General features: G+C 67.0%; 57 protein-coding genes (1 of these 57 only partly in view). 33 read left to right on the top strand and 24 right to left on the bottom strand.

What is annotated here, in order from left to right; translation table 11 throughout:
- The 6 genes from V6U71_RS19320 to V6U71_RS19345 all read left to right on the top strand — a co-directional run.
- Positions 1–1,037: the 3' portion of an efflux RND transporter periplasmic adaptor subunit gene (locus V6U71_RS19320; protein ID WP_411339955.1), read on the top strand. It extends 103 nt beyond the left edge of the window; only the last 1,037 of its 1,140 coding nucleotides appear in the window; the start codon falls outside the window, past its left edge; it ends in the stop codon at positions 1,035–1,037.
- 6 nt (positions 1,038–1,043) lie between these two features.
- Positions 1,044–4,271 (top strand): efflux RND transporter permease subunit, encoded by a 3,228-nt coding sequence (locus tag V6U71_RS19325; RefSeq protein WP_411339956.1) that lies wholly within the window; start codon positions 1,044–1,046, stop codon positions 4,269–4,271.
- The gene (locus tag V6U71_RS19330; protein WP_411339957.1) at positions 4,268–5,680 is read left to right on the top strand and encodes an efflux transporter outer membrane subunit; all 1,413 of its coding nucleotides are present in this window, start codon (positions 4,268–4,270) and stop codon (positions 5,678–5,680) included. Before V6U71_RS19325 ends, V6U71_RS19330 begins: the two co-directional genes overlap by 4 nt.
- Positions 5,681–5,853: 173 nt before the next feature.
- The gene (locus V6U71_RS19335) at positions 5,854–6,654 is read left to right on the top strand and encodes an ImuA family protein (protein ID WP_411339958.1); all 801 of its coding nucleotides are present in this window, start codon (positions 5,854–5,856) and stop codon (positions 6,652–6,654) included.
- Positions 6,542–8,095 carry a Y-family DNA polymerase gene (locus tag V6U71_RS19340; RefSeq protein WP_411339959.1) on the top strand — a complete coding sequence of 518 codons (1,554 nt, stop codon included), beginning with the start codon at positions 6,542–6,544 and terminating at the stop codon, positions 8,093–8,095. Before V6U71_RS19335 ends, V6U71_RS19340 begins: the two co-directional genes overlap by 113 nt.
- Positions 8,092–11,373, top strand: a complete 3,282-nt coding sequence (locus V6U71_RS19345; protein ID WP_411339960.1) for an error-prone DNA polymerase — start codon at positions 8,092–8,094, stop codon at positions 11,371–11,373. The genes V6U71_RS19340 and V6U71_RS19345 overlap by 4 nt, the downstream gene beginning before the upstream one ends.
- A gap of 207 nt (positions 11,374–11,580) precedes the next feature.
- Here V6U71_RS19345 and V6U71_RS19350 read toward each other — a convergent pair whose 3' ends face one another.
- Positions 11,581–12,393: a flagellin gene (locus V6U71_RS19350; RefSeq protein WP_054589495.1), complete on the bottom strand. Its 813-nt coding sequence runs from the start codon at positions 12,391–12,393 to the stop codon at positions 11,581–11,583.
- Positions 12,394–12,638: 245 nt separating this feature from the next.
- On the opposite strand from V6U71_RS19350, the gene fliE reads away from it, so the two are divergent.
- The 17 genes from fliE (at position 12,639) to fliS (ending at position 26,324) form a co-directional block, all read left to right on the top strand.
- Entirely contained in the window at positions 12,639–12,983 is a 345-nt protein-coding gene (fliE, locus tag V6U71_RS19355; RefSeq protein ID WP_411339961.1) for a flagellar hook-basal body complex protein FliE, read from the top strand.
- Positions 12,984–12,986: 3 nt separating this feature from the next.
- Complete coding sequence (fliF, locus tag V6U71_RS19360; RefSeq protein WP_411339962.1) at positions 12,987–14,648, top strand: flagellar basal-body MS-ring/collar protein FliF; 1,662 nt, start codon at positions 12,987–12,989, stop codon at positions 14,646–14,648.
- Positions 14,641–15,678 (top strand): flagellar motor switch protein FliG, encoded by a 1,038-nt coding sequence (gene fliG / locus V6U71_RS19365; protein WP_411339963.1) that lies wholly within the window; start codon positions 14,641–14,643, stop codon positions 15,676–15,678. Before fliF ends, fliG begins: the two co-directional genes overlap by 8 nt.
- Positions 15,671–16,279 (top strand): FliH/SctL family protein, encoded by a 609-nt coding sequence (locus tag V6U71_RS19370; RefSeq protein ID WP_411339964.1) that lies wholly within the window; start codon positions 15,671–15,673, stop codon positions 16,277–16,279. Before fliG ends, V6U71_RS19370 begins: the two co-directional genes overlap by 8 nt.
- Positions 16,276–17,607 carry a FliI/YscN family ATPase gene (locus tag V6U71_RS19375; RefSeq protein WP_054731996.1) on the top strand — a complete coding sequence of 444 codons (1,332 nt, stop codon included), beginning with the start codon at positions 16,276–16,278 and terminating at the stop codon, positions 17,605–17,607. The genes V6U71_RS19370 and V6U71_RS19375 overlap by 4 nt, the downstream gene beginning before the upstream one ends.
- Positions 17,604–18,047, top strand: a complete 444-nt coding sequence (locus tag V6U71_RS19380) for a hypothetical protein (RefSeq protein WP_411339965.1) — start codon at positions 17,604–17,606, stop codon at positions 18,045–18,047. Before V6U71_RS19375 ends, V6U71_RS19380 begins: the two co-directional genes overlap by 4 nt.
- Complete coding sequence (locus V6U71_RS19385; protein WP_411339966.1) at positions 18,044–19,237, top strand: flagellar hook-length control protein FliK; 1,194 nt, start codon at positions 18,044–18,046, stop codon at positions 19,235–19,237. The genes V6U71_RS19380 and V6U71_RS19385 overlap by 4 nt, the downstream gene beginning before the upstream one ends.
- A 14-nt stretch (positions 19,238–19,251) precedes the next feature.
- On the top strand, positions 19,252–19,857 hold the full coding sequence (locus V6U71_RS19390; RefSeq protein WP_411339967.1) for a flagellar basal body-associated FliL family protein: 606 nt from the start codon (positions 19,252–19,254) through the stop codon (positions 19,855–19,857).
- A complete protein-coding gene (locus V6U71_RS19395; protein WP_411339968.1) occupies positions 19,854–20,783 on the top strand; it encodes a flagellar motor switch protein FliM in 930 nt (309 codons plus the stop codon). Before V6U71_RS19390 ends, V6U71_RS19395 begins: the two co-directional genes overlap by 4 nt.
- Entirely contained in the window at positions 20,776–21,108 is a 333-nt protein-coding gene (gene fliN, locus V6U71_RS19400) for a flagellar motor switch protein FliN (protein ID WP_411339969.1), read from the top strand. The genes V6U71_RS19395 and fliN overlap by 8 nt, the downstream gene beginning before the upstream one ends.
- Positions 21,108–21,386: a FliO/MopB family protein gene (locus V6U71_RS19405; RefSeq protein ID WP_054589506.1), complete on the top strand. Its 279-nt coding sequence runs from the start codon at positions 21,108–21,110 to the stop codon at positions 21,384–21,386. Before fliN ends, V6U71_RS19405 begins: the two co-directional genes overlap by 1 nt.
- Positions 21,376–22,146, top strand: a complete 771-nt coding sequence (gene fliP, locus V6U71_RS19410) for a flagellar type III secretion system pore protein FliP (RefSeq protein WP_411339970.1) — start codon at positions 21,376–21,378, stop codon at positions 22,144–22,146. Before V6U71_RS19405 ends, fliP begins: the two co-directional genes overlap by 11 nt.
- Positions 22,147–22,150: 4 nt before the next feature.
- Positions 22,151–22,420, top strand: coding sequence for a flagellar biosynthetic protein FliQ (locus V6U71_RS19415; RefSeq protein WP_054732001.1), 270 nt, complete (start codon positions 22,151–22,153; stop codon positions 22,418–22,420).
- Between the two features lie 7 nt (positions 22,421–22,427).
- Positions 22,428–23,210 carry a flagellar biosynthetic protein FliR gene (gene fliR, locus V6U71_RS19420; RefSeq protein WP_411339971.1) on the top strand — a complete coding sequence of 261 codons (783 nt, stop codon included), beginning with the start codon at positions 22,428–22,430 and terminating at the stop codon, positions 23,208–23,210.
- Positions 23,211–23,214: 4 nt separating this feature from the next.
- Complete coding sequence (gene flhB, locus V6U71_RS19425) at positions 23,215–24,351, top strand: flagellar type III secretion system protein FlhB (protein ID WP_411339972.1); 1,137 nt, start codon at positions 23,215–23,217, stop codon at positions 24,349–24,351.
- 195 nt (positions 24,352–24,546) lie between these two features.
- Positions 24,547–25,923 (top strand): flagellar filament capping protein FliD, encoded by a 1,377-nt coding sequence (gene fliD / locus V6U71_RS19430; RefSeq protein WP_411339973.1) that lies wholly within the window; start codon positions 24,547–24,549, stop codon positions 25,921–25,923.
- Between the two features lie 11 nt (positions 25,924–25,934).
- Entirely contained in the window at positions 25,935–26,324 is a 390-nt protein-coding gene (fliS, locus tag V6U71_RS19435) for a flagellar export chaperone FliS (RefSeq protein WP_054589512.1), read from the top strand.
- Positions 26,325–26,462: 138 nt separating this feature from the next.
- Here fliS and V6U71_RS19440 read toward each other — a convergent pair whose 3' ends face one another.
- The 15 genes from V6U71_RS19440 to flgB form a co-directional block, all read right to left on the bottom strand.
- Positions 26,463–27,542 carry a sigma-54 interaction domain-containing protein gene (locus V6U71_RS19440; protein ID WP_411339974.1) on the bottom strand — a complete coding sequence of 360 codons (1,080 nt, stop codon included), beginning with the start codon at positions 27,540–27,542 and terminating at the stop codon, positions 26,463–26,465.
- Between the two features lie 179 nt (positions 27,543–27,721).
- Positions 27,722–28,582 (bottom strand): flagellar motor protein MotB, encoded by an 861-nt coding sequence (locus V6U71_RS19445; protein ID WP_411339975.1) that lies wholly within the window; start codon positions 28,580–28,582, stop codon positions 27,722–27,724.
- Entirely contained in the window at positions 28,582–29,445 is an 864-nt protein-coding gene (gene motA / locus V6U71_RS19450) for a flagellar motor stator protein MotA (protein ID WP_054589514.1), read from the bottom strand. Before motA ends, V6U71_RS19445 begins: the two co-directional genes overlap by 1 nt.
- Before the next feature lie 88 nt (positions 29,446–29,533).
- Positions 29,534–30,364, bottom strand: a complete 831-nt coding sequence (locus V6U71_RS19455; protein WP_411339976.1) for a flagellin — start codon at positions 30,362–30,364, stop codon at positions 29,534–29,536.
- A 28-nt stretch (positions 30,365–30,392) separates the two neighbouring features.
- Positions 30,393–31,724 (bottom strand): flagellar hook-associated protein FlgK, encoded by a 1,332-nt coding sequence (flgK, locus tag V6U71_RS19460; RefSeq protein ID WP_411339977.1) that lies wholly within the window; start codon positions 31,722–31,724, stop codon positions 30,393–30,395.
- Positions 31,721–32,026, bottom strand: coding sequence for a rod-binding protein (locus tag V6U71_RS19465; RefSeq protein ID WP_411339978.1), 306 nt, complete (start codon positions 32,024–32,026; stop codon positions 31,721–31,723). Before V6U71_RS19465 ends, flgK begins: the two co-directional genes overlap by 4 nt.
- Positions 32,023–33,138: a flagellar basal body P-ring protein FlgI gene (locus V6U71_RS19470; RefSeq protein ID WP_411342378.1), complete on the bottom strand. Its 1,116-nt coding sequence runs from the start codon at positions 33,136–33,138 to the stop codon at positions 32,023–32,025. The genes V6U71_RS19465 and V6U71_RS19470 overlap by 4 nt, the downstream gene beginning before the upstream one ends.
- A gap of 5 nt (positions 33,139–33,143) precedes the next feature.
- Positions 33,144–33,803, bottom strand: coding sequence for a flagellar basal body L-ring protein FlgH (locus V6U71_RS19475; RefSeq protein ID WP_411339979.1), 660 nt, complete (start codon positions 33,801–33,803; stop codon positions 33,144–33,146).
- A complete protein-coding gene (gene flgG / locus V6U71_RS19480) occupies positions 33,784–34,572 on the bottom strand; it encodes a flagellar basal-body rod protein FlgG (RefSeq protein WP_411339980.1) in 789 nt (262 codons plus the stop codon). The genes V6U71_RS19475 and flgG overlap by 20 nt, the downstream gene beginning before the upstream one ends.
- Positions 34,569–34,841 (bottom strand): hypothetical protein, encoded by a 273-nt coding sequence (locus V6U71_RS19485; protein WP_411339981.1) that lies wholly within the window; start codon positions 34,839–34,841, stop codon positions 34,569–34,571. The genes flgG and V6U71_RS19485 overlap by 4 nt, the downstream gene beginning before the upstream one ends.
- An 11-nt stretch (positions 34,842–34,852) precedes the next feature.
- Positions 34,853–35,590 carry a flagellar basal body rod protein FlgF gene (locus tag V6U71_RS19490; RefSeq protein ID WP_411339982.1) on the bottom strand — a complete coding sequence of 246 codons (738 nt, stop codon included), beginning with the start codon at positions 35,588–35,590 and terminating at the stop codon, positions 34,853–34,855.
- 35 nt (positions 35,591–35,625) lie between these two features.
- Positions 35,626–36,453, bottom strand: a complete 828-nt coding sequence (locus V6U71_RS19495; RefSeq protein WP_054732011.1) for a flagellar hook-basal body complex protein — start codon at positions 36,451–36,453, stop codon at positions 35,626–35,628.
- A 10-nt stretch (positions 36,454–36,463) separates the two neighbouring features.
- Positions 36,464–36,784: a flagellar hook assembly protein FlgD gene (locus V6U71_RS19500; RefSeq protein WP_411339983.1), complete on the bottom strand. Its 321-nt coding sequence runs from the start codon at positions 36,782–36,784 to the stop codon at positions 36,464–36,466.
- A gap of 1 nt (position 36,785) precedes the next feature.
- Positions 36,786–37,193 carry a flagellar basal body rod protein FlgC gene (gene flgC / locus V6U71_RS19505; protein WP_054589522.1) on the bottom strand — a complete coding sequence of 136 codons (408 nt, stop codon included), beginning with the start codon at positions 37,191–37,193 and terminating at the stop codon, positions 36,786–36,788.
- Positions 37,190–37,543 (bottom strand): flagellar basal body rod protein FlgB, encoded by a 354-nt coding sequence (gene flgB / locus V6U71_RS19510; RefSeq protein WP_411339984.1) that lies wholly within the window; start codon positions 37,541–37,543, stop codon positions 37,190–37,192. Before flgB ends, flgC begins: the two co-directional genes overlap by 4 nt.
- A 278-nt stretch (positions 37,544–37,821) precedes the next feature.
- On the opposite strand from flgB, the gene V6U71_RS19515 reads away from it, so the two are divergent.
- The 6 genes from V6U71_RS19515 to V6U71_RS19540 all read left to right on the top strand — a co-directional run bounded on the left by V6U71_RS19515 (position 37,822) and on the right by V6U71_RS19540 (position 42,899).
- On the top strand, positions 37,822–38,340 hold the full coding sequence (locus tag V6U71_RS19515; protein WP_411339985.1) for a flagella basal body P-ring formation protein FlgA: 519 nt from the start codon (positions 37,822–37,824) through the stop codon (positions 38,338–38,340).
- 170 nt (positions 38,341–38,510) lie between these two features.
- Positions 38,511–38,813: a flagellar biosynthesis anti-sigma factor FlgM gene (gene flgM, locus V6U71_RS19520; protein WP_411339986.1), complete on the top strand. Its 303-nt coding sequence runs from the start codon at positions 38,511–38,513 to the stop codon at positions 38,811–38,813.
- Positions 38,813–39,118, top strand: a complete 306-nt coding sequence (locus tag V6U71_RS19525) for a hypothetical protein (RefSeq protein WP_411339987.1) — start codon at positions 38,813–38,815, stop codon at positions 39,116–39,118. The genes flgM and V6U71_RS19525 overlap by 1 nt, the downstream gene beginning before the upstream one ends.
- Positions 39,119–39,197: 79 nt before the next feature.
- Positions 39,198–40,019: a transglycosylase SLT domain-containing protein gene (locus V6U71_RS19530; protein ID WP_411339988.1), complete on the top strand. Its 822-nt coding sequence runs from the start codon at positions 39,198–39,200 to the stop codon at positions 40,017–40,019.
- On the top strand, positions 40,016–42,139 hold the full coding sequence (gene flhA, locus V6U71_RS19535) for a flagellar biosynthesis protein FlhA (protein ID WP_411339989.1): 2,124 nt from the start codon (positions 40,016–40,018) through the stop codon (positions 42,137–42,139). The genes V6U71_RS19530 and flhA overlap by 4 nt, the downstream gene beginning before the upstream one ends.
- Positions 42,129–42,899, top strand: coding sequence for a sigma-70 family RNA polymerase sigma factor (locus V6U71_RS19540; protein WP_411339990.1), 771 nt, complete (start codon positions 42,129–42,131; stop codon positions 42,897–42,899). The genes flhA and V6U71_RS19540 overlap by 11 nt, the downstream gene beginning before the upstream one ends.
- A gap of 38 nt (positions 42,900–42,937) precedes the next feature.
- Here the strand turns inward: V6U71_RS19540 and V6U71_RS19545 are convergent, their stop codons facing one another.
- From V6U71_RS19545 to manD, 7 genes are all read right to left on the bottom strand, one after another.
- Positions 42,938–43,435, bottom strand: a complete 498-nt coding sequence (locus V6U71_RS19545) for a MarR family winged helix-turn-helix transcriptional regulator (protein ID WP_411339991.1) — start codon at positions 43,433–43,435, stop codon at positions 42,938–42,940.
- A gap of 30 nt (positions 43,436–43,465) precedes the next feature.
- Entirely contained in the window at positions 43,466–43,882 is a 417-nt protein-coding gene (locus tag V6U71_RS19550; RefSeq protein ID WP_411339992.1) for a hypothetical protein, read from the bottom strand.
- A 26-nt stretch (positions 43,883–43,908) separates the two neighbouring features.
- Positions 43,909–44,286 (bottom strand): hypothetical protein, encoded by a 378-nt coding sequence (locus tag V6U71_RS19555; protein ID WP_411339993.1) that lies wholly within the window; start codon positions 44,284–44,286, stop codon positions 43,909–43,911.
- 60 nt (positions 44,287–44,346) lie between these two features.
- Entirely contained in the window at positions 44,347–44,826 is a 480-nt protein-coding gene (locus tag V6U71_RS19560) for a response regulator transcription factor (protein WP_234716010.1), read from the bottom strand.
- Positions 44,827–44,963: 137 nt separating this feature from the next.
- Complete coding sequence (locus tag V6U71_RS19565) at positions 44,964–45,710, bottom strand: FadR/GntR family transcriptional regulator (protein WP_411339994.1); 747 nt, start codon at positions 45,708–45,710, stop codon at positions 44,964–44,966.
- 33 nt (positions 45,711–45,743) lie between these two features.
- Positions 45,744–46,670, bottom strand: a complete 927-nt coding sequence (locus V6U71_RS19570) for a DUF4861 family protein (RefSeq protein WP_411339995.1) — start codon at positions 46,668–46,670, stop codon at positions 45,744–45,746.
- Complete coding sequence (manD, locus tag V6U71_RS19575) at positions 46,670–47,881, bottom strand: D-mannonate dehydratase ManD (RefSeq protein WP_411339996.1); 1,212 nt, start codon at positions 47,879–47,881, stop codon at positions 46,670–46,672. The genes V6U71_RS19570 and manD overlap by 1 nt, the downstream gene beginning before the upstream one ends.
- Before the next feature lie 116 nt (positions 47,882–47,997).
- On the opposite strand from manD, the gene V6U71_RS19580 reads away from it, so the two are divergent.
- The 3 genes from V6U71_RS19580 (at position 47,998) to V6U71_RS19590 (ending at position 53,414) form a co-directional block, all read left to right on the top strand.
- Complete coding sequence (locus V6U71_RS19580; protein WP_411339997.1) at positions 47,998–49,152, top strand: glycoside hydrolase family 88/105 protein; 1,155 nt, start codon at positions 47,998–48,000, stop codon at positions 49,150–49,152.
- 205 nt (positions 49,153–49,357) lie between these two features.
- Complete coding sequence (locus V6U71_RS19585) at positions 49,358–52,222, top strand: TonB-dependent receptor (protein WP_411339998.1); 2,865 nt, start codon at positions 49,358–49,360, stop codon at positions 52,220–52,222.
- 10 nt (positions 52,223–52,232) lie between these two features.
- Positions 52,233–53,414 (top strand): alginate lyase family protein, encoded by a 1,182-nt coding sequence (locus V6U71_RS19590; protein ID WP_411339999.1) that lies wholly within the window; start codon positions 52,233–52,235, stop codon positions 53,412–53,414.
- Between the two features lie 9 nt (positions 53,415–53,423).
- Here V6U71_RS19590 and V6U71_RS19595 read toward each other — a convergent pair whose 3' ends face one another.
- Positions 53,424–54,023 (bottom strand): PilZ domain-containing protein, encoded by a 600-nt coding sequence (locus tag V6U71_RS19595; protein ID WP_411340000.1) that lies wholly within the window; start codon positions 54,021–54,023, stop codon positions 53,424–53,426.
- A 207-nt stretch (positions 54,024–54,230) separates the two neighbouring features.
- Between V6U71_RS19595 and V6U71_RS19600 the strand changes: the two genes are divergently transcribed.
- The gene (locus tag V6U71_RS19600) at positions 54,231–55,397 is read left to right on the top strand and encodes an iron-containing alcohol dehydrogenase (protein WP_411340001.1); all 1,167 of its coding nucleotides are present in this window, start codon (positions 54,231–54,233) and stop codon (positions 55,395–55,397) included.
- Positions 55,398–55,447: the final 50 nt, after the last annotated feature.

The raw sequence follows: 55,447 nt of genomic DNA on the forward strand, positions 1-55,447 counted from the left end.
CGGTCACCACCCAGCTCGGCGGCCGCACCGTCGCGTTCGAGACCAGCGAGGTGCGTCCGCAGGTGAACGGCCTGATCCGCCGCCGCCTGTTCGCCGAAGGCAGCTTCGTGCGCGCCGGGCAGCCGCTCTACCAGATAGACGCCAGCCTGTATCAGGCGGCGGCGGATCAGGCCGCGGCGAATCTGGCGAGCGCGCGGGCAAGCGCGCAGGCCGCCGACGAAAAGGCAAAGCGCTTCGAGCCGCTCGCCAAGATGCAGGCGGTCGCCGAGCAGGATTATACCGACGCGCTGGCGCAGGCGCGCGTCGCGCGCGCGACGGTGGCGCAAAATGCCGCGGCGCTCGAAACCGCGCGGATCAACCTGCGCTACACGACGCTTTCCGCACCGATCAGCGGGCGGATCGGGCGCAGCCTCGCCACCCCCGGCGCGCTGGTCAGCGCGAGCCAGTCGGAGCCGCTGGCGACGATCCAGCAGACCGATCCCATCTATGTCGACATGCAGCAGTCGAGCGCCGAACTCATCCGGCTGCGCCAGGCGCTGGCGAGCGGCGGCACCCAGCCCGGCAGCACGACGGTGCGGCTGAAGCTCGAGGACGGCAGCGATTACGGGTTCGCCGGCACCGTCCAGTTTTCGGAGATCGCGGTCAGCGAAGCGACGGGCACGGTGACGCTGCGCGCGCGCTTCCCCAATCCCAAGGGGCTGTTGCTGCCCGGCATGTTCGTCACCGCGCTGTTCGACCAGTCGGTCAACCCGGCCGCGATGCTGGTGCCGCAGGCTGCCGTTCAACGCGACTTCGACGGATCGGCGTTCGTCTACCTTGTTGGCAAGGACAACAAGGCGGTGCGGCGCAAGGTCACCGCCGAGCGGACGGTCGGCGCCAACTGGGTCGTCACCGAAGGGCTGAAGCCCGGCGAAAAGATCATCACGCAGGGGATCGGCAACCTCAAGGCCGGAGCGCCGATCAAGCCGGTTCCGGCGAGCACGCCGCAGCGGGTCGGGGCGCCCGCGGCCAAGGGCGCGGCAGCGAAAGGAAATTAAGGGCCCATGTCGCGCCTTTTCATCGACCGGCCGATCTTTGCCTGGGTGCTGGCGATCATCGTCATGCTCGGCGGGCTGGGCGCGCTCTTTTCGCTGCCGATCGAACAATATCCCGATATCGCCCCGGCGCAGGTCAATATCCGCGCCAACTATCCGGGCGCGTCGGCCGAGACGATCGAGAACAGCGTCACGCAGGTGCTCGAACAGCAACTGACCGGGATCGACGGCCTGCTCTATTTCAGCTCGCAATCGAGTTCGCGCGGGCAGGCGAGCATCACCGCGATCTTCGAGAAGGGCACCGATCCCGACATCGCGCAGGTGCAGGTCCAGAACAAGATCCAGACCGCGATTTCGCGCCTGCCGCAGCAGGTGCAGCAACAGGGCATCCGCGTCACCAAGTCGAACGCCGACACGCTGCTCCTCGTCGCGGTCTATGATTCGACGAACACCCGGTCAAACCAGGACGTGTCCGACTATATGGCGTCGAACATCCAGGACCCGCTGTCGCGCGTCGAGGGGGTCGGCGACGTCAACATCTTCGGCGCGCCGCACGCGATGCGCATCTGGCTGAACCCGCAGCGGCTGGCGGCGATGTCGCTGATGCCGAGCGACGTCATTTCGGCGATCACCGCGCAGAACAGCGAGGTCGCCGCCGGCGACGTCGGCGGCCTCCCCGCGCCGCAGGGCCAGATGCTCAACGCGACCGTCACCGCGCAATCGCGGATGCAGACCGTCGAGGAGTTCGAGAATATCGTCCTCAAGACGCTCCCCGACGGGTCGAGCGTGCGCATCAAGGATATCGCGCGGGTCGAGGTCGGCGCCGAAAGCTATGCCGTCATCAGCCGCATCAACGGCCATCCCGGTGCCGGCATGTCGATCTCGCTGTCGCCGGGGTCCGACGCGCTCGAAACCGCCGACCGGGTCAAGGCGCGGATGGCGGAACTCGCCGCCGATTTCCCCGACGGCGTGACCTACAGCTACGCCAACGATGCGACCGCCTTCATCAAGCTGTCGGTCAGCGAGGTGCAGAAATCGCTGTTCGAAGCGATCCTGCTCGTCATCCTTGTCATGTTCGTCTTCCTGCAGAGCTGGCGCGCGGTGCTGATCCCGGCGATCGCGGTGCCGGTGGTGCTGCTCGGCACCTTCGGCATTTTCTATATGGCCGGGTTCAGCATCAATACGATGACCCTGTTCGGGCTGACGCTTGCCATCGGCCTGCTCGTCGACGACGCGATCGTCGTCGTCGAGAATGTCGAGCGATTGATGGAAGAAAATCCCGGCATGTCGGCGCGCGAGGCGACGATCCAGTCGATGCAGGAATTGCAGGTCGCGCTGATCGCGATCGCGCTCGTGCTGTCGGCGGTGTTCATGCCGATGGCCTTTTTCGGCGGCTCGACCGGCGTCATCTACCGGCAATTCTCGATCACCATCGTCTCGGCGATGGCGCTGTCGGTGCTCGTCGCGCTGATCCTCAGCCCCGCGCTGACGTCGAGCCTGCTCAAGCCCAAGACGCATGGCGAGACGGCGGAGACACACCGCTTTCCGCGCCTGCACGCGCTTGGCGAACGGCTGAAGAACGGCTTCAACACCCGTTTCGACCGCACCGTGAACCGCTATGTCGGCAGCGTCGGCGCGGTGGTCGACCGCAAATGGCTCTTCCTCGGCATCTATGCCGTCATCCTCGTCCTGCTCGCGGTGCTGTTCCTGCGCCTGCCGAGCGGCTTCCTGCCAAACGAGGATCAGGGCCGCGTCCAGGTTCAGTTCCGCCTGCCCGCCGGCGCCACCCAGGAGCGCACGCTCGAGGTGCGTAACGCGGTCGAAGATTATTTCCTGACCCACGAAAAGGCGAACACCGGCGCGCTGTTTCTGATCGCCGGCGGCGGCGGCGGGGCCGCGGCAGGCCAGAACACCGGCCAAGGATATGTCAATCTTGTCGACTGGGACGACCGGCCGGGCGACGAGAACACCGCCGATGCGATCACCGAGCGAGCGCGCAAGGCCTTGAGCGGGCTGCGCGACGCACAGGTCTTCGCGCTCGTCCCTGGCGCGGTCCGCGGACTCGGCGACACGTCGGGTTTCACGATGCAGTTCCAGAATCGCGGCGGGCTCAGCCGCGAACAATTCTCTGCCGCGCGCGACCGGCTGCTTGCGATGGCGAACGCCAATCCCAAGCTGACCTCGGTGCGCCTCAGCGACCTTCCCGACGTCGCGACGCTCAAGGTCGATATCGATACCCAGCGGCTGACCGCCTATGGGCTGACCAACAGCGACGTGAACAACACCCTCGCGACCGCCTGGGGTGGCCGCTACGTCAATGATTTCATCGACAAGGGCCGCGTCAAGCGCGTCTATGTCCAGGGCGACGCCCCCTATCGCGCCAAGCCCGAAGACCTCGGCCAATGGTACGTCCGCTCGGCGGACGGCGAGATGTCGCCCTTCTCGGCCTTTTCGCGCATCGGCTGGGCGACCACCCCCGCGACCACGTCGCGCTTCCAGGGTGTTTCGGCATTCGAGATTTCGGGCCAGCCGTCCGCCGGGGTCAGCTCGGGCGAGGCGATGGACGAAATGGAGGCGATGGCGGCGCAGATTCCCGGGACCAGCGTCGCCTGGTCGGGCTCCTCCTATCAGGAGCGGCTGTCGTCGGGACAGGCGCCCTTCCTTTATGCGATTTCGCTGCTCGTCGTCTTCCTCTGCCTCGCGGCGCTCTACGAAAGCTGGTCGATCCCGCTCGCGGTGATCCTGATCGTCCCGCTCGGGCTGATCGGCGCGGTGTTCGCGGTGACGCTGCGCGGGCTCGAGAACGACGTCTATCTCCAGATCGGGCTGCTCACCACGATGGGGCTCGCGGCGAAAAATGCGATCCTGATGATCGAATTCGCCGAACAGGAGGAACGCAAGGGCAAGCGCGTGATCGAGGCCGCGATCGAGGCGGCGCGCATCCGCCTGCGGCCGATCCTGATGACCAGCTTCGCCTTCATCTTCGGCGTGCTGCCGCTGGCGATCGCGACCGGCGCCGGCGCGAACAGCCGCGTCGCGATCGGCACCGCGGTGATCGGCGGCATGCTGACCGCCGCCTTCCTCGCCATCTTCTTCATCCCGCTCTTCTTCGTCCTCGTCAGAAGGGGCGTCCGCGACGGCCTCGCCGCGCTGCGCCGCCGCTTCGGCAAGGACAAGGATGGGGACAAGGACGGCGACAAGGACACGGGCGCCGGCGGGACGGAGGTTCCGGCATGATCGCGCTCCGCCCCCTCCTGCTCGCAGGGACGCTGGCGCTGGCGGGCTGCTCGCTCGCGCCGAAGACGGTGCTGCCCGCGCCGCCGGTGCCGCAGAGCTGGCCGGTCGGCGACGCCTATCTGCTGCAGAGCGAGGCGGCGCTGCCGATCCTTTCCTATCGCAGCGTCTTCACCGACCCGCGGTTGCAGGCGCTTGCCGATCAGGCGCTCGCGAACAACCGCGACCTGCGCGTCGCCTATGCCAATGTCGCCGCGGCGCGCGCGCAAGCGCGCGTCAGCCGCGCGGGACAGTTCCCCGAAATCGGGATCAGCGCCGGCGCCGGCTATGCGGATTCGGGCGGCACGGGCGCAGGAAATGGTGGGGGAAGCGGCGATTTCTCGCTGCGCGGCGGCATCACTGCGTTCGAGCTCGACCTGTTCGGCCGTCTCGCCAATGCCGCCGAATCGGATCGCAACAGCGCGCTCGCGACCGAAGCCGCATCGCGCACCGTCCGACTCGCGCTAATCGCCGACCTCGCGGGGGCATGGGCGACCTATGGCGCCGACCGCGACCTGCTGAAGATCGCGCAGGATACCGCCGCCAACGCGCGCGAGAATGTCCGGTTGACGAAAGCGCGGCTCGACGGCGGCGTCGCGCCGCGCACCGACCTGCGCCAGGCAGAACAGATCCTCGCGACCGCCGAGGATGCGATCGCGGCGCAGACGAGCGCGATCGCGCAGGACGAAAATCTCATCCGCCTGCTTGTCGGCGGCGATGTCGACCGCGCGCTGCTGCCCGCCGGGCTCGCCGAAGTGACGCCGGCGATCGTGGCGCTGCCCGCCGGGGTCAGCTCGCAGGTCCTGCTGCGCCGGCCCGACGTGATCGAGGCCGAATATCGCCTCCGCGCCGCCAATGCCGATATCGGCGTCGCCCGGGCACGGCTGTTTCCGACGATCTCGCTCACTGGCCTGCTCGGTTTCGCGAGCGACGCGCTCGGCAGCCTGTTCGACAGTGGGTCGTTCGGCTGGTCGGCGGGCGGCGATGCCGCCGCGACGATCTTCGACGCCGGCGGCCGCCGCGCCGGAGTCGCGGTGACCGAGGCGCAGCGCGACGCAGCGCTCGCCGGCTACGAAGGCGCGATCCAGACGGCGTTCCGCGACGTCGCCGACGCGCTTGCGGTGCAGGGCACGATATCCGAACGCGTCCGCGCCGCCGCCGCAAACACCGAAGCCGCCGCTGACACCGCGCGGCTGACCGACGCGCGCTACAAGGGCGGGGTCGACAGCTTCCTCGCCAGCCTCGACGCGCAGCGCAGCCTCTATACGGCACGGCGGAGCGAGATCACGACGCAGCTCCTGCTCGTCAACACGCGAATCGCGCTGTTCCGCGCCCTCGGCGGCGACAGCGGGGCGGGAAGCAGCACGCCCTGACGATCCTCTTCGTCACCCCGGACTTGATCCGGGGTCCATGCTTCGTGGAATGGATGCCGGATCAAGCCTGTCCTGAGCGTGTCGAAGGGTCCGGCATGACGATGAAGGTCGATACCGACTCATCTTGACAATCGCCCCCGCTCGCGCGCTAATAGAACATATCAGGAACAAACATGCGCGAGTCGTCTTCCCAACTCGCCGGGCTGCGCCGACGCGTCGCCCGGCTGGCCGCCAGCGGCCATGAAAACCGTCCGGCCGAAGGCTGGCTGGCTAGCGGCGATGCGCGCTTCGACGGCGCGCTAGGCGGCGGGCTGGCGATCGGACGGGTCCATGAATTTTTTGCCGCCGACGCGCTCGACGCGACGAGCGCAGCCGCTTTCGCGGCGCTCGTCGCGCTGCGCACCCCGGGCAAGGCGCCGCTGATCTGGCTGCGCACGAGCGACGCCGGCAAGCGCAGCGGGCATATCTATGCCCCCGGGATTGCCGAACTCGGCGGCGACCCCGACCGGCTGCTGCTGGTCGAGGCGGCCGATCCCAAAATGCTGCTCGCCTGCGCCAACGATGCGATCCGCTGCCCCGGCGCGGCGGCGGTGATCGTCGAAAGCTGGGGCAAATTCCCCTTGCTCGACCTGACCGCCGGGCGCCGCCTTGCGCTCGGGGCGCGCGACGCGGGCACGACGCTGCTGCTGCTCCGCCTTAACGCCGTGCCGGTACCGAGCGTCGCCGAAACGCGCTGGAGCGTCGCCGCCGCCGCGTCGCACGCCCTCGCCGCCAATGCCCCCGGCGCGCCCGCTTTCGACCTCGAACTGCTGCGCTGGCGCGCCGGCCCCGCGGGCGCGCGCTGGCGACTGGACTGGAATCATGACGAACAATGTTTTGGACAGGGCTCCGGGAACGACGCGGCGCTATCTGGCGCTCTTCTTCCCCTTCCTGCCCGCCGAGCGATGGCTTCGCACGGCGCCGCGACCGCCTGACGCCCCGCTCGTCTTCGCCGAGAAACAGCGCGGTGCGATGCGTCTCGCGAGCGTCGATCCGGCGGCGCTCGCGGCCGGGCTGCGCCCCGGCATGCCACTCGCTGACGCGCGTGCGCAGGTCGGCGAACTCGCGGTCGTCGCGCACGATCCGGTGCTGGACCATGCATGGCTCGACCGGCTCGCACAGGGATGCGCGCGCTATACGCCGCTCGTCGCGCTCGACGCCCCCGACGGGCTGATCCTCGACATCGCGGGTGCCGCCCATCTCCATGACGGCGAAGCGGGGGTGATCGCCGATGTCGAAAACCGCCTCGCGCGGCTCGGCATGACGACGCGCCACGCGCTCGGCCCCACCGCCGACGCCGCGCGCGCACTCGCGCGTTATCAAGCGCGCCCCGCTCCCGACGAGGCACAGGCGATCCGCCGCCTGCCCGTCGCCGCGCTCGAACTCGACGGCGAGGCGACGACCGCGCTCGTCCGCGCGGGGCTCAAGACGATCGGCGACCTTGCGAGCCGCCCGATGGCGAACCTTGCCGCGCGCTTCGGCGCCGAGGCCGCAATGGCGCTGCGCCGGATATTGGGCGATGCGCCGAGCCCGCTCGACCCGCGCATCGCCCCGCCGCCGGTCGCCGCCGAGCGCCGCTTCGCCGAGCCGCTGGGGAGCACCGCGCACGCCGCCAAGGTGCTGACCGAACTCGCCGCCGAAGCGATCGAAGAACTTGGGGAGCGCGGCAAGGGCGGGCGTCATTTCCGCGCCACCTTCTTTCGCAGCGACGGCCTCGCGCGGGCGATCGCGATCGAGACCGGCCATCCGACGCGCGACCCCGGGCTCGTCATGCGCCTGTTCGCCGAACGGATGGACGGCCTCGCCGACCCGCTCGACCCCGGCTTCGGCTTCGACATGATCCGCCTCGCGGTACCGCGGCTCGAGGCGCTCGGCGCGAGCCAGCTCAAGCTCGAGGGCGGCGCAGTGAAAGTCGCCGCCATCGACGAGCTTGCCGACCGGCTGGCGACGCGGCTCGGGCGCGGCCGGGTGCGGCGTCTTCGTCCGGCCGACACGCATATCCCCGAACAGGCGCAGCTCGAACTGCCGGCGATCGACGCGCCCGCGCCGCTGCCCTGGCAGGCACCCGATGCCGGCGAACCGCCGACGCGCCCCTTCCACCTCTTCGACCCGCCGCAGCCGATCGAGGTGATCGCCGAGGTCCCCGACGGTCCGCCGCAGCGCTTTCGCTGGCGCCGCGCCTTTCATGCCGTGCGCCGCTACGAAGGCCCCGAACGCATCGCCGCCGAATGGTGGCGGCGGCGCGACAATGGCGGGCTGACGCGCGATTATTACCGCGTCGAGGACGCGCAGGGCCGCCGTTTCTGGCTGTTCCGCCACGGGCTTTACGACGAAAAGCCCGACCCGCGCTGGTATATCCACGGGGTCTTCGCATGAGCGATGCGCCCGAGACCATCCCCGAAACCCGCTTCGCCGAACTGGTCGCCGCGACCAACTACAGCTTCCTGCGCGGCGCCTCGCACCCCGCCGAGATGGTCGCCGAGGCGCTCGCGCTCGGCATGACCGGCATCGGCATCGCCGACCGCAACAGTGTGGCTGGGGTGGTGCGGGCGTGGGCGTTCCTGAAAGATCTGCAGGTCAGACAGCCCGAGCTAGTGGAGGATTTCCGGCTTGTCGTCGGCGCGCGGCTCGTCTTCGCCGACGGCACCCCCGACATCGTCGCCTACCCGGTCAGTCGCCACGGCTGGGGCCGGCTGACCCGCCTGCTCTCGACCGGCAATCTGCGCGCGGAGAAGGGCGACTGCATTCTCGAACTGGCTGATCTGCTCGATCACTGCGACGATCTGCTCCTCATCGCGATGGAGGGCGACGAAGCATTGCTCCGTACCCTCAAAAGCAAGCGCCCCAAGTCGGTATGGCTGGCGGCTACGATGCCGCAATCAGGCGGCGACGACCGCCGGCTGGCTGGACTCCAGCGCCTGTCGGCGACGACCGGCGTCCCACTGCTCGCGACCAACGACGCACTCTATGCGACCAGATCCCAACGCCCGCTTCACGACATTATCACCTGCATCCGCGAGGGCACGACAGTCGCAAAGGCCGGCAAGCTGCTTCTCGCCAACGGCGAGCATTATTTGAAGGCGCCCGCCGAGATGAAGCGATTGTTCGACGGTTATCCGAAGGCGATTGAAGCAAGCGCAAAGCTGCTCGCCCGCATCGGCTTTCGTCTCGACGACCTGCGCTACGAATATCCGCACGAGCCGGTTCCGCCGGGCTGGAAGCCCTTCAACTATCTCCATCATCTGGTGAAGACGGCAGCGGAGGAACGCTATCGGACGCCGCTTCCGCCCAAGGTGCGCAAGCTGATCGCCGACGAACTCCGGCTGATCAAGAAGCGGCGCTACGTCTATTATTTCCTGACCGTCTATGACCTCGTCCGCTATGCCCGCACGCGCGAACCGCCGATCTTGTGTCAGGGGCGCGGATCGGCCGCCAACTCGATCGTTTGCTTCCTGCTCGGCGTGACGTCGGTCGATCCGATGGAGCATAAATTGCTCTTCTCACGCTTCGTTTCGGCCGAACGCGATGAGCCTCCCGACATCGATGTCGATTTCGAGCATGAGCGGCGCGAAGAAGTCATCCAATATATCTATGATCGCTATACGCGCGACCGCGCGGCGATCGCCGCGACCGTCATCCACTATCGCCCACGCAGCACGATCCGCGAGGTCGGCAAAGCGCTGGGTTTCAGCGAGGATGTCACCGCGCGGCTCGCCGATACAAGCTGGGGCAGCTGGGGTGACGAGGTGCCAGTCGAACGGCTCATCGAAGCCGGGCTCAACCCGCACAATGGCGAGATCGAGCGGCTGCACCGTTTCGTCAGCGAATTGTTGAAGGCACCGCGGCACCTGTCGCAGCATGTCGGCGGTTTCGTGCTGACTCAGGGACGGCTGGACGAGATGGTACCGATCCACAATGCCGCGATGGAAGACCGTACCTTCATCGAATGGGACAAGGACGACATCGACGCGCTCGGGCTGATGAAGGTCGATGTGCTCGCGCTCGGCATGCTCACCTGCATCCGTAAATGCTACGACCTGATGCGTGAATATGGTCTGGGCAATCACACGCTGGAACTCGACATCGATTCTAACGACCCCGCCGTTTACGATATGTTGTGCAGAGGCGACAGCATCGGCGTCTTTCAGGTCGAGAGCCGGGCGCAGATCAACATGCTGCCGCGCCTGCGTCCCAGAAAACTCTATGATCTGGTCGTGCAGGTAGCGATCGTCCGACCGGGGCCAATCGAGGGCGACATGGTCCATCCCTATTTGCGCCGTCGAAACAAAGAGGAAGCGGTCGAATACCCTTCGCCTGCCCCCCAATATCCGCAGGACGAACTATATGGCGTTCTGGGTGACACTTACGGCGTTCCCCTGTTTCAGGAGCAGGCGATGAATCTGGCGATCACCGCCGCGGGTTTCACGCCTGAGGAAGCCAATGGCCTGCGGCGCGCGATGGCGACGTTTCGAAATGTCGGCACTATCGACAATTTTCGCGAAAAGATGGTCGGCGGCATGGTTCGCCGCGGGTACGAAAAGGATTTTGCCGAACGCTGCTTCAAGCAGATCGAGGGGTTCGGCAGCTACGGCTTTCCCGAGAGCCATGCGCAATCCTTTGCGCGGCTCGTCTATGTCTCCTCATGGATCAAGCATTATCACCCCGCCGTCTTTGCCTGCGGCATCCTCAATTCGCAGCCGATGGGTTTTTATGCCCCCGCCCAGCTTGTCCGCGACGCGCGCGAACATGGGGTCGAGGTGCGCGAAGCCGACGTCAATGCGAGCGGCTGGGACAATAGCCTCGAACGGCGGGCCGACGGCGCGCTCGCGCTGCGGCTCGGCTTCCGGCAGGTCGACGGGTTTCGCGAGGCGTGGGCGACGCAGATCGCCGATGCGCGGACCGCCGCGCCTTTCGCTTCGGTCGAGGAGCTCGCGCGCCGCGCCGACCTGCCCTCGCGCGCGCTGCGCCTGCTCGCCGATGCCGATGCGTGCCGGTCAATGGGGCTCGACCGGCGGCCGGCGCTGTGGGACGCCCGCCGCGTGCGGCAGGGGGTGCTGCCGCTGTTCGACGCCGCCGACGCGGATGAACTGGGGGCCGAAGCGGATGCCGGGCTGCCGCCGGCGCCGATGGTCGAACATGTGCTCACCGATTATCAGACGACGCGCCTGTCGCTGAAAGGCCATCCGATGGCGTTCCTCCGCCGCGATTTCGAACGCGAAGGCGTGCTGAGCGCCGCCGGGGTTGCAGCGGCGAAGAACGGGTCGCTCGTCCGCACCGCAGGGGTCGTGCTGATCCGCCAGCGCCCCGGCAAGGGCAATGCGATCTTCATCACGCTCGAGGACGAGGGCGGGATCGTCAACATCCTGCTCTGGGCGCGCCAGTTCGAACGCTATCGCCGCGCCGTCATGGCGTCGCGGCTTATGATGGCCGAGGGCGAGGTGCAGCGCAGCAAGGAGGGGGTGATCCACCTGATGGCGAACCGCATCGTCGACCGCACGGCGATGCTCGATGCGCTGGGCAGCGACCGGCGCTTCGATCCCGAGGTCTGCCGGGCCGACGAGGTCAGGCACCCGCAGGTCCCGCGCGGCCATGCCCAGCGCCACGGCCATCCGCGCAACGTCCGCATCCTGCCGAAGTCTCGGGATTTTCACTAAAGCGCGAGGAGCGTTCAATAACGGCTTTGGGGTGGGATTAAACTATTCCCCTCCCTGAAAGGGAGGGGAGACAACCGGCCGAAACCGGCCGTCCCGCGCGGAAGTCCTACGCCACAAAAGAAGATGCCCCGGCTGTGGGGGCCGGGGCATCCGATCAGGCTATCAAGGGACCAACCAACATAGCCTGAATTTTATAAGCCGTTCCGCTTAGCGGAGCAGGTTCATCACGCCCTGCTGGCTCTGGTTCGCCTGGGCGAGCATCGCCGTCGACGCCTGGGCCAGAATGCCGGCCGCGGCGAGCTTCGTCGATTCCGCCGAGAAGTCGGTGTCTTCGATGCGCGACTTCGAGTCCGCCAGATTCACGACAGTCGACGTCAAATTGTCGACAGTGGCTTCGAGACGGTTCTGCTGCGCACCGAGGTTGGCGCGTTCGGTGGCAACCGTCTGGATCGCCGTGTCGAGCGTCGCCAGGGCACCCGAAGCGCCGGCAGCGGTCGAGAAGTCGAGGCCGTCGACGCCAAGACCAGCGGCCTGCATGTCGGCGATGGCGATGTTCACGACTTCGCCGTCGTTGAGGCCGGTCTGGATGTCGAGGTCGGCGGTGCCGTCGAGCAGCGCGGTGCCGTTGAAGGTCGTGCGCGTCGCAACGTCGTCGATCTGCGCGATCAGCGCGGTGACTTCGGTCTGGATCGCTTCGCGGTCGTCGTCGCCCAGCGTGCCCGTCGAGGCCTGAACGGCCAGTTCACGCATACGGACGAGCATGTTCGAAATGCCGCCCATCGCGCCTTCGGCGGTCTGCGACAGCGAAATGCCGTCGTTGGCGTTGCGGACGGCCTGGTTGAGGCCGCGGACGCTGGCGTCCATGCGGGTCGCGATGGCGAGACCGGCTGCGTCGTCCTTGGCGCTGTTGATACGCTTGCCGCTCGACAGGCGCTCCATGGCTTCGGACTGCATGCGGCCCGCAACACGCGAGTTGTTCTGGGCGCGAAGCGCGCTCACATTGGTGTTGATGACAGTCATAATGTTCCTTTCCGGCCCCTATGGCCATTCCCGTGGTGTGAGGGCTCGGCGAGCGGTCACGAAAAGCAGTAACGGCGGGCGGCAGCGGCGATTAAGCCGGTCCGTCAAAAAAACGCCGAAACGGCATCGGGTGGGCGGATTATTCCAACTATCTAACTGAATTATTTGAAATAAAATTTTTGGCACGCGCTTTGCATTACTCTTTGCGTGCGGCACACCGCCGCGCCCAGGACGGATGAAATGCAATGAGCACGATTGACCAGAGCCGGCTGCTGCAGATGCGCAGTTCGATCCTCAATCAGAACCAGGCGCTGCAACGCGCCGCGGGGCGCGGCAGCGAAGGCGCCGGCGTCGACGCGGTCGGCGGCACGCCCGACTTCGGCACCGCGATCAACAATGCGCTGCAACAGGTCAACGCCCAGCAGACGAAGGCGAGCGAACTCAGCGAAGCCTATGAGCGCGGCGACACCCACGACATCGTCAGCGTGATGATCGAGCGGCAGAAGGCCTCGCTCGGCTTCGAAACGACGTTGCAGGTCCGCAACAAGCTGCTCTCCGCCTATCGCGACATCATGAACATGCCGGTGTAACCCATGGCCGACGCACAGACCCTCACCCCGATCGACAGCGCGCAGACGAACCGCCTGCCCGTTCCCGCATTCGGCGGCCGCTTCGCACCGATCCAGCAATTCGTCCGCCAGCCCGCCGTCCAGCGTGCGCTGCCCGCGATCGCCACGACAACCGCGATCGGGCTTGCCGCCCTCGCCTATTTCACCATGCAGTCGGCGCCGCAGGCGCAGCTCTTCGCCGGGCTCGCCGACGCCGACAAATCGGCGGTCGCCGACGCGCTGCAGACCGCGGGCATCGCGCACAGCATCGACCCGGTGACCGGCGCGCTGACCGTCGACGCCGACAAGATGCATGCCGCGCGCATCGCTCTCGCCGGACAGGGGCTGCCCAAGGCGGCGCCCGACGGCGACAATCTGATCGCGTCGCTGCCGATGGGCGCGAGCCGCGCGATCGAGGGCGAGACGCTCCGCGCCGCGCGCGAGGCCGATCTTGCCCGCACGATCGAGGCGATCGACGCGGTCCGGAGCGCCCGCATCCACATCGCCGCCGCCGAACCCAGCCTGTTCGTGCGCGAAGACAAGCCCGCAACCGCATCGGTCATGCTGACGCTGCAGAACGGCCGCTCGCTGTCCGACGGACAGGTGCAGGCGATCCGTTTCCTCGTCGCCTCGTCGGTGCCCGGCATGAACGCCGATCAGGTATCGGTGATCGACCAGCGCGGCGCGCTGCTGTCCGACAGCGCGACCTCGGGCGACATGAAGGCCTTCCAGCTCCAGACGCAGATCGAGGATCGTTTCCGCCGCGCGCTCGACAGCCTGCTCGGCCCGATGCTCGGCAACGGCAATTATACCGTCGAAGTGCATGCCGATGTCGACATGTCGGAAAGTCAGGCGACGCGCGAAAGCTTTCCCAAGGACGACCGCGCGCTGCGCAGCGAACAGATCACCCGCCAGGTCAGCGGCCAGGGCCCCGCTCCCGCGGTCGGCATCCCCGGCGCGCTGTCGAACCAGCCGCCGCAGGCGACGACCGTAACCGGCGAAGCGCCCGTTGCCGCCCCCGCCGCCGCCGGTGCGCCCGAAACGCAGAGCAACGAAAATGCCGCCCGCGCCTACGAGGTCGGCCGCGAGATTTCGGTAACCCACCAGCCGCAGGGCCAGCTTCGCCGCGTGTCGGTCGCGGTCGCGCTCAATCAGGGCAAGAAGGCGCTGACGCAGGCCGACATGGCGAAGATCGACGCGCTGGTGAAAGGCGCCGTCGGGTTCGACGCCACCCGCGGCGATCAGGTCGCAATCAGCCAGCGCCCGTTCGCGAAGGTCGAGGACGAAAGCCCGGCCTTTTACGATCAGGGCTGGTTCCTGCCGCTGGTCAAGCAGATCGGCGCGATCGTCGCTGCGCTGCTCGCCTTCTTCTTCATCGGTCGCCCGCTGATCCGCGCCGCGAAGGAACGCGCCGCGGCGCGCGCCGAACAGAGCGCCTCGCTCGAAGCCTCGCTGCTCGCCGCAACCGACGGCCAGCCCGCGCTGCCCGGCGGCGGTTCCAACCGCCGCGAAATCACGCTCGAGATGATCGAACAGGCGCCGAGCTATGAAGCGCGGGCCAACCTCGTCCGCGCTTTCGTCCGTCAGGATTCGGCGCGCGCCGCGCTTGTCGTCCGCCAGTTGATGCAGGAGGGCGCCCGTGGCTGATGCCGACAATATGACGCTCGACGCCCCGGCACCCAAGGCCGCGATCGACGGATCGTCGGCTGCCGCGATCCTGTTGATGCTGCTCGACGAGAGCGAAGCCGCGACGATCCTCAAGCATCTCGGCCCCGAGGAAGTGCGCGGGCTCGCCAAGGCGATGTTCGACACCGCGAACGCCAGCGAAGCGCAGATCGAACAGGCACTCGACCGCTTCGTTGTGCGCAGCCGCGACGTCAGCGCGCTGGCGATCGGCGCCGACACGCGCATCCGCACCGTGATCAACCAGGCGGTCGGCAATGTCCGCGCCGACAATATCCTCGCCGCCGTCGCGCCGCAGCGGAGCGCCGCGTCGCTCGAGATGCTGCGCTGGATGGATGTCGACGCGATCAGCGGCCTGCTCGCCAGCGAACATCCGCAGGTCGGCGCGCTGATCCTGTCGGTGCTCGTCCCCGATGTCGCCGCGCGCGCGATCGAAACGCTCGACGAACTGCTGCAGGCCGACCTCGTGCTCCGCGCCGCGCAGCTCACCTCGGTTCCCGCCGCGGCGATCGAGGATCTCGAATCGGTTCTCGCCTCGGCCAATGTCGACGGCCAGCGGGTCGCCAAGCAGGCGATCGGCGGGCCGAGCGATGTCGCGAAGATCATGAAGAAGATGCCGAAGCAGCTTTCGGAACGCACGATCCGCGCGCTCAAGAAGACCGACAAGCTGCTCGCGCAGGCGATCGAGGAAGAAATGTTCATCTTCGAGAACCTCCGCGACCTCGACAAGAAGAGCCTCGGCACCGTGCTGCGCTCGGTCGACGCCGCCGAACTCGCGATCGCGCTCAAGGGCACCGACGAGGAAATGGTCGACCTCTGCCTCGCGACGATGTCGAAGCGCGCCTCGGAAACGATCCGCGACGAAATGGCCGAAATGACGATGGTCAAGCGCACCGACGTCGACGAAGCGCAGAAGGCGGTCATGCTCGTCGTGCGCCAGATGGCCGCGTCGGGCGAGATCATGATCGCGGGCGCGGGCGACGATTATGTCTGATCGCACCACCGAAACCGGCTTTGCGCCCATCGCTCTTGCCGCCGCCATGGCTCAGGGCAGCGGCTTTCGCCCGCTGTCCTTCGCGCCGGCGGTACGCGATGCCGATGCCGCGATCGCCGACGCACCCGCCGACGCCGAACTCGCCGACGACCCGTTCGCGCGCGGCCTCGCCGAAGGCCAGCGCCTTGCCGAAAGCGCCTACACCGCCGAACGCCACCAGCTTCTCGCACTGATCGCCGGCGCCGAGGCGCTGCAGGACGAACCCAGCGAAGAACTGGCGCAGCTCATCGCCGAGACGGTCGAACGCCTCGTCCGCCAGATCGTCGCCGAAGCGCCGATCGACGCCGCCTGGCTGAAGGAACAGGCCGAGACGGCCGCCACGCTCGTCGCCGAAGCCGACAAGGCTCGCACCCTGTGGGTTCACCCGCTCGACGCCGCGCTGCTCGTCGACGCCGACCTGCGCCTGCCGGTCGAGGCCGACGCCGCAATGGTCCGCGGCACCGTCCGCGTCGAAAGCTCGGCCGGCTGGATCGAACATGGCCGCGCCGTCTATTTGAACGAACTCACCGCCGCACTCGGCCGCGCGGGGGAAGCCGCATGACGCGCCGCCTCGCCATCACCGCGCAGCAATTGCTCGCGCCAGTCGATCTCGCCAAGGCGAGCCCGCGCCGCATCGGCACGCTCGTCGCGCACGAGGGCATCATGCTCGAAGTCTCGGGCTTCCCGCAGCCGCTCGGCAGCAACGTCCGCATCAAGTCGGCCGATAACGACTATGTCTATGGCGAGGTCGTTGGCTTTCGCGGTCACCGCAGCCTTGTCCTGCCGTTCGACATGAATAAGCCGCTGGTCACCGGCGCGCCGGTCGAACCGCATGGCGCGTCGTCGATGGTTCCCGTCGGCAAGGCGCTGCTCGGCCGCATTATGGACGCGCAGGGCAACCCGCTCGACGGCCGCCCGCCGATCAAATCGCAATTCCAGTGGCCGCTCGCCGGCCGCAAGGTCAATCCGCTGCGCCGCGGCCGCGTCACCAAGCCGCTGGGCATGGGGGTGCGCGCGATCAACGGCCTGCTCACCGTCGGCGAAGGCCAGCGCGTCGCGATCATCGCGGGCTCGGGCGTCGGCAAGTCGGTGCTGATGGGCCAGATGATCGCCGGTACCGAATGCGACGTCATCGTCGTCGGGCTGATCGGCGAACGCAGCCGCGAGGTCAGCGACTTCGTCGAAACCAAGCTGCCGCCCGAAGTCCGCAAGAAATCGGTGGTCGTCGCGGTCCCCGCCGACCACCCGCCGCTGCTCCGCCTCCGCGCCGCGATGCGAGCGACCGCGATCGCCGAAGCCTTTCGCGACGAGGGCAAGAAGGTGCTGCTGCTGATCGACAGCCTGACCCGCGTCGCGCATGCGCAGCGCGAGATCGGGCTGACGCTGGGTGAACCGCCGACGATGAAGGGCTATCCGCCCTCGGTCTTCGCACTCATTCCCTCGCTGTGCGAACGCGCCGGCATCGACAAGGCGACCGGCGGATCGGTCACCGCGCTTTACACCGTGCTCGCCGACGGCGGCGATATCGAAGACCCGGTCGTCGACAGCGCCCGCGCGATCGTCGACGGGCATATCATCCTGTCGCGCCAACTCGCCGAACAGGGCGTCTATCCCGCGATCGACGTCGCGCGCTCGCTGTCGCGCACCATGGCCGATTCGGTCGATCCGGTGCACGCCGCCGCCGCCGCGCGCTTTCGCAAGCTGTGGTCGGCCTATGAAGAGAATCGCGACCTGATGCTGATGGGCGCTTACGTCGCCGGCAACGATCCGGTGCTCGACGAAGCCATTGCCGCGCGCGCCGACCAGCTTGCTTTCGTTTCCCAGCCTGCCGCCGCGCAGGTCGACTTTCCTACCTCGCGCCAGACGCTTATCGAAGGATTTTCTGCATGAATGCTCGCATCGCACGCCGCAAACGGATCATTCGCGTGCGCACCGTCGAACATCAGATGGCGGAGGCGAACCTTGCCCGCGCCAACGGCGAACTCGCGAGCCTCGTCGAACTGGCGAAGCGGCTCGAAACGCTGCGCACCGACCTTGCGATGGCGAAGGGCGCCGTGGCCGGCCGCGCGCTGAACACGATGGGCGAACTCGCGATGCGGCTCGACATGGCGAAGGAAAACCTCGCCGCGCCGCTCGCGGGCGCCAGCGCCCGCCGCGACCAGATGGGCGCGCTCGTGCAGAGCGCGTTGATCAAGGAGGAATCGGCGGTGCGCCTTTACGAGCGCAGCCGCAAGTCGGCCGAACAGGAAGCCGAACGCCGCAACGATGCGAACCGTCCGCATCGCCGCCGCACGATGAGCCTGCGCCTGATCGAAGGCGGGATTTCATGATGGGCGCGCTAACGCAAAGTCCGGCGTCCGCCGGGATGCCGCCCGCGTTCGCCGCGCTCGGTCCGCTTGGATCGGTCGGCGGCGAAATGCCGGCGTTCGACCAGCTCGTCGCTGCGGCGCCGGTGGCCGCGGCGGGCGAAGCCCCGCTCGCCACGATCTTGCCGCCTGCGGCTGCGATGCCGTTTCAACCGGCCGACGGCAAAGCCGTCGCCATATTGCCGGACGCCAAATCCGAAACCGTGGCGGCGGCCGAAACCCCCGCAGCAACCGATGATGCCGCCGCGAAGGCCGTAACGCTGCTGCTCGCCGCGACCGGCCGCATCGCGGCCCCGGTGACGGATCAGGTCGCGGCGCACGCCGCCGCCTTGCCCAGCGCGATCGTCGCCTCCAAGCCCGCAACAGCGATCCGGATCGAGGGTGAAGGCGATGGCGATAGCGGAACCGAAGCTGTCGAGACCGGCGACGCCGCGGCACCCGCTGCCGTGTGGATGCCGCCCGTTCCCACCAGCACGGCGCCGGCCGCCAAGCCGGAAAAAGCGGCGAACGCCGCGATTGCCGCCGACAAGGGCGACGCCCCCGCGCTTCCCGCCGCTGCCAAGCCGCGCGAAGCGGCGCAGCCTGCAGCGATTCCGGTCGATGCCTCGCTTCCCAAGGCAAAGATCGTCGATGCGGGTCCGTCGATGACCGTCGCCTTCACCCAGCCCGCCGCACCGGCCGCCGGCGCGATCGCAGAGGCCGTCACAGCCGCGCCGGTCGCCGAGCGCGTGCTCGACCTGACCAGCGACGACGCGTGGATCGAACAGCTCGCCCGCGACATCGCGGCGACCAAGTCGCAAAGCGGCGACATCAGCTTTCGTCTGATGCCGCGCCACCTCGGCCGCCTCGACATCGCGATGCGCCAGGAGGAGGGTGGCGTGTCGCTGAAGCTCGACACCCAGCACGAAGCGACCGCGACCGTCGTCCACGCCGCGCAGGGCCGCCTCGTCGAGGATCTCCGCCAGCAGGGCGTCCGCGTCGCCGGCGCCGAAGTGACCTGCACCCCGGGCGAAACCGGCCGTCAGTCGCTGTCCCAACAGGGGCAGGGCCGCGGCGGTGCCCATGATGCCGCCCATCTCATCGAAACCGCCCCCGAGCGCGCCGAAGCGCGTGACGAAGAGCGCGCCGCGACACGCGGCGGCCGCTTTGCCTGATCAGGAGCCAAGCCATGTCCAAGGATAAAGTCGAAACCGAAGCCAAGCCGAAGGGCAAGCTCAAGAAGCTGCTGATCATCGGGGTCGGGGCCATTGCGCTGATCGGCGCGGGCGCGGGCGCGGGCATCTATTTCGGCGCGCTGTCGGCGCACGAAGCGAAGCCCGAGGATAATTTCCCGAAGCTCGTCCTGCGCAGCAAGGGCGAAGCCGAACCGGCCGCCGAAGGCGAAAGCGGCGAGGCGCCGCCCAAGGTCGGTACCGTGTCGGTCCCCAACGACCGGTACAAGGTCGACCCGCGCAAATATGAAATCACCTATTATCCGATCACCGACGCGTTCACGACGAACCTCGCCGACGGATCGGGCTTCCTGCAGGTCGGTATCAGCCTTTCGACCTTCTACGACGGCAAGGTTATCAATAATATCAAACGACAGGCGGTGCCGATCCGCTCGGTGGTGCTTATGGTGCTTGCCGAACAGGACCCGGCGTTGCTCTCCACATCACAGGGCAAACAGCGGCTGCAACGTCAGTTGACGGCCGCGATCAACGATGTGCTGCGCGACAAGGAAGGGTTCGGGGGGATCGATAATGTCTATTTCACGAGCCTGGTGATCCAGTGACGCTCCAGGCCAAACCCGTAAAGGCGGCACCCAAAGCCGCAGCCGACGACGCTGCCGACGGCAAGGCGTCGCTGCTGCTGCGCCGCGCCGAGGGCCATTATGCCTTCCCGGCGCTCGACGCCGTTGCGACGCAGTTCGCACGCTCGCTGCGCGAACTCGTCCGCGCGCTCGGCGCGCCGCTGATCCAGGTCGAACGCGCCGGCACCGAACAGGTGGCGTTCGCCGACTGGAGCGCCGGCGCGGCGCCCGCGATCTTCTGGCGCTATCACGCCCAGCCGCTCAAGGGACCGGTGCTGCTCGCCGCGCCGCGGCCGCTGATCCTCCAGCTCGTCGACATCTTTTATGGCGGCAAGGGACAGCTCGCGGCCGAACGCGAAGAACTGACCGATGCCGAGGAACGCTTCGCCGCGCGCCTCGGCCGCGACATGGGTTTGCAGCTCGCCGCGGCGTGGGGCGATAAACTGCCGATGGCGCCCGAACTCGACTGCGTCACCACCGACCCGGCCCGGCTCGCAGCGGTGCGCGCCGACGACGAGCTGCTCGTCCAGCGCTTCACGCTGCGCGGCGCGCCGTTCGAGGGTCAGACGATCGCCTGCGCCTATCCGCTCGCCGCGCTGCGCGGCATCGCCGGCGCCGAACCCGCCAACGACACGCGCGAACCCGCCGCCGACCCGGTGTGGGCGAGTGCGCTCAACAAGGCGCTGCGCGACGTGCGCCTGCCCGTCCGCTCGGTGCTCGCGCGGCCCGAGATCAGCCTCGTCAAGCTGCTCGCGCTCGAGGTCGGCGACATCATCCCGCTCGCGATGCCGCGCCATGTGCCGGTGACCGTCGCGGGCCGCAATTTTGCCTATGGCAGCATCGGCGAGGCCAATGGCAACGCCGCCATCATGATCGAACAAATCGAGGAAGGACCGGACCATGACTGATGTGAGCGAAGCGCCCGCGCGCCGCGAGCGCCGCGACAACAAGGATATCGCCGCCGCGCCCAATTTCGACCTGCTCGCCGGCGTTTCGCTGCGCGTCTCGGTCGAGGTCGGATCGACCTCGATGACGCTCGCCGAACTGCTCGCCCTGTCGGAGGGCAGCGTGATCGAACTCGACCGCGCCGCGACCGATCTGCTCGACATCTATGCCAACGGCACGCTGATCGCGAAGGGCGAAATCGTCAGCGTCGACGGCCGCTATGGCATCCAGGTCGCCGAAGTCGTCGCGCCCGACCGGGGTATCGCGGGCTTCGAGCGGAGGGTCTGATGCTCGAATATATCCTCCGCCTCCTCATCCTGCTGCCGATGATCGGTGGCCTCGCATGGGGCAGCCTGTGGCTGTGGAAGCGCGTCCAGATGGGCGTGCCGCTCACCGGCGGAGCCAAGCAGCCGCGCCCGGTCGAACTGGTCGGTGTGCTGCCGCTGGGTCCCGGATCAAAGCTCGCGGTCGTCGAATTCGCCGGCCAGCAGATCCTTGTCGCGGTGTCGCGCAACGGCATCACCCGGCTGGCGGACAACAGCGAAGGCGACTTCCATGCCGACTGATCGCAAACGCTGGCTGCGCGGCGCCGCACTGATCGGCGGCCTCGCGCTGCTCTGCGCCGCGCCCGCCGCCTGGGCGCAGGCCGCCGGCGGCCTCGACCGCGCGGTCGCCGAGATCGGCGGCGACGGCCGGCCGCTGAGCCTGTCGCTGCAGATCCTCGTCCTGATGAGCCTGCTGACGGTGCTGCCGTCGCTGCTGCTCATGATGACCAGCTTCACGCGCATCATCATCGTGCTGTCGATCCTGCGCCACGCGCTGGGGCTGCAGCAGACGCCGCCGAACCAGGTGCTGGTGGGTCTCAGCCTGTTCCTGTCGCTGTTCATCATGCAGCCGGTGATCAGCGAAGTGAACCGCGTCGCAATCGAACCCTATGGCCAGGAGCAAATCGACATCGGCGAAGCGGTGTCGCGTTCGGGCGTCGCGCTCCACGGCTTCATGATGAAGCAGACGCGCAAGACCGACCTGATGATGTTCGCCAAGATCGCCAAGGCGCCGACCTATGCGAGCCCGAAGGACGTGCCCTTCTCGATCCTGCTTCCCGCCTTCGTCACCAGCGAACTCAAGACCGCGTTCCAGATCGGCTTCCTGATCTTCCTGCCTTTCCTCGTCATCGACCTGATCGTCGCGTCGGCGCTGATGTCGCTCGGCATGATGATGCTGTCGCCGACGATCATCTCGATGCCGTTCAAGCTGCTGCTCTTCGTCCTCGTCGACGGCTGGGCGCTGACGATGGGATCGCTCGCCTCCTCTTTCGTCGGATAGCCCGGTGGAAGCGGATTATTTCGTCGGCGTGGCGCAGCAAGCGCTGTGGATCCTCGCGCTCGCTTCGGCGCCGCTGCTGATCCCGGTGCTGGTGATCGGCGTGCTGCTCGGCATGGTGCAGGCGGCGACATCGATCAACGAACAGACGCTGACCTTCGTGCCGAAGCTGATCGTCGCGGCGATCTGCCTCGCGATCTTCGGCGGCAGCATTCTCGTGCTGCTCGCCGATTTCACGCGCGAAATCTTCGCGCAGATCCCGTCGCTCGTCCGTTAGGATATCGATGAACCCGGCCGACGTCCCCAATATCGAGGCGATGCTCCAGCTCTGGATGCTGGGGATGATCCGGCCCGGCGCCGCGTTCATCGCCGCACCGGTGTTCGGGGCGACGAACGTGCCGGTCCAGCTTCGCCTCGTCATCGCGCTCGCGGTCGGGGTGCCGGCCGTCGCCGCATCGGGGATGGTGCTGCCGCCCGAAGGGATCGTTTCCTTTCCCGGTTTCCTCCTGATCCTCGGCGAAGCGCTGATCGGCCTCTGCATCGGTTTCGTCCTCCAGATGGGCCTCGCCGCGGCGCTGCTCGCGGGCGAGGCGATCAGCAACGCGATGGGCCTCGGCTTCGCGTCGATGGTCGATCCGATGAGCGGCGCGGCGAGTTCGGCGATCGGCCAATTCCTGTCGATGCTGGCGACCGCGCTCTTCCTTGCCGCCGACGGGCACCTGATCCTGATCCAGATCATCGTCGACAGCTATAGCGCGCTGCCGCCGGGCAATGCCTTCCCCTCGTTCGGGGCGATCGGCGGCCTGCTGCGTTTCGGCAGCCTGATGTTCGCCGCCGGGCTGACGATCGCGCTGCCCGTCGGTTTCGTGCTGATCCTCGTCCAGATGATCATGGGCGTCATCGGCCGCTCGGCGCCCGCGCTCAACCTGTTCGCCGTCGGCATTCCCGCGACCCTGCTCGCGGGCGTCGTGCTGCTCGGTGTGGCGACCCCGGTGATGGCCGAAGCGGTCGCGCGCATCCTGTCCGACGCGCTCGACGCCGCGCGCATGCTCGCATCGGGGGGCTGACGCGGTGGCCGGTGAAACCGAACAGGACCAGAAGACCGAAGCCCCGACGCCGAAGAAGCGCGCCGACGCCGCGAAAGAGGGCGATGTGCTGATGTCGCGCGAACTGGCGACCGCGCTGATGATGCTCGCCGCCGCCGGCTGGCTGATCGCCGCGGGCGGCTGGTTCGTCCAGTCGGCGGGCGACCTCGTCCGCCGCGGGCTGACGCTGTCCGCCGCCGACGTCGCAGATTTCGCGCCGGGCGAAGCGCTGCTGCGCAACGGGGTCGAAATATTGCTGCCGCTCGCCAGCCTGTTCGCGCTCGCGCTCGTCGCCGCAATCGCGGGGCCGGCGCTGCTCGGCTCGTTCGGCTGGCGCGGCAAGGCGCTGGGGTTCAAGGGCAACCGCATCAACCCGATGAACGGGCTGAAGCGCATGTTCGGGCTGCACGGCGCACTCGAACTCGGCAAGACGATCGCCAAGGTCCTGCTGCTCGGCACGATCGGATACTGGCTCGTCGCGGTGAACCTGCCCGCGATCATGACGATGGCGGCGACCGACCTGGGCGCCGCGATCGGGCTTGCCGGGCAGGCGATCGGCCAGGCGATGGTGACGATGGCGGGCGGGCTGGTCGTCATCGCACTGATCGATGTTCCGTCGGTCTGGTTCCAGCGCAACAAGCGGCTGATGATGAGCAAGCAGGAGATCAAGGAAGAGATGCGCCAGTCCGACGGCGCCCCCGAACTGAAGCAGGCGCAGCGCCAGCGCGCGCACGATATATTGAGCGGCTCGGCGCGCAAGGCGGTGTCGGAAGCGACGGTCGTACTCACTAACCCGACCCATTTTTCGGTCGCGCTGCGTTACCGTCCCGGCATCGACGCCGCGCCGGTGGTCGTCGCGCGCGGGCGCGGCGATGTCGCGCTGTCGATCCGCGAACTGGCGCGCGGCGCCAATGTCCCGCTGCTCGAATATCCGCAGCTCACCCGCGCCATCTATTTCACCGCGCGCGCCGGGCGGGTGATCCCCGAGGAGTTGTTCGTCGCCGTCGCAACGATCCTCGCCTTCGTCTTCCAGCTCGAACGCGCGATGGCCGAAGGCCGGACGCAGCCGGCGGTCGACGTGCCCGAATCGCATCATTTCGATCCCGACGGACGGCGGCAGTAGCCGCGCGGCCCGGACACCTCCTTCTTCGTCACCCCGGACTTGATCCGGGGTCCAAGCAACGGCCGTCGTCATGGATCCCGGATCAAGTCCGGGATGACGGAGGTTGGCGAACCCCCGACGACTTCGCCCTGAAAGTCCATCCTCAACTTAATGTCCCGCCCATCGTGCCGTTAAGAGGTTCGAAGGATATCGAACATGGTCAGTTCCATCGCCAACAGCCTCGGTTTCGGATCGGGGATCGACACCAAACAATTGGTCACCGACCTTGCCGCGGCGTCGCGCGAACCAAAGATCGAGCGCGTCACCCAGTTGACGCAGCAGAACCAGACCCGGATCAGCGCGCTGGCGCAGGCGCGGTCCAACCTCGACGGATTCGCCGATTCGCTGAGCCAGATGGTGTCTGACGGCACGCTGCGCAGCACGCCCACCGTATCCGACGACAGCATCCTCTCCGCCACGTCGCGCGCCGGCCTGTCGGCCGACAGCTTCGCCGCGACGATCGAGGTGACGCAGCTGGCGCGCGCGCAGACCGCCTATTCGGGCGTCGTCGCCGACAAGGCAGCGGCGATCGGCACCGGCACGATGACGCTGACCGTCGGAGGGGTGAACAAGACGATCACCATCGACGCGACGAACAACAGCCTCGACGGCCTTGCCAAGGCGATCAACGCCAGCGGTGCCGGGGTTACCGCGTCGATCGTCGCCGACGAGGGCGGCCACCGGATCATCCTGAAAGGCCCGACCGGCGAAGCCGGCGCTTTCACCCTCACCGCCGACAGCGGCGCCGACCCCGGTCTTGCGACCTTTTCCTATGGTTCGGGCGGCGCGATGACGCTGGGCCAGAGCGCCGCGAATGCCGAGTTCAAGATCGACGGCGTCGCGTTCAGCCGCGCCTCGAATATCGTCGACGATGTCGTCCCCGGCATGTCGCTGACGCTCAAGAAGGCGGCGCCGGGCCAGCCGGTCGATATCGGCGCCAGCCGGCCGCTCGACATGATCAAGCAGACCGTCGGCGATTTCGTCGATGTCTATAACCAGCTCAAGAAAAGCCTGCAGTCGGCGTCGGCCATGTCGGGCCCGACGACGGGGCTGCGCGAACTCGAACGCGAATTGCAGGCGCTCGTCGGCAAGGTGCTGACCAGCCACGGCAGCATCAACAAGCTCAGCGACATCGGTATCGGTTCGACCAAGGACGGCCTTCTGTCGCTCGACAGCGCCAAGCTCGAAAAGGCGCTCGCCGCCGACGCCGGTGCGGTCGAGGCGCTGTTCAACCCGCGGCGCGACGCGACGCATACCGAAACGACCGATCCGGGCATCGCCTTCGCGCTCGACGCGATCCGCGACAAGGCGGTCGCCACCGACGGCGTGATCGACCGCGTGACGAAATCGCTCGACGCCAAGAAGGAAGCCCTCGCCGAACAGCTCGAGAAGATCGAGGAACGCGAGGACAGCTACCGCGCGCGGCTCGAGAAGCAGTTCGGCGGGCTCGATGCCAAGCTCGCGGCCTTCAAGGCGACGCAGACCTATCTCGAACAGCAGATCGAGATGTGGAACAACCAGAATAACAACTAGAGTCCGACCCGATGACCGCCACCGCCTCGACCGTCCGCGCGACCGGGCTTTATCGCCGGTTGCAGCATGAAAGCCGCGCCGCCGCCGCCGATCCGGTCGAGCTGGTGACGATGCTCTACGACGAGCTCGAGGTTGCGATCGGCGTGCTCGCCGCGATGGTGCGGCAGGGCCAGCGCGTGTCGGCGACCGAACCCGCCCACCGCGCCCGCGCGATCCTGATCGGCCTCGATGCCGGGCTCGACCGCGAAGCGGGCGGCGACGTCGCCGAGGCGCTCTCGCGCGTCTACCGCAGCATGCGCCGCAAGCTCGACGAGGTCGTCGCGGCGAACGACGAAGCGGGGCTGAAGGATCTGCTCGACGGAATATTGACCGTCAGCAACGCCTGGCGGCAATTGCGTTAGTTATTGAGCGGCACAGGCCCGCTCGACCAAAAAAGAGATCACCCGGCCGCCCAAGGTGGGGACGGGCGACCGGGTGGTTCCAGGAGACGGACCAGAGTCCCCTGTATTCAGCGATGTCTAAAGCTTGTCCGGCGCGGCTCAGGCCGCCTGCTGGACTCCATATTTGCGCATCTTCTCGATCAGCGTCGTGCGCTTGAGCGTGAGCAGGCGCGCTGCTTCGGAAATGATGCCGTCGGCCAGGTCGAGCGCGACGTGGATCTGTTCGAGTTCGATCGTCTCGATCTCGCGCTTGAGGTCGATCGGGCGGCCCGGCGCCGGCGTCTTGGCGTGCGGCGCGCCAGAAGCGAAAGGCGCGGCAGCCAACTCTTCCGCGCCGGCTTGCACCGCGACGAAACCGCTGGGGACGGCCTGTCGCGGCGCAAGCGCTGCGGTGGGGTTCAAAAGCATCGCGACGTCGTGGGCGCCGAGCGTCTCGCCGCCGTGCAGAACGCTGGCGCGTTCGACGAAATTGCGGAGTTCGCGCACATTGCCCGGCCAGCGGTGCTGCATCAGCAACATCATCGCCTCGTCGTCGAAGCGGCACTTGGCTTCGCCGGGCATCTTGCGCTGGAAGTGGCGGATCAGCGCCGGAATATCCTCGACGCGGCTGGCGAGGCTGGGGACCTGCAGCACAACCACGCCGAGCCGGAAGAACAGGTCTTCGCGGAATTTGCCTTCGGCGATTGCCGCATCGAGATCCTGATGCGTCGCCGAAATGACACGGACGTCGACATTGCGGACGTCGCTGCTGCCGACGCGGACGATCGTCCGGTCTTCGAGCACGCGGAGCAGCTTGACCTGCATGTCGAAACGCATGTCGCCGATTTCGTCGAGAAAGACGGTGCCGCCCTCGCTCGCCTCGAAATGACCGAGGCGACGCGCGGTGGCGCCGGTGAAGCTGCCCTTTTCATGGCCGAACAATTCGGATTCGATAAGTTCGCCGGGAATGGCACCGCAGTTGATCGCGGCAAAGGGCTTGCCCGAACGGACGCCCTCGTCGTGAATGGCACGGGCGACGAGTTCCTTGCCCGAGCCCGACGGGCCGCACAGCATGACCGATGCGTTCGACCGCGCCACGCGGCGGATCATTTCGCGCAGCCGCTGCGTCGCCGGGCTGGTCCCGATGATCAGCGTTTCCAGCGCGGCCTGGCCGCCTTCATTTTGCCCCACCTCAGTCATTACCGTCTCCACCGCGCCCCCCAATCGGCGCCTTCGATGGATTCAGAGATTGAGGAAAATGGTAAACAAAAGATTATCCATCTTAACCTAACCACTTAAAAACAAAGGGTTATTGCCAAGTTGGCAGCAATGTCCACGCGATTGCGTCGGCAAGGATTTCAGATGCTGCCAGATTGGTACTAATTGTTGGGGGCACCGCCCCAGCCGAGCGTGATCGAGATGCGGCGGTTGCGCGGATCGAATCGGTCGGAGGGCAGATAAGGCTCGCGATCGGCGACCCCTTCGATGCGCGAGAAGCGCTCGGTGCCGATGCCGCGAAACTCGAGGAAGTGGCGCGTCACCTCGGCGCGGTCGACCGACAGGCGCCAGTTGTTCGTCCCCGATTTTGCCGACCAGGGTGCCGCGTCGGTGTGGCCGCGGATCATCAGCCGGTTCGGAACCTGCGCGATCGGCGCCGCAATCTCGCGGAACAGCCGCGCGCCGTCAGGGGTGAGCTGGCTGGTGCCCATGACGAACATCGAAAAGTCGGCATCGTCGACCACGTCGATCCGCAGCCCCTCGGTCGTCTCGGTAAAGCGCAGGTTGCGCGCGAGGCGTTTCAGGTCGCCTTTCTTCTGGACGCGATCGACCAGCGACTTCGCGACCTGCTGAAACTTCATCCGCTCGCTTTCGCGGCCCGACGCTTCCTTGGGTCCGCCGACGGCGTCCTTGGGGATGGTGATCGAGCGCGTTCCGGTCTGGCCGGCGGCGTGCGGATAGTCGTCGGCCGAAACGATCGAATCGCCGCCGAACATGCCGTTCGACCCGGCGCTTTCCTGTTTGGTCTTGACGATCGTCGGCGCGAAATAGTCGGCAAGCGCCTTGCGCTGCTTCTCGGTCGTCGCCCCGAGCAGCCACATCAGGAGGAAGAAGGCCATCATCGCGGTAACGAAGTCGGCATAGGCGACCTTCCACGCCCCGCCATGATGCGCGGCGTGGCCGGCCTCGATCACCTTCTTGACGATGATCGGGCGGACCGGGGTGTTCGGACGCGCGGCCATCAGCGACCGCGCATTCCGTCGAACACCTCAGCGAAGCTCGGCTGGTTGCTATGATCGACGCCCGATCGCGCCGCCTCGATCACCAGCGGCTGCGGGTGGCCGTGCAGCGAGGCGATGATGAGCTGCTTCACCGTATGATAGATGGCGGCGTCGCTTTCGATCACCGTGCGCGCCCGCGTCGCGAACGGACCGACAAGACCATAGGCGAGCAGCACGCCGAGGAAGGTTCCGACCAGCGCCGAACCGATCATCGCGCCGAGGATCTCGGGCGGCTTGTCGATCGAACCCATCGTCTTCACGACGCCGAGCACTGCGGCGACGATACCGAGCGCGGGGAGCGCGTCGGCGAGGCTCTGCAATCCATCGGCGGGCTTGATCGCGTGATGGTGGTGGCTCTTCACCGCATTGTCCATCACCTCCTCGACCGCATGCGGGTCGAGCGTTCCCGACGACACCACGACCAGCCGCAGCGTGTCGCAGATCAGGTGGACGAGCGTCTCGTCCTTCAAAAGTTTCGGATATTGCTGGAACAGTGGCGAGTTCGCCGGGTCCTCGATATGCGGTTCGACCGCGACCGGGCCCTCGGTGCGCATCATCTTCATCAGCGTCGAGACAAGCAGGATGCAGTCGAGATAGTCGGCCTTCTGATAGGTCGGCCCCTTGAACACTTTCCCCAGCCCGCCGCCAAGCGCCTTCAGCTCCTTGCCCGAATTGCCGATGATCAGCGATCCGATGGCGGCGCCGCCGATGATCAGCATTTCGTGGGGCAGCGCGTGGAGCACGGGCTCGAGATTGCCGCCGGTCAGCGCGAAGCCCCCGAACACCAGCAGGATCAAGACGATGATGCCGACAACGGGGAACATGCAAACCTACTCCAGTCGGGGGGCCGGGCCCCCCGCAAAACGGGACGTCTTGATGATTAACGGCAGCGCCGCCGAAACTTTGAGCGCGTCAGCTCAAAATATCGAACAGCGTCTGCCGGTTGATGCGCGCGAAGGCCGCCTGCGCGGCCTCGAGCGTCATATTCTGGGCGTTGAGCTGCGCAATCGCCACCGACAGGTCGGTATCCTCGAGCGACGAGCGTTCGTCGGACAGCGTGATGCTGCGGCTGGCGAGGCTGTCGCCGATGCGTTCGAGGCGCCCGGCCGCAAGCCCCAGCGTCGCGCGCTGGTCGGCGACATGCGCGATGCCGGCCCCGAGCGTTTCGAGCGAAGCGCCGATCGCGCTGCTGTCGCCGCTGCCGACCGCCGCGGCCGCGTCGCGAAGCGCGGTCGAAATCGGATTGCCGCCCACGACAAAGGCGCTCGCCGCCGACGGCACCGGGGCAAAGCTGGTGTCCGAATCGAAGCGCATCGTCCGGGCGTCGCCGGCCGCGAACAGCGGCTCGCCATTGACGTCGCGCGTCGCGGCGAGGCTGTCGAGTTCTTCGGCGATCGCCGTCAGTTCGGCGGCGACGCTCGCGCGGTCGGCGGGGTTCATCGATGCGCTCGCCGCCGACAGCGTCAGTTCGCGGGCGCGCGACAGGAGGTTGCCGGCCGTCCCCAGCGCGGTGTCGGCCTGCGCGACCTGCGCCTCGGCCGCCTTGACGTTGCGCGCCCAGGTGTTGGTGCTTGCCTGCGCGGTGCCGATCGTCGCGATCCGCCGCGACGCGACGACATCGTCCGACGCCCGGAGCAGCTTTTTTTGGGTGGAGATTTGCGTCTGCGTTCGCTCGATCTGGTCGGCGACGCTGCGCTGGCGCGCGATTTCGCGCGTCATGCGATTGCCCACGGCGTTGATCATGACCTGATCCTTTCCTGAAATCTCTGGCCTAGATCGCGCTCAACAGCGCTTGCATCGTTTCGCGGGCGACCTGGATCGTGCGCGCCGCCGCCGAATAGGCCTGCTGGAAACGCATCAGATCGGCCGCCTCGCGATCGAGATCGACTTCGCTGACCGTGCTGCGCGCGGCCGCAGCGGCATCGGCGCGCGTTGTCGCGGCGGCGTCCTGCGCGCGCGCCGAAGCGGTCGCCTGCGACTGCGACGCCATATGCCCCGCCCATTTCGATTCGGGATCGTTCGCCCCGCGCATCGCGCCGAACGCCAGCATATTTCCGTTGGCACCGCTCGCGTCGGCGGCGGCGACCTGATCGGCGGTGAGTGGCGCGGCGGTCAGCGTGGCGGCGCTGCCCATCCCGGTGAACAGCGCGGCGCCGGGATTGCCATCGGCGTCGGTTCCGGCCTGATGCGCGGCGTTGAGCTGGCCGGCGAAATCGCTCGCCATCGTGTCGAGCGCCGCGCGCTGGTCGGCGACATGGTTCGACGCTTCGGCAAGGCCGGCGAGCGACCCGGTCGCGGTGGTAAAGGGCGCGCCGCCGGCAAGCGAGAAGGAGACGCGGCCGTCGGCGGCAGTGGTCGCGGTGACCGGCGTCACCGTGCCCCCGCCAACGAGGACATCGCCGCTCGCCGTCGCCCGCAGCGTCGCCGCGCCGTGATCGTCGAAGCTGGCGGTCACCCCGCCTTGCGCCGAAAGCTGGTCGATCAGCCGGTCGCGTTCGTCGAGCAAAGTCGCTTCGCCCGTCGAACCGGGCCGCGCCTTGCGCAGCCCGACATTGATCTGTTCGAGCGCATTCAGGTCGGCGTTGAACTGGTCGACCGCGCTGGTCGCGGCGTCCGAGATTCCGTCCGCCATGTCCGAAAGCTGCCCCGCCGCGGTGCGAAAGCCCGACGCGACATCGTCGACCGCCTGCAGGAACTGGCTGCGCAGCGTCCGGTTCGACGGATCGGCGGTCAGCTCGTCGGCGGTCGTGAAGACCTTTGTCAGCCCCGTCTTGATACCGTTCGTCTCGTCGCTGAGCGCGGTTTCGACGCGGTCGAGCCACGCCAGTTTGGTTCCGGCGCGTTCGGCGTCGCCCGAAGAGATGCGGGCGTCGGCGGTCAGCCAGGCGTCAACCGAGCGGCTGAGTCCCTTGATCGCCACGCCGCCGGGGCTGACATTGGCGCGTACGAACGGCGTATCGCCCGCTCCCAGCGCCTCGCCGAGCTGGAGCGTCCGCCGCGCATAGCCCGGCGTCTGCGCATTGGCGATATTGTCGCCGACCGTCGCAAGCGCGCGCGAATAGGCGCGCAGCCCGCTCGCGCCGATGCCCAGAAGGTCGCTCATTGGATCGCTCCGGCCTGGCTTGCGGCGCGGCCGCGGAACTGCGCCTCGACCATGTCGGCGATGCCGAACTGGCGCATCGCGGCGATGCTGTCGGCGGTCTTGGCGTCGGCCATCTCGCGGAAATTGTCGGTGGCGCTCGACCCGAAGATATCGTCGCCGAGCTTCGCCTGGCGCATCGACGCGAGGAGCTGGCGCAGGATGACCGCTTCGAAGGCCTCGGCCGCCTTGCGCAGGCCGCCGTCGCCGCCGCCCGCAGCCGCAGGGGCCGGGGTGGCACGAACCGAAGAAATGGGCGTCGTCATATGATCACCAGTTCTGCAGTGAGCGCGCCGGCCTGGCTCAGCGCCTCGAGGATGGCGACAAGGTCGCCGGGTGCGACACCGAGCCGGTTGATCGCATCGACCAGTTCGGCAAGCGATGCCGAGGGTTTCATCAGATACACCGGACGTGCTTCTTCATTCACCTTGATGTCGCTCGATTCTTCGACCGCGGTCTGGCCGCGGCTGAACGGCGCCGGCTGGACGACCATCGGCGATTCCTTGATCGACACGGTCATCTTGCCCTGCGTTACCGCAGCAGTGCCGACGCGCACCGCGCCGTTGATCACGACCGTGCCGGTGCGCGCGTTGACGATCACCTTGGCGGGCGGGTCGGCGCGCTCGACGCCCAGATTCTCGATCTGCGACATCAGCCGCATCCGCTCGTCGCCGTTGCCGGCGGCGCGGATCGCGATGCTGGCACCGTCGATCATCGACGCGCTGCCCGGGATCGCCGCGTTGATCGCGTCGGCGACGCGCTTGGCATTGGTGGCATCGAACTGGTGGAGGTTGAAGGTCAGCCAGTCGCCGGTCGCAAAGCCGGTGTCGACGGCGCGCTCGACCGTCGCGCCATTGGCGATGCGGCCGCTCGACGGGACATTGACCGTCAGCTTCGACCCGTCGGCGGCGTCGACCCCGAGCCCCCCGATGACGAGGTTGCCCTGCACCATCGCATAGATCTGGCCGTCGGCGCCATAGAGCGGCGCGAGCACGAGCGTGCCGCCGCGCAGGCTCTTGGCCTTGCCGATCGCCGAGACGGTGACGTCGAGGCGCTGGCCGGGCTTGGCGAAGGGCGGCAGTTCGGCGGTGACCATCACCGCCGCGGCATTCTTCAGCGCCGGGTTGAGCCCCGGCGGCAAGGTCAGGCCGAAGCGCGAGATCGCGCCCTTCATGCCGAGCGTCGAATAATCGAGGCTGTCGTCGCCCGTTCCAGCGAGGCCGACGACGATGCCGTAACCGGTGAGCTGGTTGGCGCGCAGGCCCTGGAACTGCCCCATATCCTTAATCCGCTGCGCCGACGCCGGCGCGGCGAAGGCAAAGCTGGCGAGGAGCAGGATCAGGAAGGCGATGAGGGCGGGACGCTGGGTCACTTCGATATTCCTTAGAAGGGGCTGATGATCGAGAAGAAGCGCTGCAGCCAGCCCTGCTGGCTGGCGCGGGCGATCTCGCCCTTGCCGACGTAACGGATGTTCGCATTGGCGACGCGGGTCGACAGGATGCGGTTGTCGGGGCTGATGTCGATCGCGCGAACGATGCCGGCAATCTGCACCCGCTCGTCACCGCGGTTGAGGGTGAGCAGTTTCTCGCCCTTCACCAGCATCGTGCCGTTCGGATAGACGGCGGCGACGGTCACGCTGACCTCGCCCGACAGCGCGTTCGACTGCGACGCGTCGCCCTTGCCCTTGAACTGCTGGCCGCCGCCCATTGCGACGTCGCTCGGGTTGAACAGCGACAGCGGGCCGGTCGACGGCGGCGTCAGGCCGATATTGCCGTCGCGCTGCGTCCCCGCGGCGTTGCTCTTCGTCGCGGCGGTGCGCTCGACGAGCTGGATGGTGATGATGTCGCCGACCTGCCCCGCGCGCCCGCCCGAGGTGAGCGGCACATAGGCACCCTGAAAGATCGAACCGTTTGCCGGCGGCGCCGGCGGCGGCGCGGGCATGGTGACCGAAAAGGCGTCGGGCGCGACCTTGTCCTTCGCGTGCGCCATGGCCGGCGCCAGCGCAAGCAGGACCAGCAGGCCCTTAGAGAGTCTGCGTCGCATTTTTCATCATCTCGTCGGTGGCCTGGATCATCTTCGAATTGACCTCATAGGCGCGCTGCGTCTCGATCATGTCGACGAGTTCCTCGACGACATTGACGTTCGATCCCTCGAGCATGCCGCCGCGCAGCGTGCCGCGGCCTTCCTCGCCCGCGGCACCGACCTGCGGTGCGCCCGAAGCGGCGGTTTCGACGAGCATATTGTCGCCGATCGCCTGCAGCCCAGCGGGGTTGGCGAAGCGCGCGATCTCGATCTTGCCGAGTTCGGTCGTTTCGGCATCGCCCTGAAGCTGCGCCGAAACGGTGCCGTCGGCGCCGATCGTGATGCCGGTCGCGCCATCGGGGATCTGGATCGCGGGCTGGACCGGCTTGCCGTCCGACGTGACGATCGTGCCCTCGGGCGAGGTGGTGAAATTGCCGGCGCGCGTATAGCCGGTGCGCCCGTCGGGCATCAGCACCTGAAAAAAGCCGGCGCCGTCGATCGCGACGTCGAGCCCGTTGCCGGTGGTCGCAAAGCTGCCCTGCGTGTCGATCCGCGCGGTGCCGGCGAGCGAGACGCCGGTGCCGAGGTTGAGCCCGATCGCATAGCGATTTTCTGCCGACGAGGGCGCGCCGGGCTGGGTCATCATCTGATAGCTCAGGGTTTCGAAATTGGCGCGGTCGCGCTTGAAACCCGTCGTGTTGACGTTGGCGAGGTTGTTCGCGATCACCTGCATCCGGAAGCCTTGGGCATCCAGACCGGTCCGCGCGACGTGCAAGGCACCGAAGCTCATTTTCTTTCTCCTGTGAGCGTGATGAGATGATATTGGCCCGCCGTGACGGAGCCGATTTTGGCCGAGTGCGAGGCGCGAGGAGAGGTGCGATGCGGGGCATCGTGCCCGACGAGCAACGCGGCAATCGGCCAAAATCGGCCCGCCCCGCAGGGGTTGCCCCCGGAAGCCCGCCGGACGGCGGCGCACCTCTGGACCGGGCCACCGGCCCGGCCTGCGAGACGCTTCTTGCCGGCAAACTTCCGGGGGCAATCACGGTGGGTCAATATCATCTCATCACGCTCTAACGGGGTAGCTGCATCAGATTCGCCGTCGCGCTGTCCATTTCGCGCGCGTCGTCGATCAGCTTGAGTTGCGAATCCCAGGCCTTGCTGGCCTCGATCATGTCGACGAGGGCGACCGTCGCAGTGACGTTCGAGCCTTCGATCGAGCGGGTGACGACCCGCGCCTCGGGGTCGTCGGGCAAGATGCCGCCGCCCTTGACGCGGAACAGATTGTCGAGCCCCTTGACGATCTCCGATCCCGTCGGGGTCGCGAGCCGCAGCCGGTCGACCTGCTGCGGATTTTGGGGATCGCCGCCGGCGGGGACGACAAAGACGCGGCCTTCGTCGTCGATCGTCACCGAATCGGCGGGCGGGATGGTGACCGGGCCCTGCGTGCCCTGCACCGGATGGCCGTCGCCGGTCGAGAGCAGCCCGCTCGGCGCGGCCATCAGGTCGCCGCGCCGCGTATAGGCCTCTTCGCCGTCGGGCGCCTGGACGACGAGCATCGCGTCGCCCTGCATCGCGATGTCGAGGTCGCGCCCGGTGGCGGCGATCGTGCCGGCGCGCATGTCGGCGCCGATCACTTCCTCGGACGACATCGCCCGGCCGCCATTGCCGTTCAGCCACAGCGCCTGCGATTCGGCCATGTCGGCGCGAAAGCCCGGCGTCTGCGCGTTGGCGAGGTTGTTCGCGATCGCCGTCTGCCGGGCCATGCTGCCCCGCATCGCGGTGAGGCTGGTGTAGATGACGCGGTCCATATGGTTGCTCCGGGCAGGCGGCGATTAAAGCGGGATCAGCGGAGGCCGATGATCGTCTGGGTCAGCGCGGACGCGCCCTCGATCGCCTTGGCATTCGCCTGGAAATTGCGCTGCGCGGCGATCAGCATCACCAGTTCCTCGGTGATATCGACGTTCGAGCGTTCGAGCGCCCCCGACTGGATCGACCCCATCGGACCGTTGGTCGCGGCGTCGATCGTCGGCGGGCCGCTGTCGCCGGTCGACTGCCAGTGCGAATCGCCGATCGGGCGCAGGCCCTCCATCGCGGGGAAGGTCGCCATCGCGATCTTGCCGAGCGTCTGGTCCGAACCGTCGGCGAAGGTCGCCGTGGCAAGGCCGTCGAGGCCGATCGAGATGTTGACGAGCGCCGCGTCGGGGTTGCCCGGCGCGTGCTGCGGCACGACGAAATCCTGCGTCGAGGCAAGGTCGCGGCTGGTGACGTTGCCGTCGGCGTCGACCGGCAGCAGTTGCAGTGTCGCGCCGGTCGAATCGACGACCCGGCCGTCCTCGAGCGGCGAGAAGGAGCCGTTGCGGGTGTAAGTGACCTGGTTGCGCGGCGCTTCGCCCTTCACGACGAACATGCCGTCGCCGATGACCGCCATGTCGAACGTCTTTTCGCTCGATTCATACGACCCTTGCGTGAACTGCTGGGTGATGCCGCTGAGGCGCGTGCCCTGTCCGGCGACCGTCTTCGTCGACTGGTTCGGCGACGCGGCGAAGATGTCGCCGAACTCCGCCTTGCTGCGCTTGAAGCCGATCGAGCCGGCGTTGGCGATATTGTTCGAGACGACCGACATTTCGGTCTGGGCGCCCTTGAGGCCCGAAAGCGAGGTGTAGAAAGACATGAGCTTTTCCTTACTGCGTGCTGTTGGTGTCGGTGGTGGTGTCGGTGGCGGGCGCCGGGGTGGCGGCCTTGATGTCCTGCAGCAGCGCGGTCTGCGCCTTGAGCTGGTCGGAGATCTGCTGGAGCGTCGTGTTCGTCTCGGTAATCCCGGCGAGGCTCGAAAATTGCGCCATCTGCGCGACCATCGCCTGGTTATCGACCGGGTTGAACGGGTCCTGCTGGCTGAGCTGCGCGGTCATCAGGCGCAGGAAATCGCTCTGCCCCATCTGCTGCCCGCTGCCCTTCGGCTGGAGCACGACATTGCTGTTGTTGGTGACGCTGTTCACGGCCATCTTACTGTCCCATCCTCAAGGTTTCGTTGATCAGGCCCTTCGCGGTTTCGAGGACCTGGACATTGTTCTGATACTGGCGAGCGGTCTCGACCATCTCGACCAGCTCGGCGGCGCTATCGACCGCGGCTTCCCAGACGTTGCCGTCCTTGTCGGCGAGCGGGTTGCTGGGGTCGTGCCGTTTCGACGGTGCCATCTTGCCGACGGTGACCTGGTCGACCTGCACCGTCGCGCGGCCATGATCGTCCATCACGGTGCGGAACACCGGCTTCATCGAACGGAAGGCGCCCGCCTCGCTGCCCGCGACGGTCCCCGCATTGGCGAGGTTCGAGGCGGTCGTGTTGAGGCGGACGAGCTGCGCCGACATCGCGCGGCCGCTGATGTCGAAGACCGAGAAATTGTTCATCGTCATTCGCCCTTGATCGCGCGGGTCAGCGTGTTGACGCGGCCCGAAAGGAAGGCGAGGCTCGACCGGTAGGCGAGCGCATTTTCGGCAAACGCCGTCTGCTCGGTCGCCATCTCGACGGTGTTGCCGTCGAGCGAGGACTGGACCGGGACGCGATAGGCAATCGCACCCTGCATCGCGTCGGCGGCCGAGCCGCCCTGCTGCGCAAGGTCGAGCGCTTTCGAGAAATCAAGGTCGCGCGCCTTGTAATTGGGCGTCGCGGCATTGGCGATGTTCGACGCGAGCAGCATCATGCGCTGGCTGCGGAGCTGGAGCGCCGTCGCGTGCAGGCCAAAAAGCTTTTCGGATGCCATCATACCATTCCTTCTTTTGCCGCGGGGCCCTTGGTCGGCGGTCGCCGGCGCGGGTGCGCGGAAAAACAGAAGGAACGATGCAATCACCGTGCCAAACGATATTTTTCCATATTTTTCATATATTTGAATGAAAGCCACGACGCCCCGGCGACGGCCATTCCGGCGTCAGTCAAAAGTTTGACGGCGCCCGCTGCGGCGCCGCGCAAAGCCGCAGCAAAGCACGACTGGCACGCTTCCTGCTTCCATACCCGCGACCATTTTGGACCTGAAGGAGATGGATCATGGTTCGCAAGACAAGCACCCGGCTCGTTGCCGGCATCGCCGCCTGCATGGCCGCCGCACCCGTCGCCCATGCCCAGCAAGCCAGCGAGGACTGGCAGACGATCGACGTACTCACCGCGATGGTGGCGAATGCGATCGGCCGCTCGGCGACCCCGATCGACCGCCGCATCAAGCTCGCGCGCTGCCCCGAACAGGCATCGGTCACCGCGATCGACGCCCAGACGCTCGCCGTCCGCTGCCCTTCGCTCGGCTGGCGCCTGCGCGTCCCGATGACGGGCCCCGCCGGCGTCACTCCGACGCAGGCGAGCTACGCCCGCCCCGCGGCGGCCGCACCGGTGATCCGCCGCGGCGACAATGTCCGCGTGACGATCGACACCGAAAGCTTTTCGATCAGCTATGCCGCAACCGCGTCCGAAGACGGCCGCGTCGGCGAAACGATCGCCCTCAGGGGCAGCGATGCCAAGAGCACCCTCAGCGCCACCGTCACCGGCCCCGGCCGGGCCCGCCTCGCCGACTAGAATTTCACCCCCTGCTGGTCGCATCGGCCCGGCGGCTGTCGATTTTCCGACGCCGCCGGGTTTTTCTTTGTCTTTTTTCGGCTCCATGCATTTAATCCTCCCCGTCACCGTCCGTTAAAGCCTTCGATACGGCGCCGTCACTTTTCTGACGGACGGCCAAGGAGGCGAAGATGTCGGGTGACAGCAAGATCGGGGTGCAAGCCGTCGGCGGCCTTGTCCGCACCGGCGCCACGCGCAGGATCGCAAGCGAAAGCGCTGCGGCGGCACGGCCGCCGGTCCGCGTGGCGGCGCAGGACGCCCTGCCCGTTGCCCGGCTGATCACGATGACCGGCGAACTCGCCGCACAGGGACCGTCGGTCGACGTGTCGCGCGTCGCGGCGCTGCGCACGGCCATCGCCGGCGGCAGCTATACCCCCGATGCGGCCGCCATCGCCAAGGCGATGCTGGCGTTCCAGAAAGGCAGCGGCGCCTGATGCTGGCCGAGATGGACGAGGTGCAGGCGCGGCTCGACGCGCTGGTCGGCGCGCTGGACGGGCAGGACGCGGGCGCGATCATCGCCGCGACCGAGGCGCTTGCCACGTCGGTGATCCTGTTTCGCGGCGCGCGCGTCGCCGAAGGCAGCGAAGGCCGCGCGCGGGCGCTGATCGAGGCGGTGCTCGGCCAGCTCGAAGCCGCCGCGATCCGCGTCAACATCCTGAAGAACTGGACGCGTCAGAGGATTGACAACACCCATCAGCTGCGCGGCGGCGCGGCGCGGGGACCAGCACTAACTTACTGATAAAACTTGTTTCTGGGACAATTTTCCGGAAATGGCACGATGATTGCTTTTGGTCTGCTGAACCAGCGGAACCAAAGCCATGAATGCGATCAACACCCCTCAAAGCCCGCGCATCGCCGCACCCGTCATCGACGCGGTGCAGAGCGCATCGGCGCGGACGGGGATCGACTTCGACTATCTGTTCGACGTCGCGCGCGTCGAAAGCGGCTTCAATCCGACCGCCAAGGCACCGACCTCGTCGGCGCGCGGGCTGTACCAGTTCACCAAACAGACCTGGCTCGCCACCCTGCAGCGCCATGGCGCCGAGCACGGCCTCGGCTGGGCGGCGAACGCGATCGGACGCGACGCGTCGGGGCGCCTGTCGGTGACCGACCCCGCGCTGCGCCAGCAGATCTTCGACCTGCGCGACGATCCCGCCGCGGCGTCGAGCATGGCGGCCGAGCTGACCTCGGACAACCGCGACTATCTGGAAAGCCGCATCGGCCGCAGCGCCGAGCCGGTCGACCTCTATCTCGCCCATTTCCTCGGTAGCGGCGGCGCCGCCAAATTCCTTGCGGCGTGGGAATCCAACCCCGACCTGCCGGGCGCAACGATGATGCCCGACGCGGCCGCCGCCAACCGCTCGATCTTCTATGCCTCCGACGGCAGCATGCGCAGCCTCGGCGAAATTCGCGAACGTTTCCGCCTCAAGCTCGAAGACGGCAGCGCGCCGGCGATGCTGCCCGGCGGCGGTTCCGGCCTCGCGCCCGGATGGCGCATGCAGATGGCAAGCAGCAGCGGCGCCCCCGCCGGGCGGCCGCCGCTCCCGATGATGGATATCCAGCCGATGCCCAAGAAACTGTCGATGGGCTTTGCCGCCCAGGCCTATCAGCGGCTCGCGTCGCTCGGAGGCACGGCATGACGTCCGGCCTGAACCTGCGCGACGCCGGACGCTTCGCCGGCGCCGCCGCGCTGCCGGCGGGGATGCTGATCCTCGTCGCGCTGATGGTGATCCCGGTTTCGCCGCTGATCCTCGACATCAGCTTCGTCGCCAACATCATGATCAGCCTGCTGATCCTGATGGTCGCGCTGCAGGCGTCGAAACCGCTCGACTTCTCGGCCTTTCCGACCGTCCTGCTGCTCGCGACGCTGTTCCGCCTCGCGCTCAACGTCGCCTCGACGCGCGTCGTGCTCGTCCACGGGCACGAAGGCACCGCATCGGCGGGCCATGTCATCGAGGCGTTCGGCCAAGTGCTGATCGGCGGCGACTATGTCGTCGGCCTGTTCGTCTTCGTCGTGTTGATGATCATCAACCTCGTCGTCATCACCAAGGGTGCCGGACGCGTCTCCGAAGTGTCGGCGCGCTTCACCCTCGACGCCTTGCCCGGCAAGCAGATGGCGATCGACGCCGACCTCAACGCCGGCCTGCTCACCCCCGACGAAGCGAAAGCCCGCCGTCAGGAGGTCGCGACCGAAGCCGATTTCTACGGCTCGATGGACGGTGCCTCGAAATTCGTGAAGGGCGACGCGGTCGCCGGCCTGCTGATCCTGTTCGTCAACATCGTCGGCGGCCTGATCCTCGGCATCTTCAGCCATGGCCTCAGCTTCTCCGAAGCGGGCAGCACCTATGTCACGCTGGCGATCGGCGACGCGCTCGTCGCGCAGATCCCGGCGCTGCTGCTGTCGATCGCCGCCGCCGCCATCGTCACCCGCGTCAATTCGCCGTTCGACCTTTCGGGCCAAATCGGCAGCCAGTTCGCGTCGCCGACGATCTGGATGGCAGTCAGCGGCATATTGTTCATCCTCGGCATGGTCCCGGCGATGCCGCAGATGCTGATCCTGCCCGCCAGCGCGATCGCCGGCGTCATCGGCTGGCAATTGCGGCGTGCCGCAGCCGATCAGGCCGCCGCGCCCGAACCCGCCGCGCCCGCGCCCGACCCGCATCATATCGACTGGGCCGACGTCAGCGACGCCAGCGCCTGCCAGCTCGAAATCGGCTATGCGCTCGTCGCACTGGTCGACGACCGCAAGGGCGCGCCGCTGATGACGCGGATCACCGGCATCCGCCGCCAGTTGTCGAAGGAACTCGGTTTCGTCGTCCCGCCGGTCAAGGTCAGCGACGACCTGTCGCTGCCCGGCAACGTCTATCGCATCTCGGTCGCCGGGGTGATCGTCGGCGAGGACGAGGTTTTCCCGAACGAGATGCTGGCGCTCGATTCGGGCGATCTCGTCGCCAAGGTGACCGGCCGCCCGTGCAAGGACCCGACCTTCGGGCTCGACGCGCTGTGGATTCCGAAGGCGGCACAGAATGACGCGATCGCGGCCGGCTATACCGTCGTCGATCCCGCCACCGTGGTCGCGACGCACCTCAACAACAGCATCATCGCCTCGGCGACCGAACTGTTCGGCATCGACGACGCGCAGGCGCTGATCGACAATCTGAAGCTCCACTATCCGCAGCTCGCCCAGAATCTGAGCCCGCAGGGCTATGCGCTGCCGCGCGTCGCGGCGCTGTGCAAGGCGCTGCTGATCGAGCGCGTGCCCTTGCGCGATTTCCGCAAGATCGCGGAGGCAATGGTCGCACTGGCGGCACAGCAGCTCGGCGACGGCGACCTGATCGAGGCGGTGCGCCAGCGCATCGGCGCCCTGATCGTCCAGACGATCGTGCCGAGCCGCATGCCGCTCCCCGTCGTCACCTTCAGCCCCGAGATCGAAGTGCTGCTCAATCAGGCGGTGCGCGCCAATCCCGGCGCCGAATGGCCGTTCGAGCACGGCATGGCGATGAAGATCGTCGAGCAGATCGGGCAGGCGGTCGAACCGCTGCTGCTGTCGACGCGCAGCTTCGCGCTGGTCGCCTCGCCGATCTGCCGCCCGGCGCTGTCGCGGCTGGTCCGCGCGACCTTCCCCGACGTCGCCGTCATTTCCTACCTCGAGATCCCGGCGAACAAGCAGACCGAAATCGTCGCCACCATCGGCGCGGAAGTTCCGCGCCTCGGCGCCGCCGAAAACGCCCAGACCAAGGACGAATATCATGAGAATTGAGCCCGCGGGGCAGTTCGCCGGCGCCACCGGCCCGAGGGAATATGCCGCCGCCGCCGGGACACTGCGCCCGCGCGGCTATCCCGACAGCGTCGAACGGCTGGTCGATGAATATGCGCCGCTGGTGCGCAAGATCGCCTGGCAGGTGTTCTCGCGCGTGTCGCGGACGAGCGAACTCGACGACCTCATCCAGACGGGGCTGATCGCGCTCATCGAGGCGAGTCGCCACTATGAGGAGCGCGGCTTTGCCTTCGCCACCTATGCCTCGACCCGCATCCGCGGCGCGATGATCGACCAGCTCCGCCGCGAAGCCGACGTCGGCCGCTCGGCGATGGTAGCGAACAAGCGGCTGAAGACGGTCCGGGCGACGCTCGAACAGCATCTGATGCGCGCGCCGACGGCGGCCGAGATGGCCGAGGCGTTCGACATGTCGGCCGAGGAATATTTCGCGCTCGAACGCAGCGCGATGCAGGGCCGCTCGACCTCGCTCGACGAGCTTACCGAAAGCGGCAGCTTCCTGATCGCCGACGACCGGCCGGGCGCCGAAACATTATATGAGGAAGAGGATGTGCTGGATGCGCTGCGCCGGTGCATCGACCGGCTGTCGGAGCGCGAGCAAATGGTGCTCCAGCTCTATTTCTTCGAGGAACTGAATCTGCAGGAAATTGGCCTGACCCTCGACGTCAGCGCTGCCCGCATCTGCCAGATCAAGCGCGACGCAATGGCGAAGGTCAATGCGATGATGGTGGAAATGACCGAATAGTTAGCCGGGCGGCCCCACGCCGTCCCACACCAAGGCCGTCAGGCAGCGATCTGGCGGCTCTCCCAGGCGCTGCCGATCTTTTCGAAATAGCTTTCCATCCGCTCGCTGCCCTTGTCGGTCAGTTCGACGAGCGAACGGCGGCGGTCGTGCTGGTCGATAAAGCGCCGGACCAGCCCCTGCGCCTCGAGCGAGGCGATCATGCGCAGGCCCGACGACAGCGGCACCCCCGCCCCCGCCGCAAGATCGCTCGCGCTCAATTCGCGTCCGTTGGTATCGGCCAGCATCAGGTCGAGCATCATGTCCCACACCGGACCCGATAGCTGGGCGCCACCGAAATGGCTCTTGCGCAGCCGCCGCATCTGGATGTTGAACGCCACCTGGTCGACCAGCACCGCTTTCGGCGCCTCGCTTCGCGCCAGCGAAACGGGGATCCCCATGACCGCCTGCTCATCGCCCCCCCGGGTCGTCAGCAGGTCGTGGATTTGATCGATACGCGACTTGAGTTCGGCAATTTCTTCGTTCGAAAATTGCTGCATGTAACGGGACCCCCCGGGGCGTTCCATAGGTTACGCCCCAACTTCACCCCTCCGTCTGACCGAGCCCGATGCGTAAAGAATTACGAAGAGGATCGGATAGGAAATATACATTGAGAGCAGCGCATAGGGCCCTGCCAATATCTCCGAAAACATCATTTTCTGGATATGCCCGAAAATCGCGATCAATTGCCATCCGGTGATCCAGTATGGCCAGAAACGCTTTGTTTTCAGGGAAATAGACCAGAAACTCGCCAGCACGGCGATGTCTACGACGAAGATATTGATTTCAATGTCGGTCCATTCCGGATTGGGTGCCAATACCGTTGTGGAGACCGAGGCGATCAGGGCGGTGTACGCTGCCCATCTCTCCAGCGGCCCGCCGCGCAGCAGCGCGACGGTCACCGTGATGAGCAACACGCCATAATATAACGCCACGGTCCACAACATGTGGCTCGTCGACCTTTCCTGTCGGCTTACGACGCCTTGGCGAGCGACTGAGCGGCAGCCTGGGCTGCGAGCTGATCGTTGCTGCCTTGGTCGAGCGATGCGGCGGGCGGCTTGACGCCGGCACCGAACATCCGCGTGCCGAGCCCGACTTCCTTTTGCGTCACGGTCAGCGCCAGATGCGCGTCGGTGAGGAGCTGGCGAACTTCGCCGGCGGCGGCCAGAGCGTGCGCGACTTTCGACATCGCTTCCTGGCCGACGATCGCCGACATGTTGGTTTCGCGGCGCGCGGTCGGCAATGTCGCGGCAAGCTGGGCGATGCGGATCATCGCCTCGTCAATGGCGTCTTCGGCCTGGTGCAGCTCGGTAGCGATCTTTTTCGCTGCGGAAACGCGTTCGTTCAGCATATGGTGGTCCCTTGAATAGGAGAATGCCACCGGTCCCCCCCGCAGCATTCCGTTCGAATATCAGGTCATGACACGACCTAGTCCGACAAGGATCGAATAAAGGGCGGAAAAGGCCAAAATGGTCGCGAAGGCGATCAGGATCGGCCAGATTATCCTTTCCATCAACCCATGCCGGTTGGACGGCTGGGACGCGGTAGGAAATGGCGAACCTATATCAAGAACCCGCCTCGTCGCACTACGCCCCGCATCGCCATCGTCGGCGGGCGGAGAGGCGCCTAGGTCGATCAGTTGATATGTCAAAGGCTGATAAGGAGTAACATGGTCGAAGACACCGTTACGGGCGAGGATACGCGCTGCTTCTATCCTGTTGGAAACATTAAGCTTTCTTAGCGATCTTCGCACCCGTTCATCGACCGTATGTGGCGACACCCCCATCAGCCGCGCGATTTCCTTGGAATTTTTGTGCTCAAAAACGTGCCGCAACGTCTCGATTTGCGCGGCCGAAAGGAGACTGATGTAATTGTCCGGGTCACCTTGCACGCGCCCCCGCATAGAGCATCAGGAGTCGAAATCAAGTTGGGCAGACAGGTGATTCACCTATTCGTTACCCCCATCGTAACGTTACATCGGCACGGGAAAGCGCCGCGTTCCGGATTATGTGCGATCGTTCGCAGGGGTCATCCCGAAAATTTTTCGTCCGGGTCCGGCGCGCGCGCCGTACCGGCCTCCAGCAAGGTCCGGTAGCGCGCGATCGATTTTTCGATATGCCGCCGTGCGGCACGCCGCGCCGCGGCGGCATCGCCCGCGTCGATCGCGGCATGGATCGCGCGATGGTCGCGGTTGATCGTCCGGGCATAGCGTTGGTGCTGCGCGGTGTCGCTGCCTTGCAGATATAATTGGCGCGACGGAACCAGCCGCACGCCGAGAAACTGGGTGAAACGGATGAAATAGGGATTGCCGGTGGCGCGCGCGATCGCCGTGTGAAACGCCGTGTCGGCGGCGACCGATCCGTCGACGTCGGTGCTTTCGTCCATCGCCCGGAGCGCGGCGCCGATTTCGGCAAGGTCTGCGGCAGTTCGCCGCCGCGCCGCGAGCTCGGCCATTTCCGCCTCGAACCCCATGCGCATTTCGAGGAGTTGCAACACATCCTCGATCTTGCCGGTCTCGTCGGGCGTCACCTGAAAGGCGCGGTAGTGCGCACCGTCCGCAACATAGGCTCCCGATCCGCGCCGCGACACGAGCAGGCCGCGCGCGGCGAGGCGCGAATAGGCCTCACGCACCACGGTGCGGCTGACCCCGAATGCTTCGGTGATCGCCTTTTCGGTGGGAAAGCGCGATCCCGGCGGCATATCGCCCGTTTCGATCTGTTCCTCGAAGCGCTGGACGAGATCGTCCGCCAGCGACGCCGCCTTGGTTACCGCCATGCCGCCAGCCCTATCATCGCCCCCCGGTGCTGGCTAGGGCCCTGCACCGGCCGGCCGGAAGTCGGGGGGCGGGCGGAAGTCGGGGCGCTGGCGGTCGACATAGGCCTGCCACTGCCCGCGCGTGGCGAAATCGCCGCCGCGATCCCACGCCGCGCCGCCATAATAGACGAACGGGCGCCCCGGCCGGACCCGGACGAGGATCAGAATATTGTCGGCATCCTCGGCAAAGCCCGCGAAGGCCGCGGGATCGACGATAACCGCCGCCGCCATCCGCCCCTTGTCGCCGTCGGCGGGACCCCACCAGCTCAGCCGCGAGGCGGCGGCATCCCTGATCACCTCGCCCAAGCGTCCTCCGCCGGTCGGCCGTTTCGAAATGCCGATACCGACGACCAGCCCGGCATCGCTGTCCGAACCGATCGTCGAGACCATGCGGGTGAAATTGGTGCCCGCCGGCAAGGTGAAGCGCCGCGTCTCGCGCACCGTTCGTACCGTGTCGACCGGCCACGGATCGTAATCGACCATAAAGTCGGCAACCTCGGGCCCGGCGCCGATAATCTCCGGCCGCACATAGTTGCGCGAGGTCCACAGTTTGTTGTCGTACCAGATGCCGAGCCCACCGACCCCGCGGCCGGTGCCGACGTTGTAGAAATCGAGCCCTTCGCCATGATCGCTATGCTGGTCGCCGGTTCGTAGCTGGCGGTCCATATAGGGCCAGCGCACCCGCTTGCCCCACGCGTCGATGCCCGACGACGACGGCGGTTCGGCCGCCTCCAGCGCGCGGCCGTAAATGCGGTATGCGATGCGGTCGTTTTCCCACAAAAGATCGTCGTAGCGATAATCGGCGATCGTCACCGCAGCGCGCGCCGCCCGCTCCTCCGCCGTTGCGGGGCGAAGCGGCTTGTGATCCTGCGCCGCCGCCGCGGCCGCGAACAGCGTCAGGGCAAGCAGCGGCGCGCGCATCACCAGCTCCACATCGTGCCGTCCTCGAGCCGGTTCACCGGCAGATAGGCGCGCGCATAGGGAAAGGTTTCGGCCAGCGCCTCGTCGATGTCGACCCCCAGCCCCGGCGCGTCGCCCGGATGAAGCATGCCGTCGGCAAAGCGGTACGCGTGCGGAAACACCGCGTCGGTCTCCGCCGTATGGCGCATATATTCCTGGATGCCGAAATTGGGGATCGCGAGCCCCAAGTGCAGCGCCGCCGCCATCGTAACCGGCGACAGGTCGGTGGCGCCGTGACAGCCGGTGCGGACCTGGTGAAGATCGGCGAGCGAGGCGATCTGGCGCATATGCGTAATGCCCCCGGCGTGCAGCACGGTGGCGCGGATATAATCGATCAGCCGGTTTTCGATGAGCGCCTTGCAGTCCCAGACCGAGTTGAAGATCTCGCCGACCGCCAGCGGCGTGGTGGTATGCTGGCGGATCAGGCGAAAGGCCTCCTGATCCTCAGCGGGGGTCGCATCCTCGATCCAGAAGGGGCGATATGGCTCGAGGTCCTTGCCGAGCCGCGCCGCCTCGATCGGGGTCAGCCGGTGGTGGACGTCGTGGAGCAGATGCACGTCCCACCCCAACGCCTCGCGCGCCGCGGCGAACAGTTCGGGAACGACGCGGAGATATTTCGCGGTCGACCAGATATTTTCGCTCGGCAGGTCGTTATCGGCTGGCTCGTAGAAATAGCGGTCCTTGCTGACGCCATAGGTCGACGCCATGCCCGGCACGCCGCATTGCAGGCGGATCGCCTTGTAACCTTGCCGCCGGTAATCGAGCGCCGCTTCGATCGTCTCGGCGATCGTCGTGCCGTTGGCGTGGCCATAGACCATGCAGCCGTCGCGCGACGCGCCGCCGAGCAACTGGTAGACGGGCAGCCCCGCGACCTTGCCCTTGATGTCCCACAGCGCCAAGTCGACCGCAGCGATCGCCGCCATCGTCACCGGGCCGCGCCGCCAATAGGCGCCCTTGTAGAGATATTGCCAGATATCCTCGATCCGGTGCCCGTCGCGCCCGATCAGGCACGGGACGACATGGTCGGCCAGATAGCTGGCCACCGCGAGCTCGCGGCCGTTCAGCGTCGCGTCGCCGACCCCGGTGGTGCCGTCGTCGCACGCAATCTTCAACGTCACGAAATTGCGCCCCGGGCTCGTCACGATGACGCGCGCTGACACGATCTTCGGCATGTTCTTCCTCTCGTCGATTCCCAAAGTTGTCTGACAACCTTATTGACAGGGCACGGCGGAAAGGGAAAGAGATATGTCGACGCCATCGGCCGTCCCGGCCCCGCAAAGGATATGCCATGCCGCTGAGCCTGCTTGCCCCGCTCGTGATGATCGGCGCCCCCGCGGCGGCGGCCCCGGCCGAGCCCGTCATGCCGAAACCCGCCGAGATCCTCGCCGGGACGCGCCGCGTCGCCGACTGGCAGCTCGCGCACCGCGCGGCGTGGGACAGGATGCCCGCGGCGCGGCCGAGCGTGCGCAATCCGCGCGACTGGCAACAGGCGACCTTCTGGGTCGCGCTCACCGAGCTCGCCGAACGCGATGCGCGGTACCGCGATCCGGTCGTCGAACTGGGCCGCGCCGAACATTGGCAGCTCGGCAAGCTTCCTTTCCACGCCGATGACCAGTTGATCGCGCAGGCATGGGAATGGGCGGCGCGGAACGGCGGCGGCGCCGAAGCGCTTGCCCCCGCGCGCGCCTATTTCGACAATGTGCTGACGAACCGCCGCACGAACGATCTCGCCTTCGTGCCCACCGAACCCGGCGGCGGCTATTCGCTGTGCACCGAACGCTGGTGCTGGTGCGACGCGCTGTTCATGGCGCCGCCGACGATGCTGCGCATCGGCCGCGCGACGGAGGACCCGCGCTACGCCGACTTCGTCCATGCCGAATGGAAGGCGACGACCGATTATCTCTTCGACCCGGCCGAAGACCTTTATTTCCGCGACAGCCGTTTCTTCGACCAGCGCGACGCCAAGGGGCGCAAGCTGTTCTGGAGCCGCGGCAACGGCTGGGTGATGGGCGGGCTTGTCCGCGTGCTGCAAATGCTCGACGACGACGATCCACAGCGACCCTATTATGAGGGCCTGTTCCGGAAAATGGCGGCGAAGCTGGTGACGCTGCAAAAGGCCGACGGCTATTGGCCCGCGTCGTTGCTCGACAGCGACCCCGGTACCCCGCCCGAATCGAGCGGCACCGCCTTTTTCACCTATGCCTTTGCCTGGGGCGTCGACAACGGGCTGCTCGACCGGCGGGTTTACGAGCCCGCGGCGATCCGCGGCTGGCACGCCCTCGGCCGGGCAGTACAACCTGACGGCATGCTCGGCTGGGTCCAGCAGGTCGGCGACCGTCCCGACAGCGTTTCGGCAGAGGAAACGCAATTCTACGGCGCGGGCGCCTTCATTCTGGCGGGCACGGCGCTCTACGATCTGGCGCAAGCGCGAGCCGCACGCTGAGCACCCATTTCCGGCGCTCCCGGCCTGTCGCCGCCGGTCACGGAAGGGCCGCCGACCCACGCCGCCACCGACAGGCCGATTGACGACAAGGGCAAAGTTGTACTACATCTAAAATTGACACCGGTATCAATTTCCACACATGTGAATGACACCGGTAGCATCTTGCCGCGTCGGCGCGTAGACCGGCGACACTGGGAGAGAGACAATGACATCACGATCGGTCCTGATCGCCCGCACCTCGCTGCTCGCATCGGCGACGCTGCTCGCCGCCGCCCCCGTCTGGGGCCAGGACAGCGCCGCCGCGCCGGCAGACGCTGCCGATACAGCCGCCGGCGACGAGATCATCGTCACCGGCGCGCGCGCGACGCAGCGCTCGTCGATCGAATATAAGCGCGCCGCCGACGTCGTCGTCGACGGCCTTGTCAGCGACGAGATCGGCGCGACCCCCGATAATTCGATCGGCGATACGCTCGAACGGATCGTCGGCGTCTCCGCCGACCGCTTCAAGGGCAATGCCAACGAGCTGTCGGTCCGCGGCCTCGGGCCGACGCTCAGCTTTTCGACCTTCAACGGGCGCGAGGTGTCGACCGCCGGCCCCGACCGGTCGGTCGCCTTCCAGCAATTCCCCTCCGAACTCGTCAACGGCGTCCTCGTCTACAAGACGCAGCGCGCCGACTTCCTCGAAGGCGGGGTCGGCGGGGTGATCGAACTCCGCTCGATGAAGCCGCTCGACTATGGCAAGCGCCGCATCCAGTTCGAACTGCGCGGCGATTTCCAGCCGCAGGACGACGATGTCTATCAGCACGACGGCCTCGGCTATCGCGGCAACATCTCCTATGTCGACCAGTTCTCGACCGGCATCGGCGATATCGGCATCTCGATCGGCTACCAGCGGCAGGACACGACCGCGCCCGAAGACTATTACAACGGCAATTCGACCTTCCAGCTCTGCAATACCGCGGCAACGAACGGCGCGACGAACAGCCTCAATTGCACCTTCGCCGAAGATCCGCGCAACGCCAACGAGACGATCGTCGATCCCTATTTCGCCAATTCGTCGCGCAGCTTCCGCACCCAGAAGACGTCCGAAGTGCGCGACGCGATCATCGGCGCGATCCAGTGGCGCCCTGCGCCCGATTTCGAGATCGCGATCGACGGCCAATATTCGAAGCGCAATAGCCGCGAGGACCGCAACGTGCTGGGCATCACCGAGGGGCTGCGCGGCGTCGAACCGCTCGTCGTCGGCGACGGCAGCAACGGCTATTCGCCATATTCGCTGATCAGTTATCGCGGCAATTCGAACCTCGAAAACCAGCTCGAAACGCGCCAGCGCAACGAGGAATATCTGGGCGGCGGGGTCAGCCTGATCTGGTCGCCCGAACGCTGGAATATCGCGCTCGACGCCTCCTATTCGAACAGCCACCGCACCGAAACGCAGAAACAGACGCGCCTGCGGTCGAACCGCCGCGTCGGTTATACGCTGAGCTATGAGGGCGACAATGTCGTGCCGGTCGTCGCATTCGACGATTTCGACATTACCGACCCCGACCTGTTCGTCACCACCGCGCCCAATTCGGTCTATGCCCGCCGCCGCTTCGTCACCGATCGCGAAGACACGATCTGGGCCGCGAAGCTCGACATCGAACGCGAACTCGACGGCTTCCTGACCAGCGTGAAGTTCGGCGGCCGCTTTTCCGACCATCACCGCACCAACGACAATGCGCGCAACAACGACCTCAACACGTTGGTGCCGGTCAACGGCGTCAGCCCGGCCGAGCTCATCGCGCAGGCCAACCGGCAATGCCGCGCGCCCTACACCACCACCTCCTATATGCAGGGCATGGGGACCAACGTCACGCGCTGGGCGACCTTCGACAACGACTGCCTGTTCCGCACCTTCACCGGCAGCGACGACGCGCTGCCCACCCCGGCGGACGGCCGCGACCCCAGCGATATCGATGTCCGCGAACGCATCTATGCCGCCTATGCGATGGCCAATTTCGAAACCGGGATGGGCAGCGTGCCGGTCAGCGGCAATATCGGGCTGCGCTGGGTCAAGACCGACATCACTTCGAAGGGTTTCCGCCAGCCCTATATCCTGACCATCGAAAGCGCGGGCGACACCTACAGCGTCGACGTCGATCCGGACGGCGAACTCGTCTCGAATACCGCAAAGGGCAGCTATAATTATTTCCTGCCCAGCGCGAATATCGCCTTCGACCTGTCGCAGCAGGTCAAGCTGCGCCTCGCCGCCTATCGCGCGATCGCGCGTTCGGGGATCGAAAGCTTCGGCGCGGGGATCAGCCTCAACCCGTCGGAGGGGACCGGCACCGGCAATATCATCTTCGACGCGACAACGGGCAACCCGAACCTCAAGCCGCTGCGCGCTTGGAACGTCGACGCCAGCCTCGAACTTTATGCGTCGGAGGATACGCTGGTCTCGCTCGCCGGCTATTATAAATGGGCGAAGGGCACGGTGATCAGCGCCGAGGAATCGATCCCCACCGACATCACCGTGACGACGATCCGCGACAATGGCGCGCCGGTGACCGAAACGATCACCATCAATCCCGTCGCCCCCGCGAACGACGGCGAAACGCGCCACCTCTACGGGCTCGAAGCGACCGCCAGCCACGCCTTCACCTGGCTGCCCGATCCGCTCGACGGGCTCGGCATCCAAGGCTCGGTCAACCGTGCCTTCGCCAATTTCGAATATCCCGACACCTCGCCGATTGCCGACTATATCGACCCCGCGAACCTGATCGGGCTGTCGAAATGGACCGCGAGCGGATCGGTGTGGTTCGAGAAATGGGGCCTCTCGCTGCGCGCCAACCTTCGCTACCGCTCGGGTTATTACAAGCCCAACGGCGGCACCAACCGCGAGATTCGCGGCGGCACCTATCTCAACCTCTCGGCGCAATATGATCTGACGAGGAATATCCAGCTCAAGCTGCAGGCGCTCAATGTCACCGGCACCAACGACATCATGGTCAAGGGCGGCTACGACAGCATCGCCGAAGTGTCGCGCAGCGGGCCGCAATATTTCTTCGGCGTCCGCGTCCGCCTGTGACGCCGCGCCGGTGATCGCGCGTCGCACCCTGCTCCTCGCCGCGCTCGCCGCGGGCCCGGCGGCGTTCGCGCGCGCCGGGGGCGATCAGGGTCCACCCGACATCCGGGCGATCGAGCGCCGCCGGCTGTTGCCGCGGGCGGCCGCCCTGCTCGGCGCCGCGCCGCGCACCATCACCGCGATTCCTGCTTCGCGCAGCCCGGCGGGCCCGCATGATTATTATTCGGAGGGCGATTATTGGTGGCCCGACCCGGCGAACCCGGGCGGGCCCTATGTGCGCCGCGACGGCCGGTCGAACCCCGGCAAGTTCGACGGCCACCGCGACGCCCTGATCGCCTTCGGGCGCGACGTCCCGACGCTCGCCGCAGCATGGGAGCTGACCGGCGACCGCCGCTTTGCCGCGGCGGCGATGCGCCACCTCGCCGCCTGGTTCGTCGACCCGGCGACGCGGATGACCCCCGCCCTCGACCATGCGCAGGCGATCATCGGGGTGAACCAGGGCCGCGCGATCGGGGTGATCGACACGCTGCAGATCGTCGAGGTCGCGCGCGCGGCCGAGCTGTTCGCGCGCAAGGAGGCACCGGGCTATGCGGAGATCCGGAGCGGCGTCGAGCGCTGGTTCGCCGATTATCTCGACTGGCTCACCGCATCGCCCTTCGGCATCGAGGAGCGCGAGCAGCGGAACAACCATGGCAGTTGCTGGCTGTTGCAGGCGGCGGCCTTCGCGGCGCTGCTCGGCCGGGAAGAAACCCTCGCTGCCGCGCGCGAACGGCTCAAGACCGTGATCATCCCGACCCAGATCGAACCCGACGGCCGCCAGCCGCTCGAACTCGCGCGGACCAAGCCCTATGCCTATTCGCTGTTCAACCTCGATGTTCTCGCCGCGACGTCATGGCTGCTCGCGGGCGGCACCGGCGACCTCATCGCATGGCGGACGCCCGACGGCCGCTCGATCGGCGGCGCAATCGGCTGGATGGCGCCGTTCATCGCCGACAAGCGTGCATGGCCGCTGGCGCCCGATATCGAATATGGGGACGGCTTTCCCGTGCGTCAGCCGAGCCTGCTGTTCGGCGGGCTGGCGCTGCGCCGCAGCGACTGGCTCGCGCTCTGGCAGCGGCTGGATCCCGATCCCGTGATCGGCGAGGTCGTGCGTAATTTCCCGGTCCGTCAGCCCTTGCTGTGGCTGCGCGATTGATCGCGCCGCTCAGCCTTCGAGGCGGCGGATGCTTTCGAGGTCGGTGCGTTCGAGCGGCTCGGTGAGCCACAGCCCGCCGCGCCCGCCGCGCGACCAGCGAACGACCGCCTGACGGCGGATGCCGCCTTCGAGCGTCAGTTTGAGCATCATCCCCGCTTCGAAACGGCCGTCATGGACAAAGCCGGCACCCGACTGCGACAGGTCGACCAGCTCGATCGGCAGCGTCCAGTCGTCGGTCGCGGCCGTCGCCTTGACCCGCACCGGCAGGCGCGGCGCGCGATAGCCGCCCTCGCGCTGTTCGGCGGCAAGCTGCTTCAGCAGGCCGACGCCGTCGACCTCCTCGTCGAAGGCGACGCCGCAGCGGCCCTTTTCGGCCCAGACGACGCGCCCGGTCAGGATGATGTTTTCGGAGAGCGCAATCTCCAGCCGTTCGCCCTTTTCGACCGGGACGTCGGCCGACAGCATCATGCCGCGGTCGGAAATATTGCGCACCCGCCACAGGCCGGCGTCATCCTGACGTTCGATCTTGGCGATGCGGCAGACGGTACAGAAGCGATCGGCGGCGCGGCGATCGGTTTCGGTTTCGATATCCTGTGTCGGATCTTCCATGGGGCTGGGAAAACTTCCCATATCCTTCATCCTCGCTTGCAGCACCCGAGGTCAGCGGGCGAGTGATTCCTTTGACGGCACGCGGCCCATTGTTATGAAGGATGTCCCCACAGCATCCGCTCGATTGCTGCGCATTATCCCTTAGCAATGGTTAGGGTTTCCCTAACGTCAATCAGGGGGCGCCCGATCGTTCGAGGAGATCGCCGCTTGAGTATCGCCAGCATCGCCCTGCCCCGCATCCTGCGCATCGGCGGCGGCGCGTCGCGTCAGTTGCCCGAGGTGCTGGCGACGCTCGGCCTGTCGCGGCCGCTGATCGTCACCGATAGCTGGCTGGAGGGCAGCGGCCGCGTCGCGGAGCTCGCCGACGCGCTGGCGGCGGCCGGGATCGCGGCGCGCGTCTTCGCCGATACCGTCCCCGACCCGACGGTCGCGTCGATCGACGCGGGCGTGGCGTTTCTCCAGGACGGCGATCACGACTGCGTCGTCGGCTTCGGCGGCGGCAGCCCGCTCGACAGCGCAAAGGCGATCGCGCTGCTGGGCCTGCACGGCGGCGCGATGGCCGATTACAAGGCGCCGCATGTGCAGGACATCCCCGGCCTGCCGGTGATCGCGATCCCGACCACCGCGGGCACGGGGTCGGAAGCGACGCGCTTCACGATCGTCACCGACGAGGCGACCGACGAGAAGATGCTCTGCCCCGGGCTCGCCTATCTGCCGGTCGCGGCGCTCGTCGATTACGAGCTGACCTTTACCAAGCCCAGACGGCTGACCGCCGACACCGGGATCGATTCGCTGACCCACGCGATCGAGGCCTATGTGTCGAAGCGCGCCAACCCGTTCAGCGACGGCATGGCCTTGCTCGCGATGCGCGCGATCGCGCCGAACCTCCGCCGCGTATGCGCCGACCCGGCGGATGCTGCGGCGCGCGAAGCGATGATGCTCGGCGCGACGCAGGCCGGCATCGCCTTCTCGAACAGTTCGGTCGCGCTCGTCCACGGCATGAGCCGGCCGATCGGCGCGCATTTCCACGTCCCGCACGGGCTGTCGAACGCGATGCTGCTGCCCGCCGTGACCGCCTGGTCGGCGCCCGCCGCGCTTCAGCGCTATGCGACATGCGCCCGCGCGATGGGTGTCGCCGACGACAGCGAGGGCGACCAGTCGGCGGTCGCGCGCCTGCTCGACGAACTGGCGGCGCTGAACCGCGAGCTCGAAGTACCGGGGCCCGCCGCATGGGGCATCGACGCCGCACGCTGGGATGCGCTCGTCCCGACGATGTGCGCGCAGGCGGCGGCGTCGGGATCGCCCGCGAACAATCCGCGCGTGCCCGATGCCGACGAGATGGCGATGCTCTATGCGCAGGTCTGGGCGGGATAGCCGGCGCCGTTCATCATCCCGCAACCAATATCCTGCTTAAGCGCGCTCGC

Source organism: Sphingopyxis sp. J-6 (genome assembly GCF_046603995.1).
Classification (GTDB): Bacteria; Pseudomonadota; Alphaproteobacteria; order Sphingomonadales; family Sphingomonadaceae; genus Sphingopyxis.

What these genes read in the sequence shown, in the direction of transcription:
- V6U71_RS19325 (WP_411339956.1), top strand. Translation starts at nt 1,044, where the DNA reads ATGTCGCGCCTTTTCATCGACCGGCCGATCTTTGCCTGGGTGCTGGCG.
- V6U71_RS19330 (WP_411339957.1), top strand. Translation starts at nt 4,268, where the DNA reads ATGATCGCGCTCCGCCCCCTCCTGCTCGCAGGGACGCTGGCGCTGGCG.
- V6U71_RS19335 (WP_411339958.1), top strand. Translation starts at nt 5,854, where the DNA reads ATGCGCGAGTCGTCTTCCCAACTCGCCGGGCTGCGCCGACGCGTCGCC.
- V6U71_RS19340 (WP_411339959.1), top strand. Translation starts at nt 6,542, where the DNA reads ATGACGAACAATGTTTTGGACAGGGCTCCGGGAACGACGCGGCGCTAT.
- V6U71_RS19345 (WP_411339960.1), top strand. Translation starts at nt 8,092, where the DNA reads ATGAGCGATGCGCCCGAGACCATCCCCGAAACCCGCTTCGCCGAACTG.
- V6U71_RS19350 (WP_054589495.1), bottom strand. Translation starts at nt 12,393, where the DNA reads ATGACTGTCATCAACACCAATGTGAGCGCGCTTCGCGCCCAGAACAAC.
- fliE (WP_411339961.1), top strand. Translation starts at nt 12,639, where the DNA reads ATGAGCACGATTGACCAGAGCCGGCTGCTGCAGATGCGCAGTTCGATC.
- fliF (WP_411339962.1), top strand. Translation starts at nt 12,987, where the DNA reads ATGGCCGACGCACAGACCCTCACCCCGATCGACAGCGCGCAGACGAAC.
- V6U71_RS19370 (WP_411339964.1), top strand. Translation starts at nt 15,671, where the DNA reads ATGTCTGATCGCACCACCGAAACCGGCTTTGCGCCCATCGCTCTTGCC.
- V6U71_RS19375 (WP_054731996.1), top strand. Translation starts at nt 16,276, where the DNA reads ATGACGCGCCGCCTCGCCATCACCGCGCAGCAATTGCTCGCGCCAGTC.
- V6U71_RS19380 (WP_411339965.1), top strand. Translation starts at nt 17,604, where the DNA reads ATGAATGCTCGCATCGCACGCCGCAAACGGATCATTCGCGTGCGCACC.
- V6U71_RS19385 (WP_411339966.1), top strand. Translation starts at nt 18,044, where the DNA reads ATGATGGGCGCGCTAACGCAAAGTCCGGCGTCCGCCGGGATGCCGCCC.
- V6U71_RS19390 (WP_411339967.1), top strand. Translation starts at nt 19,252, where the DNA reads ATGTCCAAGGATAAAGTCGAAACCGAAGCCAAGCCGAAGGGCAAGCTC.
- fliN (WP_411339969.1), top strand. Translation starts at nt 20,776, where the DNA reads ATGACTGATGTGAGCGAAGCGCCCGCGCGCCGCGAGCGCCGCGACAAC.
- V6U71_RS19405 (WP_054589506.1), top strand. Translation starts at nt 21,108, where the DNA reads ATGCTCGAATATATCCTCCGCCTCCTCATCCTGCTGCCGATGATCGGT.
- fliP (WP_411339970.1), top strand. Translation starts at nt 21,376, where the DNA reads ATGCCGACTGATCGCAAACGCTGGCTGCGCGGCGCCGCACTGATCGGC.
- fliR (WP_411339971.1), top strand. Translation starts at nt 22,428, where the DNA reads ATGAACCCGGCCGACGTCCCCAATATCGAGGCGATGCTCCAGCTCTGG.
- fliD (WP_411339973.1), top strand. Translation starts at nt 24,547, where the DNA reads ATGGTCAGTTCCATCGCCAACAGCCTCGGTTTCGGATCGGGGATCGAC.
- fliS (WP_054589512.1), top strand. Translation starts at nt 25,935, where the DNA reads ATGACCGCCACCGCCTCGACCGTCCGCGCGACCGGGCTTTATCGCCGG.
- V6U71_RS19440 (WP_411339974.1), bottom strand. Translation starts at nt 27,542, where the DNA reads ATGACTGAGGTGGGGCAAAATGAAGGCGGCCAGGCCGCGCTGGAAACG.
- V6U71_RS19445 (WP_411339975.1), bottom strand. Translation starts at nt 28,582, where the DNA reads ATGGCCGCGCGTCCGAACACCCCGGTCCGCCCGATCATCGTCAAGAAG.
- motA (WP_054589514.1), bottom strand. Translation starts at nt 29,445, where the DNA reads ATGTTCCCCGTTGTCGGCATCATCGTCTTGATCCTGCTGGTGTTCGGG.
- V6U71_RS19455 (WP_411339976.1), bottom strand. Translation starts at nt 30,364, where the DNA reads ATGATCAACGCCGTGGGCAATCGCATGACGCGCGAAATCGCGCGCCAG.
- flgK (WP_411339977.1), bottom strand. Translation starts at nt 31,724, where the DNA reads ATGAGCGACCTTCTGGGCATCGGCGCGAGCGGGCTGCGCGCCTATTCG.
- V6U71_RS19465 (WP_411339978.1), bottom strand. Translation starts at nt 32,026, where the DNA reads ATGACGACGCCCATTTCTTCGGTTCGTGCCACCCCGGCCCCTGCGGCT.
- V6U71_RS19475 (WP_411339979.1), bottom strand. Translation starts at nt 33,803, where the DNA reads ATGCGACGCAGACTCTCTAAGGGCCTGCTGGTCCTGCTTGCGCTGGCG.
- flgG (WP_411339980.1), bottom strand. Translation starts at nt 34,572, where the DNA reads ATGAGCTTCGGTGCCTTGCACGTCGCGCGGACCGGTCTGGATGCCCAA.
- V6U71_RS19485 (WP_411339981.1), bottom strand. Translation starts at nt 34,841, where the DNA reads ATGATATTGACCCACCGTGATTGCCCCCGGAAGTTTGCCGGCAAGAAG.
- V6U71_RS19490 (WP_411339982.1), bottom strand. Translation starts at nt 35,590, where the DNA reads ATGGACCGCGTCATCTACACCAGCCTCACCGCGATGCGGGGCAGCATG.
- V6U71_RS19495 (WP_054732011.1), bottom strand. Translation starts at nt 36,453, where the DNA reads ATGTCTTTCTACACCTCGCTTTCGGGCCTCAAGGGCGCCCAGACCGAA.
- V6U71_RS19500 (WP_411339983.1), bottom strand. Translation starts at nt 36,784, where the DNA reads ATGGCCGTGAACAGCGTCACCAACAACAGCAATGTCGTGCTCCAGCCG.
- flgC (WP_054589522.1), bottom strand. Translation starts at nt 37,193, where the DNA reads ATGACGATGAACAATTTCTCGGTCTTCGACATCAGCGGCCGCGCGATG.
- flgB (WP_411339984.1), bottom strand. Translation starts at nt 37,543, where the DNA reads ATGATGGCATCCGAAAAGCTTTTTGGCCTGCACGCGACGGCGCTCCAG.
- V6U71_RS19515 (WP_411339985.1), top strand. Translation starts at nt 37,822, where the DNA reads ATGGTTCGCAAGACAAGCACCCGGCTCGTTGCCGGCATCGCCGCCTGC.
- flgM (WP_411339986.1), top strand. Translation starts at nt 38,511, where the DNA reads ATGTCGGGTGACAGCAAGATCGGGGTGCAAGCCGTCGGCGGCCTTGTC.
- V6U71_RS19525 (WP_411339987.1), top strand. Translation starts at nt 38,813, where the DNA reads ATGCTGGCCGAGATGGACGAGGTGCAGGCGCGGCTCGACGCGCTGGTC.
- V6U71_RS19530 (WP_411339988.1), top strand. Translation starts at nt 39,198, where the DNA reads ATGAATGCGATCAACACCCCTCAAAGCCCGCGCATCGCCGCACCCGTC.
- flhA (WP_411339989.1), top strand. Translation starts at nt 40,016, where the DNA reads ATGACGTCCGGCCTGAACCTGCGCGACGCCGGACGCTTCGCCGGCGCC.
- V6U71_RS19540 (WP_411339990.1), top strand. Translation starts at nt 42,129, where the DNA reads ATGAGAATTGAGCCCGCGGGGCAGTTCGCCGGCGCCACCGGCCCGAGG.
- V6U71_RS19545 (WP_411339991.1), bottom strand. Translation starts at nt 43,435, where the DNA reads ATGCAGCAATTTTCGAACGAAGAAATTGCCGAACTCAAGTCGCGTATC.
- V6U71_RS19550 (WP_411339992.1), bottom strand. Translation starts at nt 43,882, where the DNA reads ATGTTGTGGACCGTGGCGTTATATTATGGCGTGTTGCTCATCACGGTG.
- V6U71_RS19555 (WP_411339993.1), bottom strand. Translation starts at nt 44,286, where the DNA reads ATGCTGAACGAACGCGTTTCCGCAGCGAAAAAGATCGCTACCGAGCTG.
- V6U71_RS19565 (WP_411339994.1), bottom strand. Translation starts at nt 45,710, where the DNA reads ATGGCGGTAACCAAGGCGGCGTCGCTGGCGGACGATCTCGTCCAGCGC.
- V6U71_RS19570 (WP_411339995.1), bottom strand. Translation starts at nt 46,670, where the DNA reads ATGCGCGCGCCGCTGCTTGCCCTGACGCTGTTCGCGGCCGCGGCGGCG.
- manD (WP_411339996.1), bottom strand. Translation starts at nt 47,881, where the DNA reads ATGCCGAAGATCGTGTCAGCGCGCGTCATCGTGACGAGCCCGGGGCGC.
- V6U71_RS19580 (WP_411339997.1), top strand. Translation starts at nt 47,998, where the DNA reads ATGCCGCTGAGCCTGCTTGCCCCGCTCGTGATGATCGGCGCCCCCGCG.
- V6U71_RS19585 (WP_411339998.1), top strand. Translation starts at nt 49,358, where the DNA reads ATGACATCACGATCGGTCCTGATCGCCCGCACCTCGCTGCTCGCATCG.
- V6U71_RS19595 (WP_411340000.1), bottom strand. Translation starts at nt 54,023, where the DNA reads ATGGAAGATCCGACACAGGATATCGAAACCGAAACCGATCGCCGCGCC.